General features: G+C 62.5%; 38 protein-coding genes (2 of these 38 cut by a window edge). 16 read left to right on the forward strand and 22 right to left on the reverse strand.

Annotation, left to right across the window (positions count from 1 at the left end; translation table 11 throughout):
- The 3 genes in view from V1290_RS11880 to V1290_RS11890 are tightly spaced (at most 19 nt apart) and all read right to left on the reverse strand, a layout consistent with a single transcriptional unit that may run on beyond the window.
- Positions 1–518, reverse strand: the 5' end (the start) of a protein-coding gene (locus V1290_RS11880; protein WP_334364568.1) for a SpoVR family protein. Its footprint begins 1,027 nt before the window's first position; only the first 518 of its 1,545 coding nucleotides appear in the window; its start codon is at positions 516–518; the stop codon falls past the left edge of the window.
- Positions 515–1,786, reverse strand: a complete 1,272-nt coding sequence (locus V1290_RS11885; RefSeq protein WP_334369005.1) for a YeaH/YhbH family protein — start codon at positions 1,784–1,786, stop codon at positions 515–517. Before V1290_RS11885 ends, V1290_RS11880 begins: the two co-directional genes overlap by 4 nt.
- Before the next feature lie 19 nt (positions 1,787–1,805).
- A complete protein-coding gene (locus V1290_RS11890; protein ID WP_334364569.1) occupies positions 1,806–3,749 on the reverse strand; it encodes a PrkA family serine protein kinase in 1,944 nt (647 codons plus the stop codon).
- A gap of 508 nt (positions 3,750–4,257) precedes the next feature.
- Here V1290_RS11890 and V1290_RS11895 point away from each other — a divergent pair.
- The 7 genes from V1290_RS11895 to V1290_RS11925 all read left to right on the forward strand — a co-directional run bounded on the left by V1290_RS11895 (position 4,258) and on the right by V1290_RS11925 (position 12,708).
- A complete protein-coding gene (locus V1290_RS11895; RefSeq protein ID WP_334364570.1) occupies positions 4,258–4,857 on the forward strand; it encodes a DsrE family protein in 600 nt (199 codons plus the stop codon).
- A 408-nt stretch (positions 4,858–5,265) separates the two neighbouring features.
- Positions 5,266–8,112 (forward strand): bifunctional transaldolase/phosoglucose isomerase, encoded by a 2,847-nt coding sequence (locus V1290_RS11900; RefSeq protein WP_334364571.1) that lies wholly within the window; start codon positions 5,266–5,268, stop codon positions 8,110–8,112.
- Between the two features lie 12 nt (positions 8,113–8,124).
- Complete coding sequence (gnd, locus tag V1290_RS11905; protein WP_334364572.1) at positions 8,125–9,120, forward strand: phosphogluconate dehydrogenase (NAD(+)-dependent, decarboxylating); 996 nt, start codon at positions 8,125–8,127, stop codon at positions 9,118–9,120.
- Positions 9,121–9,126: 6 nt separating this feature from the next.
- Positions 9,127–10,638 (forward strand): glucose-6-phosphate dehydrogenase, encoded by a 1,512-nt coding sequence (gene zwf / locus V1290_RS11910; protein WP_334364573.1) that lies wholly within the window; start codon positions 9,127–9,129, stop codon positions 10,636–10,638.
- Between the two features lie 3 nt (positions 10,639–10,641).
- The gene (gene pgl / locus V1290_RS11915) at positions 10,642–11,397 is read left to right on the forward strand and encodes a 6-phosphogluconolactonase (protein ID WP_334364574.1); all 756 of its coding nucleotides are present in this window, start codon (positions 10,642–10,644) and stop codon (positions 11,395–11,397) included.
- On the forward strand, positions 11,366–11,908 hold the full coding sequence (locus tag V1290_RS11920) for a gluconokinase (RefSeq protein ID WP_442893669.1): 543 nt from the start codon (positions 11,366–11,368) through the stop codon (positions 11,906–11,908). The genes pgl and V1290_RS11920 overlap by 32 nt, the downstream gene beginning before the upstream one ends.
- Complete coding sequence (locus tag V1290_RS11925) at positions 11,905–12,708, forward strand: Cof-type HAD-IIB family hydrolase (RefSeq protein WP_334364575.1); 804 nt, start codon at positions 11,905–11,907, stop codon at positions 12,706–12,708. The genes V1290_RS11920 and V1290_RS11925 overlap by 4 nt, the downstream gene beginning before the upstream one ends.
- A gap of 210 nt (positions 12,709–12,918) precedes the next feature.
- Here V1290_RS11925 and V1290_RS11930 read toward each other — a convergent pair whose 3' ends face one another.
- Both V1290_RS11930 and malQ read right to left on the reverse strand, forming a co-directional pair.
- The gene (locus tag V1290_RS11930; RefSeq protein ID WP_334364576.1) at positions 12,919–14,724 is read right to left on the reverse strand and encodes a glycoside hydrolase family 15 protein; all 1,806 of its coding nucleotides are present in this window, start codon (positions 14,722–14,724) and stop codon (positions 12,919–12,921) included.
- A gap of 72 nt (positions 14,725–14,796) precedes the next feature.
- Complete coding sequence (gene malQ / locus V1290_RS11935) at positions 14,797–16,743, reverse strand: 4-alpha-glucanotransferase (protein ID WP_334364577.1); 1,947 nt, start codon at positions 16,741–16,743, stop codon at positions 14,797–14,799.
- Between the two features lie 299 nt (positions 16,744–17,042).
- Between malQ and treS the strand changes: the two genes are divergently transcribed.
- From treS to treY, 5 genes are read left to right on the forward strand one after another with little or no spacing between them, the layout of a single operon-like run.
- Positions 17,043–20,336 carry a maltose alpha-D-glucosyltransferase gene (gene treS, locus V1290_RS11940; protein WP_442895055.1) on the forward strand — a complete coding sequence of 1,098 codons (3,294 nt, stop codon included), beginning with the start codon at positions 17,043–17,045 and terminating at the stop codon, positions 20,334–20,336.
- Positions 20,333–22,480 carry a 1,4-alpha-glucan branching protein GlgB gene (gene glgB, locus V1290_RS11945; protein WP_334364578.1) on the forward strand — a complete coding sequence of 716 codons (2,148 nt, stop codon included), beginning with the start codon at positions 20,333–20,335 and terminating at the stop codon, positions 22,478–22,480. Before treS ends, glgB begins: the two co-directional genes overlap by 4 nt.
- Before the next feature lie 3 nt (positions 22,481–22,483).
- The gene (gene glgX / locus V1290_RS11950) at positions 22,484–24,559 is read left to right on the forward strand and encodes a glycogen debranching protein GlgX (protein WP_334364579.1); all 2,076 of its coding nucleotides are present in this window, start codon (positions 22,484–22,486) and stop codon (positions 24,557–24,559) included.
- Positions 24,556–26,307: a malto-oligosyltrehalose trehalohydrolase gene (gene treZ / locus V1290_RS11955; protein WP_334364580.1), complete on the forward strand. Its 1,752-nt coding sequence runs from the start codon at positions 24,556–24,558 to the stop codon at positions 26,305–26,307. The genes glgX and treZ overlap by 4 nt, the downstream gene beginning before the upstream one ends.
- A 4-nt stretch (positions 26,308–26,311) precedes the next feature.
- Positions 26,312–29,101 (forward strand): malto-oligosyltrehalose synthase, encoded by a 2,790-nt coding sequence (treY, locus tag V1290_RS11960; protein WP_334364581.1) that lies wholly within the window; start codon positions 26,312–26,314, stop codon positions 29,099–29,101.
- 4 nt (positions 29,102–29,105) lie between these two features.
- On the opposite strand, the gene V1290_RS11965 is transcribed toward treY, so the two are convergent.
- Positions 29,106–29,417 (reverse strand): polyhydroxyalkanoic acid system family protein, encoded by a 312-nt coding sequence (locus tag V1290_RS11965; protein WP_334364582.1) that lies wholly within the window; start codon positions 29,415–29,417, stop codon positions 29,106–29,108.
- 165 nt (positions 29,418–29,582) lie between these two features.
- Between V1290_RS11965 and V1290_RS11970 the strand changes: the two genes are divergently transcribed.
- The gene (locus tag V1290_RS11970) at positions 29,583–29,747 is read left to right on the forward strand and encodes a DUF3309 family protein (RefSeq protein ID WP_065727178.1); all 165 of its coding nucleotides are present in this window, start codon (positions 29,583–29,585) and stop codon (positions 29,745–29,747) included.
- A gap of 101 nt (positions 29,748–29,848) precedes the next feature.
- Here V1290_RS11970 and ligD read toward each other — a convergent pair whose 3' ends face one another.
- Entirely contained in the window at positions 29,849–32,515 is a 2,667-nt protein-coding gene (gene ligD, locus V1290_RS11975; protein WP_334364583.1) for a DNA ligase D, read from the reverse strand.
- A 98-nt stretch (positions 32,516–32,613) separates the two neighbouring features.
- Here ligD and ku point away from each other — a divergent pair, with 98 nt between their 5' ends.
- Both ku and V1290_RS11985 read left to right on the forward strand, forming a co-directional pair.
- Positions 32,614–33,498, forward strand: a complete 885-nt coding sequence (gene ku / locus V1290_RS11980) for a non-homologous end joining protein Ku (RefSeq protein ID WP_334364584.1) — start codon at positions 32,614–32,616, stop codon at positions 33,496–33,498.
- 109 nt (positions 33,499–33,607) lie between these two features.
- A complete protein-coding gene (locus V1290_RS11985) occupies positions 33,608–35,215 on the forward strand; it encodes an AMP-binding protein (protein WP_334364585.1) in 1,608 nt (535 codons plus the stop codon).
- Positions 35,216–35,418: 203 nt separating this feature from the next.
- Here the strand turns inward: V1290_RS11985 and V1290_RS11990 are convergent, their stop codons facing one another.
- The 9 genes from V1290_RS11990 to V1290_RS12030 all read right to left on the reverse strand — a co-directional run bounded on the left by V1290_RS11990 (position 35,419) and on the right by V1290_RS12030 (position 46,364).
- Positions 35,419–36,024: a pyridoxamine 5'-phosphate oxidase family protein gene (locus V1290_RS11990; RefSeq protein WP_334364586.1), complete on the reverse strand. Its 606-nt coding sequence runs from the start codon at positions 36,022–36,024 to the stop codon at positions 35,419–35,421.
- 210 nt (positions 36,025–36,234) lie between these two features.
- Positions 36,235–37,794 (reverse strand): serine hydrolase domain-containing protein, encoded by a 1,560-nt coding sequence (locus tag V1290_RS11995; protein WP_334364587.1) that lies wholly within the window; start codon positions 37,792–37,794, stop codon positions 36,235–36,237.
- Positions 37,795–37,900: 106 nt separating this feature from the next.
- On the reverse strand, positions 37,901–38,590 hold the full coding sequence (locus tag V1290_RS12000) for a response regulator transcription factor (RefSeq protein ID WP_334364588.1): 690 nt from the start codon (positions 38,588–38,590) through the stop codon (positions 37,901–37,903).
- Entirely contained in the window at positions 38,587–41,304 is a 2,718-nt protein-coding gene (locus V1290_RS12005; RefSeq protein WP_334364589.1) for a sensor histidine kinase KdpD, read from the reverse strand. The genes V1290_RS12000 and V1290_RS12005 overlap by 4 nt, the downstream gene beginning before the upstream one ends.
- A 41-nt stretch (positions 41,305–41,345) precedes the next feature.
- On the reverse strand, positions 41,346–41,948 hold the full coding sequence (locus V1290_RS12010; RefSeq protein ID WP_334364590.1) for a K(+)-transporting ATPase subunit C: 603 nt from the start codon (positions 41,946–41,948) through the stop codon (positions 41,346–41,348).
- Positions 41,949–42,062: 114 nt separating this feature from the next.
- Positions 42,063–44,177, reverse strand: coding sequence for a potassium-transporting ATPase subunit KdpB (kdpB, locus tag V1290_RS12015; RefSeq protein ID WP_334364591.1), 2,115 nt, complete (start codon positions 44,175–44,177; stop codon positions 42,063–42,065).
- Positions 44,178–44,201: 24 nt separating this feature from the next.
- Positions 44,202–45,905, reverse strand: coding sequence for a potassium-transporting ATPase subunit KdpA (gene kdpA, locus V1290_RS12020; RefSeq protein ID WP_334364592.1), 1,704 nt, complete (start codon positions 45,903–45,905; stop codon positions 44,202–44,204).
- A gap of 115 nt (positions 45,906–46,020) precedes the next feature.
- On the reverse strand, positions 46,021–46,110 hold the full coding sequence (locus tag V1290_RS12025; RefSeq protein ID WP_016846764.1) for a K(+)-transporting ATPase subunit F: 90 nt from the start codon (positions 46,108–46,110) through the stop codon (positions 46,021–46,023).
- A 92-nt stretch (positions 46,111–46,202) separates the two neighbouring features.
- Positions 46,203–46,364, reverse strand: a complete 162-nt coding sequence (locus V1290_RS12030) for a hypothetical protein (RefSeq protein WP_334364593.1) — start codon at positions 46,362–46,364, stop codon at positions 46,203–46,205.
- A 300-nt stretch (positions 46,365–46,664) separates the two neighbouring features.
- On the opposite strand from V1290_RS12030, the gene V1290_RS12035 reads away from it, so the two are divergent.
- A complete protein-coding gene (locus V1290_RS12035) occupies positions 46,665–47,129 on the forward strand; it encodes a hypothetical protein (protein ID WP_334364594.1) in 465 nt (154 codons plus the stop codon).
- Positions 47,130–47,158: 29 nt separating this feature from the next.
- Here V1290_RS12035 and fdhF read toward each other — a convergent pair whose 3' ends face one another.
- From fdhF to V1290_RS12065, 6 genes are all read right to left on the reverse strand, one after another.
- Positions 47,159–49,924, reverse strand: coding sequence for a formate dehydrogenase subunit alpha (gene fdhF / locus V1290_RS12040; protein WP_334364595.1), 2,766 nt, complete (start codon positions 49,922–49,924; stop codon positions 47,159–47,161).
- Positions 49,921–51,639, reverse strand: a complete 1,719-nt coding sequence (locus V1290_RS12045; protein WP_334364596.1) for an NADH-ubiquinone oxidoreductase-F iron-sulfur binding region domain-containing protein — start codon at positions 51,637–51,639, stop codon at positions 49,921–49,923. The genes fdhF and V1290_RS12045 overlap by 4 nt, the downstream gene beginning before the upstream one ends.
- 308 nt (positions 51,640–51,947) lie before the next feature.
- Entirely contained in the window at positions 51,948–53,600 is a 1,653-nt protein-coding gene (locus V1290_RS12050; protein ID WP_334364597.1) for an OFA family MFS transporter, read from the reverse strand.
- 366 nt (positions 53,601–53,966) lie between these two features.
- A complete protein-coding gene (locus V1290_RS12055; protein ID WP_334364598.1) occupies positions 53,967–55,991 on the reverse strand; it encodes a sensor histidine kinase in 2,025 nt (674 codons plus the stop codon).
- A complete protein-coding gene (locus tag V1290_RS12060; RefSeq protein ID WP_334364599.1) occupies positions 55,984–57,417 on the reverse strand; it encodes a sigma-54-dependent transcriptional regulator in 1,434 nt (477 codons plus the stop codon). The genes V1290_RS12055 and V1290_RS12060 overlap by 8 nt, the downstream gene beginning before the upstream one ends.
- Positions 57,418–57,525: 108 nt before the next feature.
- Positions 57,526–57,671: the 3' portion of a sulfurtransferase TusA family protein gene (locus V1290_RS12065; protein ID WP_065744462.1), read on the reverse strand. 91 nt of this gene lie beyond the right edge of the window; only the last 146 of its 237 coding nucleotides appear in the window; its start codon lies beyond the right edge, outside the window — the gene reads right to left on this strand; its stop codon occupies positions 57,526–57,528.

Below are 57,671 nucleotides of genomic sequence, written 5' to 3' on the forward strand. Positions count from 1 at the left end.
GCGTGCGCGGCGTCGAGCGTGTGCTCGACCGCCAGCCGGCCATGGCGCTCCTCGCAGTGCGCCACATAGCGCTTGGCGAATTCGAGATAGTCGAGAATGCCGTCGGCATCGGTCCATTGCTTGAACAGATAGTTGTTCTTGAAGAAGTGATTGTGGCCGAAGGCGGCATGCGCGATGACGAGCGTCTGCATCGTCGCGGTGTTTTCCTCCATGAGATAGGATATGCACGGCGAGGAGTTGATGACGATCTCGTAGGCCAGACCCATTAGCCCCTTGCGGTAGGATGCCTCCTGGAAGGCAAAGTGCTTGCCGAACGACCAATGCTTGTAGAACAGGGGCATGCCGACCGACGAATAGGCGTCCAGCATCTGCTCGGCGGTAATGACCTCGATCTGGTTGGGGTAGACGTCGAGCCCCAATTCGTCCCGCGCAATCTGCTCGCAGGCGTCGCAGATCCGCTGCAGCGTCCGAAAATCCCAGTCGGCCCCCTCAAACAGCAACTGGTCGGTCGCGGTCATGACCCGGTCCTTTCCTGCTGGCCACGGCGCTGGAAGAGATCGTGAAACACCGGGAATATCTCGCTGCGTTCGTTGACCTTGCGCATCGACAGCGGCGCACCATTCGCACGCAAGCCCTCGTAAAGGGTCCAGAGCGCCGAATTGGGCATTTCGTAGGACAGGCCGTTTTCCTGGCCGACTTCCAGGTAGGCAAAAAACTGGGTGACCGGCAGGATGTTATCGGTGAGGAGCCGGCTCGCGACTTCGCCGTCCGCGTAGGAATTGTCGCCGTCGGAAGCCTGTGCAGCGTAGATGTTCCAGTCCGCCGGCCGGAACCGCGACCGCACTATGTCATGCATCGCCTGCAACGCGCTTGACACCAGCGTGCCGCCGGAAGCCGGCCCGTAAAAGAACGTCTGCTCGTCGACCTCTTCGGCCCGGTCGGTATGCCGGATGAAAACGATCTCGACGTGGCGATAGCGCCGCTTCAGGAAGACGTAGAGCAGCATATAGAAGCGCTTGGCGAGATCCTTCATATGCTCGGTCATCGAACCGGAGACGTCCATCAGGCAGAACATCACGGCCTGCGCCACCGGCTTCGGTACCGTCTCGAAACGCCGGTACCGGATGTCGATCGGATCGATAAACGGGATGCGGCGCATCTTTGACTTCAGGGCCTCGATCTCGGCCATGAGCTCGGCGCGACGCTCCTCGCTGCAATCCAAAAGCTCCGCTTCGAGCGCCTCCAGCACCTCCCGCCTCGGTCGCCGTAGCGCAACGCGCCGCGCCAGAGCGCGACTTACCGTTCGGCTCACCGAGATGTTGGCGGGCGATCCGGATGTTGTGTAACCGGCCCGGCGAATGCCTTCGCTCTCCACCTCAGCCAGCTTTCGCTTGGCAAGATCAGGCAATTCCAGGTCGTCCAGGAACAGGTCGACAAACTCGTCGCGGCTGAGAACGAAGCGGAACGTATCTTCGCTGTCGCCCTCGCCCGCTCCTCTTCCCCTGCCGCCGCTCTGGTTTGGTCGCGGCAGGATATCGCCTTCGACGAACTTCTTGTTTCCAGGCAGCACCATGTCGCGCGTGCCGCCTTCGCGGCGAAAGCGCGGCTCGTCCATGCCGTCGATCGGGACGCTGACCTCGCCGCCTTCCAGGACATCCTTGATGTCCCGGCTCTGCGACGATTTCTTCACAGCTCCCTGGACCAGCGCCTTGGCCCTGCGCAGAAAGCGCTGGCGATTCTCGAGACTCTTGCTGCCTGGATTCAGGCGCCGGTCGACGATGTGAATAGCCACGTTTTCATCCGCCTCAGCCTGCTTGTTTTACGCGCATATACCACTCGACCAACCGGCGGACTTGCCGCTCGGTGTAGCCGCGCTCGACCATGCGCGCGACAAAGTCGTCATGCTTCTTTTCGGTATCGCCGTCCTTCTTCGAGCCGAAGGATATCACGGGCAGCAGATCCTCGACCTGGGAGAATATCCGCTTCTCTATCACTTCCCGGATCTTCTCGTAGCTGGTCCACGCCGGGTTCTTGCCGCTGTTCTGGGCGCGCGACCGCAGCGAGAACTTGACGACCTCGTTGCGGAAGTCCTTGGGATTGGCAATGCCGGCCGGCTTTTCGATCTTGGTCAGCTCCTGATTGAGCAGGTCGCGATCGAGCAGTTGTCCGGTGTCGGGATCCTTGAAGTCCTGATCCTCGATCCAGGCATCGGCATAATCGACATAGCGATCGAACAGGTTCTGGCCGTAATCCGCATAGGATTCGAGATAGGCCTTCTGGATCTCGTTCCCGATGAACTCGGCGTAGCGCGGCGCCAGTTCGGCCTTGATGAATTCGAGGTAACGCTTCTCGACTTCGTCGGGAAGCTGCTCGCGCCGGATCGCCTGCTCCAGCGTGTACATCAGGTGGACCGCGTCGGCACCGACCTCATTGGTGTCGTGGTTGAAGGTCGCGGCGAGAACCTTGAAGGCGAAGCGGGTCGAGACGCCGTCCATGCCTTCATCGACGCCGGCAGCATCCCTGTATTCCTGGACGCTGCGCGCCTTAGGATCCGACTCCTTGAGGCTTTCACCATCGTAGATCCGCATCTTGGCGAACACGGTCGAATTTTCGTGCTTGCGCAACCGCGACATCACCGAGAAGCGCGCCATGGTTTCCAGCGTGGCCGGAGCGCACGGTGCTGTGGCCAGTTCGGAGCTCTGGATCAGCTTCTCGTAGATCTTCTGTTCTTCGGTGACCCGCAGGACGTACGGCACCTTGATGACGCAGATGCGGTCGATGAACGCCTCATTGTTCTTGTTGGCTTTGAAGCTTGTCCATTCGGCCTCGTTGGAGTGGGCGAGAATGACGCCGCTGAAGGGGATCGCACCGATGTTCTCGGTCCCGATGTAGTTGCCCTCCTGCGTCGCCGTCAGCAGCGGATGCAGCATCTTGATCGGCGCCTTGAACATCTCGACGAATTCGAGAATGCCCTGGTTGGCGCGGTTGAGGCCGCCCGAATAGCTGTAGGCGTCGGGATCGTTCTGGGCGAAGGTCTCCAGCTTACGGATGTCGACCTTGCCGACCAGTGACGAGATATCCTGGTTGTTTTCGTCGCCAGGCTCGGTCTTTGCGATCGCGATCTGCCGCAGCCGCGACGGCTGGATCTTGGCGACGCGGAATTGTGAGATGTCTCCACCGAACGCTTCGAGACGCTTGTAGCACCACGGACTCATCAGTCCGTTGAGGCGACGGCGCGGAATGCCGTACTTCTCCTCGAGCATCGGCCCGAGCGAATCCGGATCGAACAGGCTGAGCGGGCTTTCGAACACGGGGCTGAGTTCGTCGCCGGCCTTCAACACGTAGATGGGGTGAACTTCCATCAACGATTTGAGGCGCTCGGCGAGCGACGACTTTCCGCCGCCGACGGGGCCCAGCAGATAGAGGATCTGCTTGCGCTCTTCGAGACCCTGCGCGGCGTGGCGGAAGAACCCGACGATGCGCTCGATCGTGTCTTCCATGCCGTAGAAGCCCGCGAACGCCGGATAGAGCCGCATCGTGCGATTCAAAAAGATACGGCCAAGGCGAGGGTCCTTGGCCGTGTCAATCATCTGGGGCTCGCCGATCGCAGCTAGTAGTCGTTCGGTCGCATTGGCATATCGCATCGGATCGTTTCGACACGACTCGAGATATTCCGCCATCGACATGTCGGCTTGACTTCGAGCTTCGAAGGACCGGGCGAAAGCATTGAACAGAGAATCGTTGTACATGATCCGTCTCTCCATGGTCACCTGTAAATGCCGGACGCACCACTAGGGTTCCCAGTATCGGAGCGTCACAGCTTCCGTTCGCGAATCACCGTCGTCACATATGACGATTGGACACGCGAGCGACTTCACAATGCAATGCAATACTCATGCTAAGGGCCTCTACCTCGTAAAGATACGGTGCCATTTCGCTCGCGTTGTAGCCGGGCAGCAACATTTTTCACCGGGGAAGTACTGAGCAATATGTAAGGGGTTTTTTAGGGATTGTGAGCAGGTGCGGGGCTCAAATCTGCACCGGGGCCCGGCAAGGCGAAGGCGGCAAACGCTGTAAGCCCCGGGCTCTGAACCGGGGATAAACGCCGTATTTATCACGCATTCAGGCCTTTGGGCGGGCCGCGCTGACGCAAAATGGCCAAATATCCCGTCAGGGCCAGTCGCGAACCTGCGTTTGAACGCACCCGGCGCCACCTGCAACTAAAGTAATATGCCGCGCGTTTAATCCGAGTCTGCCATGAAATATCTCTGGATCGTTGCCACCGTTGCCTCCCTCGTCGGAGCCAATGCCTGCCACGCCCAGGATGGCGTCGATAAAGCCAGGACCGCCGCATTCGACGGGCAAATGTTCGGCAGCCCGCTCAGCCAAAAGACGTATGCCTGCTTTGTGCGTCGTTATGACGCCAACCATCTGGCGCGGCATCCGAAGCAGAAGGTCAGCGCGATGAAGCTTTTGGTGACGGCCGAAGACGTGCCGGAAGACAAGACCGTCAATTATTCCTTCCGCCTCGGTTTCAAATATCGCCACCGCGCGGGCAATTTCGATTCCAGCGGCTATTGCAATCACATTGTCGCCGAAAACACCGGCGGCGAAATTCGTCTCGGCTGCAGCATCGATTGCGAAGGCGGCGGCATTGAAGTGGCGATGAAGGACGATAGACGGCGTGTCGGTCAATTCTCCAAAGCCGGAATCGAGCTCGCCGCCTGTGGCAACACCATGAAAGCCCAAAATGTCGCACTGGAAGATTTGCTGCCGGGCTTCATTGCCGCCGACCGCGGCGGCGTGGTGCGGATCGCCGAGTTGCAATCGCAGGGCTATCTTTACCTGAGGCCGTGAGGCGTTGCTGATTGACGTGAACAATTCACGTCGATCGCGCATTTAGACAATTTGGACGCCGCACTTTCGCCGCTCCATCGCGCTGAATACTTCTTGTGCTCTGATCCAGGCCGCACAAAATCGCGAGACAGCCCGGATGCGAGAAAACGGCGCCATGACGGGCTCCTTCACGACTTCGTGCAATGTGCCCGTCGGTGTCGCCATTCCGAACCCTGGTTCGACCAACCCGCCAGTCTCGCGGCGGGCAAGAACGGACTTTTCCGGGATCGAACCGGAGCCACTGGCGTTATCGTCCCGGACAGCTCCCATTCCATCCGGCTGTATGCCCAACCAAATATTGACTTTCCGGCCCTGCCCCCGAAAGCTGCCGGAAGCCCAAAAATCGACCGATCGAACAGAACAGGCACCATGAATCCCGTCAAAGCACTCGAAAACCATGGCCAGGCAGTCTGGCTGGACTTCCTCGCCCGCGGCTTCGTCGCCAAGGGCGACCTCAAGGCGCTGATCGATACCGACGGTGTCAAGGGCGTGACGTCGAATCCCTCGATCTTCGAAAAGGCGATCGGCAGCTCGGACGAATATGACGGTGCCATCAGCCGCGCTCTGAATGCGGGCGACCGCCCCGTCGCCGAACTGTTCGAGGCGCTCGCCGTTGAAGACATCCAGAACGCCGCCGACGTGCTGCGCCCGGTGTACGACCATTTGAACGGAAATGACGGCTTCGTCAGCCTCGAGGTCTCGCCCTATCTGGCAACGGATACCAAGGGGACCATTGCGGAAGCCCAACGGCTCTGGAAGGACGTCAAGCGTCAGAACTTGATGGTGAAGGTGCCGGCCACGCCGGAAGGCCTGCCCGCGATCGAACACCTGATCGGCGAAGGCGTCAGCATCAACATTACACTGCTGTTCTCGCAACACGTCTATCGCGACGTGGCGGAGGCGTACATCGCGGGCCTGGAAAAATACGTCGCTAACGGCGGCGATCCCTCTCACATCGCCAGCGTCGCATCTTTCTTCGTCAGTCGTATCGATACCGCGGTCGACAAGCAACTCGACGAGAAGATCGCGAGAGCCAATGACCCCGGTGAGAAGGAGCGGCTGAGCGCATTGAAGGGCAAGGTCGCCATCGCCAACGCCAAGCTCGCCTATCAGGACTACAAGCGGCTGTTCGCCGGCCCCCGGTGGGAGAAGCTTGCCGCCAGGGGCGCCAGGCCGCAGCGGCTGTTGTGGGCCTCCACCGGCACCAAGAACAAGGACTACAGCGACGTGCTGTATATCGAGGAGCTGATCGGTCCCAACACCGTCAACACCGTGCCGCCGGCAACGCTCGATGCATTCCGCGATCATGGCAGGCTGAGAGACAGTCTCGAGGAGAATATCGAGGACGCGCGCCACGTGCTCGAAGAGTTCGAAAAATCCGGCATCTCGCTCGACGCCATCACGGCCGAGCTGGTCAAGGACGGCGTCACGCTGTTCGCGGACTCTGCCGACAAGCTCTATGGCGCGGTCGCATACAAGCGTGCGACCTCGCTCGGCGGCGGCATCGACCGGCAGCAATTCGCGTTCGGCGATGGCATCGGCAAGGCCGTCGAGAAGAGCACCGAGGAGTGGCGCGCGTCTGCCAAAATCCGAAGGCTATGGCAAAAGGACAAGTCGGTCTGGACCGACGACGACGAGAACAAATGGCTGGGCTGGCTGAACAGCGCGGCCGCCGCCAACGTCGCCGACTACGAGGATTTTGCCCGCCGCGTGAAGGGGCAGAATTTCAGCGACGCGGTCGTGCTCGGCATGGGCGGATCGAGCCTCGGACCAGAGGTGCTGGCCGAGACGTTTGCCAAGAAATCCGGTTTCCCGAAGCTGCATGTGCTCGATTCCACCGATCCCGCGCAGGTGCAGGCGATGGAGGAGACCGTCGACCTCGCCCACACGCTGTTCATCGTCTCCAGCAAGTCCGGCGGCACCACCGAGCCGAACGTGATGAAGGATTACTTCTTCGATCGCGTCGCCAAGACTATCGGCAAGGACAAGGCCGGCCATCGCTTCATCGCGGTCACCGATCCCGGCTCGTCCCTGGAGAAGGTCGCGATCAGCCAAGGCTTTGCCCGCATCTTCCATGGCGATCCCACAATCGGCGGACGCTATTCCGTGCTGTCGCCGTTCGGACTGGTGCCGGCGGCTGCCGCCGGCATTGACGTCCGCAGCCTGATCACGCACGCGCTCGCGATGGTGCGTTCCTGCGGCGCCGACGTGCCGCCGCACGAAAATCCGGGCGTGCAACTCGGACTGGCGATGGGTCTTGCCGGCCTCGACGGCCGCGACAAGGTGACGATCACCTCGTCGGAGAAGGTCGCGGATTTCGGCGCCTGGGCCGAGCAACTGATCGCCGAATCCACCGGCAAGGAGGGCAAGGGCCTGATCCCGATCGATGGCGAGCCGCTCGGCGACCCCTCGCTTTACGGCGACGACCGCTTCTTCATCGATATCCGGACCGAGGGCGAGGACGACGCCTCGCATGATGATCGGCTCAAGGCGCTCGAGGCGGCCGGACATCCCGTGGTTCGCATCGTCATGAAGTCGATCGACCATATCGGTCAGGAGTTTTTCCGGTTTGAGATGGCGACCGCCGTCGCAGGCGCGATCCTAGGCATCAATCCGTTCAATCAGCCCGACGTAGAAGCGGCCAAGATCAAGACGCGCGAGTTGACGAGTGCGTTCGAGAAGACCGGATCGCTGCCGGCGGAGGAGCCGGTAATTTCAACCGACGAGGCTGATCTTTACACCGACGAGCACAATGCGGCCGAGCTGCGAAAGGCCGGCGCCGACGGCACGCTCGGCTCCTGGGTCAAAGCGCATCTTTCGCGCTCCGACAGCGGCGACTATGTCGCCCTGCTCGCTTATATCGCGCGCAATCCCGGCACGATCGGCTCGCTGCAAAAGATGCGGCTTGCGGTGCGCGACAAGCATCATCTGGCGACCTGTGCCGAATTTGGCCCGCGCTTCCTGCACTCGACCGGCCAAGCCTATAAGGGCGGTCCCGACAGTGGCGTGTTCCTGCAGATCACGGCCGACGATGCCGAGGATTTGCCGGTGCCCGGACAGAAGGCCAGTTTCGGCATCATCAAGGCGGCGCAGGCGCGCGGCGATTTCGACGTGCTCACCGAACGCGGCAGGCGTGCGCTGCGCGTCCATCTCAAGGGCGATCTCGGATCGGGGCTGTCTGCGCTCGATGCCGCGATCGCAGAGGCGCTCAGTTAGGGAAGTCAGGATATGCAACTCGGCATGATCGGCCTCGGCCGGATGGGCGGCAACATCGTCCGCCGGCTGATGAAGAATGGCCACACCGCCGTGGTCTACGACAAGGACGCCAAGGCGGTCGCCGCACTCGCGGCGGAAGGCGCAACCGGCGCTGACACGCTGGAAGATTTCGTGGCGAGACTGGAGAAGCCGCGCACCGCCTGGGTAATGCTCCCGGCAGGCAAGATCACCGAGACGACCATCGAGGCATTGGCAAAGCTGATGCAGCCCGGCGACGTTATCATCGATGGCGGGAATACGTTCTGGCAGGACGACGTCCGCCGCGGCGCGGCGCTGAAGGCAAAAGGCTTGCACTACCTCGACGTCGGCACCAGCGGCGGCGTCTGGGGCATCGAGCGCGGCTATTGCATGATGATCGGCGGCGACAAGATGGTGGTCGACCGGCTTGATCCAATCTTCAAGACGCTGGCGCCGGGCGCGGGCGACATTCCGCGCACACCGGGACGCGAGGGCCGCGACCCGCGCGTCGAGCAAGGCTATATCCATGCCGGGCCGTCCGGCGCCGGACACTTCGTCAAGATGATCCATAACGGCATCGAATACGGCCTGATGCAGGCCTATGCCGAAGGGTTTGATATCCTGAAGAACGCCAACATCGACGCGCTGCCGCCAGAGCATCGTTTCGAGTTCGACGTGGCCGACATTGCCGAGGTGTGGCGGCGCGGCAGCGTGATCCCCTCCTGGCTGCTCGATCTCACCGCTTCCGCGCTTGCGGAAAACCAGACGCTCGACACCTACTCCGGCTTTGTCGAAGATTCCGGCGAAGGCCGCTGGACCGTCAACGCGGCGATCGACGAAGCTGTGCCGGCGGAAGTGCTGACGGCGGCACTCTATGCGCGCTTCCGTTCGCGCAAGGATCACACCTTTGCGGAAAAGATTCTTTCCGCGATGCGGGCCGGTTTCGGCGGCCACAAGGAGCCGCCGAAGAAACCCACTTCGAAGGCGTGAGCGGTCATGGCGGTCGGTCAAACAACACAGAAGAAGCCCGATCCCTGCTCCTTCGTCATTTTCGGCGTCACCGGCGACCTTACGCACCGGCTGGTCGTCCCTGCCCTGTATAATCTCGCCGCCAGCGATCTCCTGCCGGATAGGTTCTGCCTGGTCGGCGTCGCTCGCAAGGGCATGACGAGCGACAGGCTGCGCGAGAGCCTGATGAAGGGCCTGCGCCAGTTCGCGACGCAACCAGTGGAGGATGCGATTTCGCGTCGTCTTTTGGACTGCCTGACCTGCATCGAAGCCGATCCGAAGGATCCGGCTTCATTCGACGCGATGAGCAAGCAGCTCGGCGACCTGGAAGTCGCGCGAAACACTGGCGGCAACCGCCTGTTCTACCTGGCAACGCCGCCGAACGCCTTCCTGCCGATCAGCCGCGAGCTAGGCCGCACCGGCATGCTGGCCGAGAACAGCGCGTGGCGGCGGCTGGTGGTGGAAAAGCCGTTCGGCACCGACCTCGCTTCCGCCAAGGCGCTGAACAGCGAATTGCTAAAGCTCGTCGATGAGCACGAGATCTACCGGATCGATCACTATCTCGGTAAAGAAACGGTGCAGAACATCCTGGTGCTGCGCTTTGCCAACGGCATGTTCGAACCGATCTGGAATCGCAACCATATCGACCATGTCCAGATCACGGTCAACGAACAGCTCGGCGTCGGCCACCGCGGCAGTTTTTACGACCAGACCGGCGCGCTGCGCGACATGGTGCCGAACCATCTGTTTCAACTGCTGTCACTGGTCGCAATGGAGCCGCCGATCCGGTTCGACGCGCATTCGGTCCGCACCGAAAAGGCGGACGTGCTGGCCGCGATCCAGCTCCAGAGCGAGGCCGAGGCGCTGCGGAATTCCGTGCGCGGCCAGTATCTGGCCGGCCGGATCGGAGACAGCGAGATTGCGGACTATCGCAAAATCGAAGACGTCGCGGCCGGCAGTACGACCGAAACATATGTGGCGCTGAAGCTAATCATCGACAATTGGCGCTGGGCGGGTGTTCCCTTCTATCTGCGCACCGGCAAGGCGCTCGGCGTCAAGCGCACCGAAGTCGCCATCAAGTTCAAGCAGGCGCCGTTCGCGATGTTCAACTGCACGCCGGTGGAACGGCTGGCGCAGAATTACCTCGTGATCGGGGTCGCGCCGAACGAAGGCATCGCGCTGCAGTTCAATACCAAGGTGCCCGGCCCCTCGATCCTTATCGACGGCGTCGAGATGAAGTTTCGCTACAAGGACTATTTCAAGGCTGAGCCTTCGACCGGCTACGAGACGCTGATCTATGACTGCATGACCGGCGACAACATCCTGTTCCAGCGCGCCGACAGCGTCGAGGCCGGCTGGAAGGCGGTGCAACCATTCCTCGACGCCTGGAAGAAGGTAGGGGCCGAGGGCTTGCAGACCTACAAGGCCGGCAGCGAAGGTCCGCAGGAAGCGAACGAATTGTTGACCCGCGAAGGCCGAAGCTGGCGAAAGCTCGGGTGAGCGATGACAGCGAACGACAATCGCCGCGTGATCGCGGTCGCCGATCCGGCCGCACTGGCCGAGGCCGCGGCCGATCGCGTGCTCGCCAGGATCGAGGCCAATATTGGCCGCGTGGCGATTTGCCTGACCGGCGGATCGAGCCCCAGACAGCTTTATCAATTGCTCGCAACCGATGCCTATCGCAGCCGGATTCCGTGGCAGCGCGTGCACTGGTTCATTGGCGACGAGCGCTTCGTGCCGGCAGACGATCCGCTCAACAACATGGGCATGGCGCGAGAACTTTTTCTGGATAGCTGCGCGCCGGCGGCAAACATTCATCCGATTCCAACTGCGACCGCCGACCCGACCGATCCGGACCGCTGCGCCGCACTTTACGAACGGGAACTGCAATCGTTCTATGGGGCGGACACGCTCGATCAAGCCAACCCCTTGTTCGATCTCGTGTTGATGGGTGTAGGTCCCGATGGCCACACCGCATCGCTGTTTCCCGGCGATCCCGCGCTCGATGAGACCGCGCGCTGGGTGGTCGGCGTGCCACGCGCGAATGTCGAGCCATTCGTCCCGCGGGTCACCCTCACGCTGCCCACCCTTGCCTCCTGCCGCGAAATGCTGTTCGAGATTGCCGGCACCGAGAAGCATGCGATCTTGACGCGCCTCTTTGCACGCGAGAACCTGCCTGCCAACCGTGCGCGATCCACCGGCGAGACGGTCTGGCTGGTGGACCGGGATGCGTTTCCGGAGGATTTTGGTGGGCGATAGGACTCCCAGCGCGCTGGTGGTGATGGGCGTTTCCGGTTCGGGCAAGAGCACCATCGCCGATCGTCTCGCAAGACGCCTCGGCTGGCGCTACGAGGACGGCGACCGGTTTCACCCGCCAGCCAATGTTGTGAAGATGAGCGCCGGCCACCCGCTGACCGACGAGGACCGCTGGCCGTGGCTGCGGGCAATCGCCGATGAGATCGACCGCCTCTCAGGGTCCGGCGAGCACGCCGTGATCGCCTGCTCGGCATTGAAGCGCGCCTATCGCGACATTCTCGTGCACGGTCGCGACGATGTCCGCATCGTTTTTCTCGACGGAACGCAGGACTTGATCGCGGCCCGGCTTGCCGCCCGCAAGGGACATTTCATGCCGCCGGGCCTGCTCGCCAGCCAATTCAGGACGCTGGAGCCGCCGGGCGCGGGCGAGCGGCCGATCACTGTATCGATCGATGCCCCGGTCGAGAACATCGTGGATGACATCGTCCGTCAATTGAACCTGGTCCCCCAATGACACGTATCGCGCTCGTTGTTTCCGACGTCGACGGCACTCTGTTGACGCACGACAAGATCCTGACCGATGGCGCCAAGGCGGCCGTTCGCAAGCTGCATGCGGCCGGCATCGGTTTCACCATCGTCTCCAGCCGGCCGACCATCGGCATGGGTTTTCTGATCGAGCCGCTTTCGATCGCGCTTCCCGTCGGCACCTTCAACGGCAGCTCGATCGTCGATGCCGGGCTCAAACCGATCGAGCAGCATTTGATCGGGGCAACCGTGGCCCAGCGCAGCCTCGACGTGCTCAATGCTTTCGGCGTGGATATCTGGCTGTTCACCAATCAGCGCTGGTACACGCGCAATCCCGACGGCGAGTACGTCCCGCACGAGAAGCTGGCCATCAAGGCTAATCCTACCATCGTCACCGACTTCACGCCGCATCTCGCGGAGACCTGCAAGATCGTCGGCGCCAGTTCGGATGCTGAGCTGTTGCAGCGTTGCGAGGTGGCAATGCAGCAGGCGCTCGGCCGGGAGGTCGTCGCGGTCCGCTCACAGACCTATTATCTCGATGTCACGCCGCCCGGTCACAACAAGGGCACCTTCGTGGACGCCATGATCAGCCGACTCGGCATTTCGGCGGCAGCGGTCGCGACCATCGGCGACATGGAGAACGATCTTCCGATGTTTGCCCGAAGCGGCGTTTCGTTTGCGATGGGCAATGCGGCCGAAGACGTCAAAAAGCACGCGACGCACGTCACAGACAGCAACGAGCGCGACGGATTTGCGGCGGCGATCGAGACGGTGCTGCGGCTCGGATAGGCAAGAGCCGGCGTATCAAGCCCGCCTGAAGGATAAATCGAGGAACTCTCAAAGTCTTCGCGCGGCGAATCCGTTTCTGTCGGCCGGCACGATCGGCAAGCGCGAGCCGGTGCCCGACCGCCGTCTCCTCCATGAAGGCAGGCTCACCAGCCCTAGCCTGCCGCGGCGAAGATGGGTACCGGCTCGCGCGACCGGCTGGGACCTCGCCCGCTATTTCGAGCGCTGCATCGCCGGCTTCTCCGTCGACTTCTTCGCCACGCTGAGGTTCTGCGCGGTGTTGATCAGCGCGATATGCGTGAGCGCCTGCGGGAAATTTCCGGTCTGGCGACCGGCCACCGTATCGTACTCCTCGGCCAACAGGCCGAGGTCGTTGGCGACTGCGACGACGCGGGCGAACAACTCCTGCGCCGTGCCGAATTCGCCCGCCAGCACATACGCGTCCGCAAGCCAGAGCGTGCAGGCGAGGAACGCGCCTTCGGCCGGTTGTTTCTCCGCCGGGGTTTCCCGCGGGTCGTGCCGCAGCACAAAACCGTCCCGCATCAGATGCCGTTCGACCGCGACAAGCGTACCGCGCACACGGGGATCCTCCGGCGGCAGAAATCCCACTGACGGCAGCAACAGGATGCTCGCGTCGAGCATTTTTGAGCCGTATGACTCGACGAACGCGTTCAACTCGGCGTCAAAGCCCTTCGCGCAGACGTCGGCGTGAATGGCGTCGCGCAGCGCGCGCCATTTCTCGAGCGGCGCCTTGAAGCCAAATGTTTCCGCGCTCTTGATGCCGCGGTCGAACGCGACCCAGGTCATTACTTTCGACGAGACATAATGCCTGCCCGCGCCCCGGCGCTCCCAGATGCCATGATCCGGTTGGTCCCACTGCTCGGCAAGGTGCTGCAGCACGGCGCATTCCAGCGCCCAGCTCGTTTCATCCATTTCGAGCTTGGCCACGCGCCACTGGTGAAAGGCGTCGATCAATTCGCCGTAAACGTCGAGCTGCAGTTGCGCATGCGCGGCGTTGCCGATCCGCACGGGACGTGCGCCTTCATAGCCGGGCAGCCACGTGGCCTCCCATTCCAGGAGACGCCGCTGGCCCATGATGCCGTACATGATCTGCATATTGGCGGGAGAACCCGCCGCTGCCCGCAACAGCCAATGGTGCCAGGCGGAAGCTTCCTCGGTATAGCCCGAGTTCATCAGCGCCAGCAGCGTGAAGGTGGCGTCGCGCAGCCAACAGAAGCGATAATCCCAATTCCTGGCGCCGCCGAGCTTTTCCGGCAGCGAGGTCGTCGGCGCAGCGACGATGCCGCCGGTCGGCGCATAGGTCTGCGCCTTCAGCGTGATCAGCGAGCGCATCACGAGAGCGCGGTATTCGCCCTCATAGGTGCAACGGTTGCTCCACTCGGTCCAGAACGCTTCGGTATCCTGCAATGCATAGGCAGGATCGATCGGCTTGGGCACCGGCAGATGCGAAGGGCCGTAGGTGAGCACGAAGGGGACGGTATCGCCCTCGCCGACCTCGAAATCGGCGACCGTCGTCAGGTCCTCCCCGCGCGTTTCCACCGGGGTGCGCAACACCGTCATGTCCTGCCCGCAAATAGCGAGCAGGGCGGAGCCGTCCTCGGTCTTCTTGACCCAGGGAATATCGGTGCCGAAGCCGAAGCGGATGACAAGCTGCATGTGCATCCTGACCCGGCCGCGAAGGCCGCGTACCAACCGCACCACATCGGAGGCGTTGCCGCGCGGCGGCATGAAGTCGATCAGCTCGACCGCGCCGCCAGCGGTCTCGAACCTCGTCTGCAGGATCAGGGTGTCGCCCCAATAGTTGCGCGAGGTGCCGGTGACTTCCTCCACCGGTGCGATCAGCCAGCGGCCGTGCTTGTGGGTACCTAGAAGGGCTGCAAAGCAGGCGTCGGAATCGAAGGCCGGCCAGCATAGCCAGTCGATCGATCCGTCGCGGCCGACCAGTGCCGCGGTCTCGCAATCGCCGATCAACCCGTAGTCTTCGATCCGGCACGACAAGGTGATTCACCGCCAGAACGGAATGGCATTTCTTCCAACTGTCATCCCGCTCTGCCTTCCTTCTCGAACTCGTCAGATCGCGGCGCGCGACCGCTCATGGGTTGCCGCCTTGAGTGCGGCGATGTCGACCGTGGACGTCATCTCCTCGATCGACACCGGAAGCCGCCGCCGCCAGTTCGGATGCTCGTTGACGGTGCCGGGGATATTAGGCTGGTCGACCAACCCAAGCAGATCCTCCAGCGAGACCGCGAGCAGCCGCGATTTGGTCCGCGCCAGGAAATTCGCGACCGAATAGAGATCGTTGCGGTAGATGGCGTGATGCCGCAGCACGTCATCCAGCATGGCAAGCGCGTGCCAGCGCGCATCGTCGCTCTCGCCCGGATCGATCCCGAGCGAACGCTTCAGCTTGAGATCGCCGAACGAGCGCCAGCCGGCATAGGTCGAGAGATCATGGGTGTTGAAGGTGACGAGCGCGTTGGTCAGGTAATGATCGATGCTGCGGAACGATCCGTGGTCGTCGCGCTCGAACATCATCACGAGATACGACCAGATGCCCCAATCGGCGATCTGGTCGCGAAACCCTTCCGGCACGGTGCCGAGGTCTTCGCCGATCACGACGCAGCGATGCGCGAGGCTTTCCAGCGCGGTTACCGCGAGCAGCGCCTCGAATGGCATCTGTACATAGACGCCGTCGCGTGCGGTGAAGCCCTGCGGCACCAGATAGAGCCGCTTCAGCCCGAGCACATGATCCAGCCGGATCGCGCCGGCGTGCCGCATCGAGGCGCGCAGCATGTCGCGATACGGCGCAAAGGACTGCCGCTCGAGCCCTGCCGCATTGAAGCCGGCAAGACCCCAGGTCTGGCCGGCGGTGTTGAGCGGATCGGGTGGCGCGCCGACGCCGAGATGGCGAGAGATCGCGACCTGTTCGTTCCAGGCATCGAACCCGTCGGCCTGCACGCCGACCGCGACGTCGAGATAGAGCCCGACCTTCATGCCGAGCTTCTTCGCCAGATCGCTGGCCGCGCCGAGCTGCCGGTCCGCGGTCCATTGCACGAATTCGACGAATTCGATTTCACTGGCGTCCGCGCCCTCGCGCAATGCGGCGCATCTGGCGTCGTCCGGCTGCCGCCACTCTTCCGGCCATTCCCACCACGGCTTGCCGAATTTGTGCCGGAGTACCTCGAAGCAAGCAAAATGCGACAGCAAGGTACCGCACTCGGAGCGGAATTTGTCGAAATCCTGTTGGCGGGCCGATTTGGCGCCGGCCTTGAAGGCAGCAAAGGCGGAGCGAAGCGCGCGCCACTTCAAACCGGCGACGCCGACATAATCGACGACGGCGCGTGCCCGCAACGGCGCCAGCGCCTCGCTCGTTTCGGAATCGAGTTGAAATTCGGGAATCTTTTCAACGTCGATATAGAGCGCGTTGAGAAACAACCGGCTGTTTGGCGAATACGGGCTGCAATCGCCCGGGCGATCGTCGAACAGGGCGTGCAAGGGATTGAGGCCGACGCCGTCGGCCCCGAGATGGTCGGCGAGTTCGATCAGGCTTGCGAGGTCGGTGAAGTCGCCCATGCCCCAATTGCGCGCCGAGCGGACGCCGTAAAGCTGGGCCGCGAGCAACCAGCAGCGGTCGAACTCGCCGCCAAACGCCCGTTCCGGCGCCGAAATCAGCGGCACATCCTCGACTCTCGCGGCATCGCTCAACTGCAGCCGGTAGATGCCGAGCGGCAGGTCCCTAGGCCAGTCGATGGCATGATCCGAGCTCTCGCCCTTGGCGATAACTCCTGAATCCGCAACGATTTTCCACTCCGCCGGGAGCGTGGCTGTGGGGATTTCGGTTCGCGACGGCCGTCCGGACCGGACCACGACCGGGTGGCCGACCAGCGGCCCCGGCGCCTGCGGCGGCAGGGCATCCAGGATAATTTTCAGGGCGGCCGCGTCTGTCACACGGCGATTACCCTGACCATCCAGGAATTCGGTTTGAATTCCCAGGGCTTTAGCTTGGGCGAAAAGATCCATTCGGCACGTACTTTGCACGCAAACATCAAACCGATGTCGCGAAATTGTCCAATTACGGGAAGGAGATAGACGGTGTCTAACGTTCGGGCCCGCCAACGGTTCCGCTGGAACCAAAGCAAGCCGAGCGGCTTTCTATCTCTATGTCCGGAACGTCTCCCTTTCTGCAAACGAAACGGGGACGTCATTTCCATGGCAATGGCATCACCGTGAACAAAAAAGCGCAAACCGCCGAGAGCTCCAACGCCGGCGTCTCCCTTCCTATCGACGGCTCCTATCCGCTGAATCCGGATAGCAGCCTTGTGGTCGAAGCAAAGCAGCTGCCCGCCGCCGAGGTCGCCACCGACGAGCTCTGGTACAAGGATGCGATCATCTATCAGTTGCACGTCAAGGCCTTCGCCGACAGCAACAATGACGGCATCGGCGACTTTGCCGGGCTGACGGAGAAACTTGGGTACCTGCAGGACCTTGGCGTCACCACATTGTGGCTGTTGCCGTTCTATCCCTCCCCCGGCCGCGACGACGGCTACGACATCGCCGACTACGGCGACATCAACCCCGATTTCGGGACGATGAAGGATTTCAGGCGCTTCATCCAGGAGGCCAAGAAGCGCGGCCTGCGGGTCATCACCGAGCTCGTCATCAACCACACCTCCGATCAGCACGACTGGTTCAAGCGCGCCCGCCGCTCGGACCCGAATTCCTCTGCCCGCAACTGGTATGTCTGGAGCGATACCGACCAGAAATATTTGGGCACGCGAATCATCTTCACCGATACCGAGAAGTCGAACTGGACCTGGGACCCGGAAGCCGGCCAGTTCTACTGGCACCGCTTCTTCTCGCACCAGCCGGATCTCAATTTCGACAATCCGCGCGTGGTGAGCGCGCTGGTGCAGGTGATGAAGCGGTGGCTCGACACCGGGGTCGACGGTTTCCGGCTCGACGCCATTCCCTATCTCTGCGAGCGCGACGGCACCAACAACGAGAACCTGCCGGAGACGCATGCCGTCATCAAGCGGCTGCGCAGCGAACTCGATGCCTACGCAAAAGGCAAGGTGCTGCTGGCCGAGGCCAACCAATGGCCGGAGGACGTACAGGAATATTTCGGCCGTGGCGACGAATGCCACATGGCCTATCATTTTCCGCTAATGCCACGCATCTACATGGCAATCGCGCAGGAAGACCGTTTTCCGATCACCGACATCCTGCGCCAGACGCCGGATATTCCAGGCAATTGCCAGTGGGCGCTGTTCCTGCGCAACCACGACGAACTGACGCTGGAAATGGTCACCGACGTCGAGCGCGATTACCTGTGGTCGACCTACGCCAACGATCCCCGGGCCCGCATCAATGTCGGCATCCGGCGGCGGCTGGCGCCGCTTATGGACAATGACCGACGCAAGATCGAGTTGATGAATTCGCTGTTGTTCTCGTTCCCGGGCACGCCGATCATCTATTACGGCGACGAGATCGGCATGGGCGACAACATCTATCTCGGCGACCGTAACGGCGTCCGCACCCCGATGCAGTGGACGCCGGATCGCAATGGCGGCTTCTCCCGTTCCGACCCCGCGCGGCTCTACGCGCCGACCATCATGGACCCGGTCTATGGCTATGAGTCCGTCAATGTCGAGGCGCAGTCGCGCAGCCTCTCCTCGCTGCTCTCTGCCACCAAGCGGCTGATCGCGGTCCGCAAATCCACGATCGCCTTCGGCCGCGGCAGCATGACATTCATCCGCCCGGAAAACCGCTCCGTGCTGTGCTACGTGCGCCAGTACGGGGACGAGGTCATTCTGTGCGTCGCCAATCTGTCGCGGTCGGCTCAGGCTACCGAACTGGATCTCTCCGCCTTCAAGGACCGCATCCCGCTGGAAATGCTCGGCCGCACGCGCTTCCCGGCGATCGGCGAGCTGCCCTACATGATCACGCTGTCGCCTTACGGCTTCTACTGGTTCGAACTGCAGGAGCCCGACAAATCGGCGCCGGTGCCGCAGCGCGCGGTGCCCGAATTTGAAACGCTGGTGGTACCGTTGAACGCGACCTGGGTATCGCTGGCGCGCGAGCGCGGCGTGTTCGAACGCGACGTACTTCCGGGACATCTGGCGCGCAGCCGCTGGTACCCGGAACGCTCGGCCAAGGCGATCCATCCGAAACTGACGTCGGCGATTCCATTTTGCGACATCGGCGACAACCGGCCGTGGCTTGCTTTTTTCGAAACGACGCAGCGCGGCGTCACCACGCGCTACGTGTTGCCGATGCAGATCGAATGGGTGCGCTTCGACCGCGAGCGCTACAATCCGCATGCGCTGGCCGCCGTTCGCCAGGGCGCGCGCGAGGGAACGCTGCTCGACGTTGCCACCGACCAGATCTTCGTCGCGCTATTTTTGCGCAATCTGCAGCAATCGCTGACGGTGGACGAGAGCGAACAGGGATTGCGGCTCGAATTCCGCCCGACCGGCCGCTTCGGCGACAAGCCGATCCGGCAGCCCGAGTACATCCGCACCATTGAATCCGAACTGCCGCGCAGCACAGCGCTGGTGGACAATGACTATGTCGTCAAGATCTACCGGACACTTCAGGTCGGTCCCAGTCCTGAAATCGAGATGGGACGCTTCCTGACTGATGTCGCCAACTTTCCCAACGCGCCGGCGCTGCTCGGCAGCGCCGAGCTGGTCGAGGGCAACGAGAAGAGCGCGGTCGGCGTCGTTCACGCCTTCATCGCCAATCAGGGTGACCTCTGGACCGTGAGTGCGGCCTATCTCGATCGCTTCGTCGAGGAGCAGCGCCTGCTCGCAGCGAGCATCCATCCCGGCGAGCGCGAAGAAGAGATCCCTTATCTGCGCTACATCTCGCAAGCCGGACGGCGCGTGGCCGAGCTCCATGTTGCGCTGGCCAGCAACGGCGAGCTTGCCGAATTCGCGCCCGAGCCGACCGGCGGCGACGACGTGCAGCGCTGGGTCGACGACCTAATACGCAGCGCCGGGCACGTCTTCGATGCGCTTCGGCAGCGGCGAGATACGCTGAAGGAAGCCGACCGAGCGTTGGCCGATCAGGTGCTGGCGTTGCAGCCGGCCCTGCCGAATTGGCTGGAAACGCTGCTGCTGCGTGAGGCTCACGTCGCCAACATTCGCGGCCATGGCGACCTCGATCTCACCCAGTTGCTGATCGTCAAGGACGACATCTTCATCGTCGACTTCGAAGGCGCGCCGCGGCGCAGTATCGCCGAACGCCGGCGCAAGATGCCCGCAGCACGCGACATCGCAAGCCTGATCCGCTCGATCGATTATTCGGCGACCGCAGCCCTTGAGCGCGCGCTCAAAGTAGCCCACGATGACCACGGCAAGCTCGGCGCGGCGCTTGGCGAATGGCGGGACCGGGCGACGGCTGCATTTCTCGCCGCCTACCGCGAAGCGATGACCGACCAACGGCTGTGGCCGGCCGATCCGACGTCAGCAGACGGCTTGCTGACCTTCTTCCTGCTCGAGAAGGCCTTGAACGAGATCGAACACGAACTGTCATTCCGGCCGGAATGGCTGCGCGTGCCACTGAGCGGAATTATCAGAATGTTGTCACAACCGTCCTTCGAGGCCTCATGACCAAGCTATCCGCAGAGGCCTACGCAATCATCGAAGGCAAGCATTCGGATCCGTTTCGATATCTCGGCTTGCACAGCGAAGGCGGACACAGCGTGGTGCGCGCTTTCATCCCGGAAGCGTCCAACGTGGAGGCGGTCGGCGAGCAAGGCGAGACGGCGCCGCTTGAGCGCATTCACGATGCCGGGCTGTTTGAAGGCGCGCTGCCGAACGGATCGAAACGCTATCAGCTCCGCGCCCGCTTCGGCGAGAACGTCGTCGATCTCGACGACCCCTACCGCTTTCCGCCCGTGCTCAGCGACTTCGACCTCTATCTCCTGGGCGAAGGCACCCACCGGCGGATCTATGACAAGCTCGGCGCGCATCCGATGACACTCGATGGCGTCGACGGCGTGGCGTTCGTGGTGCTGGCGCCGAACGCCAAGGCAGTCAACGTGGTCGGCGATTTCAATTTCTGGAATGCGCGGCGGCATCCGATGCGGGTGCGCGGCGTCGGCTATTGGGAACTGTTCGTGCCCCATGCCCGCGCCGGCGACCGGTACAAGTTCGACATTACCGGCTCCGACGGACGGCATCTGCCGCTGAAATCCGATCCGGTGGCCTTTGCGGCGGAAGTCCGGCCCTCAACGGCCTCGATCGTCGTCGACGAAAACAGAATTCCGCATCCACGCCCAGCGCCGTCGGGCATCAACGAGCTGGAAGCACCGATCTCGATCTACGAGGTTCATCTCGGCTCCTGGCGGCGCAAGAACGGCAATGAATGGCTGAGCTATCGCGACCTCGCCGAACAGCTTCCGGCTTATGCAAAAGATATGGGCTTTACCCATCTCGAGTTTCTGCCCGTCAGCGAACATCCGTTCGACGGCTCCTGGGGCTATCAGCCGACCGGCCTGTACGCACCGACCAGCCGGTTCGGCCCGCCGGAAGATTTTTCCGCCCTCGTCGATGCCTGTCATCGCGAGGGGCTCGGCGTGTGGCTCGACTGGGTGCCCGGACATTTTCCCGACGATCCGCATGGGCTCGGCTATTTCGACGGTACCGCACTCTACGAGCACGCCCACCCGATGCAGGGCCGCCATCTCGACTGGGGCACGCTGATCTACAATTACGGCCGCACCGAAGTGGTCAATTTCCTGGTCTCCAACGCGCTGTTCTGGCTCGATCGCTACGGCGTCGACGGTCTGCGCGTCGATGCCGTCGCCTCGATGCTCTACCTCGACTACAGCCGGCCCGCCGGCGAGTGGATCCCGAACCGGCTTGGCGGCCGGGAAAACCTCGAAGCCATCGAGTTCCTGCGCCGCTTCAACATCGAACTGTTCGGGCATTTTCCGGAAGCCACCACGGCTGCGGAAGAATCTACCGCGTGGCCGCAGGTCTCGCGGCCGGTCGAATATGGCGGGCTCGGCTTCGGCTTCAAATGGAACATGGGCTGGATGCACGACACGCTGCAGTATATCGGCAAGGATCCGATATACCGGAAGCACCATCACGGCGACGTGCTGTTCGGCCTGCATTACGCATTTTCAGAGAATTTCATTTTGCCGCTGTCGCATGACGAAGTCGTGCACGGCAAGCGATCGATCCTCGGCCGTATGCCCGGCGACGAGTGGCAGCGCTTTGCGAACCTGCGTGCCTATTACAGCTTCATGTTCGGCCATCCCGGCAAGAAGCTCCTGTTCATGGGCTGCGAGTTCGGCCAGGAGCGCGAATGGAACCACGATCATTCGCTCGACTGGCACCTTTTGGCGCAGCACCGCCATAGCGGCATGCAGAACCTGATCCGCGACCTCAACCGGCTCTATCGCAGCGTGCCGGCGCTGCACCAGATGGATTGCAACCAGGCGGGATTTGAATGGGTCATCACCCACGATTCCGGCGGCAACGTCTTTGCCTGGCTGCGCAAGGGTTTCGATGCGCGCGCGCGCTGCCTCGTGGTGGTGAACTTCTCGCCGAACGTCTATCACAATTATCGCGTCCGGGTGCCGTTCGCCGGCAAGTGGAAGGAAGCGCTCAATTCGGACTCTGCGCATTATGGCGGCAGCAATGTCGGCAACGTCGGCGAAGTCCAGACCCTGGAAGGCAGCATCCCCGAACTCAGCCTAACCATTCCGCCTCTGGCTGCGATCTTTCTCGTACCGGAAAGCTGACGCATGCGACTGTCCGCGGGAAGCCCCGCCCGCCTCGGAGCAAGCTGGGACGGCAGGGGCACCAACTTTGCGCTGTTCTCGGCCAATGCGGAGAAGGTCGAGCTTTGCCTGTTCGACGGCCAGGGCCGCCGCGAACTCGAGCGAATCGAACTGCCCGAGCGCAACGAGGACGTCTGGCACGGCTATCTCAACGACGTCTCGCCCGGACAGCTCTACGGCTATCGCGTCCACGGCCCCTATGCGCCGGAGCGGGGACACCGTTTCAACGCCAACAAGCTGTTGCTCGATCCCTATGCCAAGCGGCTCGCCGGCCGGCTGGTGTGGAGCGACGCGCATTTCGGCTATCGAACGGGGAGCGCGCGCGAGGATCTTTCGTTCGACCGCCGCGACAATGCCCGCGGCATGCCGAAGGCGGTCGTGGTCGACGAGACCTTCAACTGGGGCCGCCGCGAGATACGGCCGAACATCGCCTGGGAAGACACCGTCATCTATGAGGCCCACGTCAAAGGCCTGACGCAGAGGCGCGACAACGTGGCACCGGGCTGGCGCGGCACCTATGGCGGGCTGTGCTCGCCGGCGATGATCGACCATCTCAAGCGGCTCGGCGTCACCACCATCGAACTGTTGCCGATCCACGGCCTGATCGATGACCGGGTGCTGGTAGAAAAGAAGCTCTCCAACTACTGGGGCTACAACACGCTGGCGTTCTTCGCACCGGAGCCGCGCTATGCGCAGGACAATGCGCTCGATGCGTTCCGCACCACGGTGGCGCGGCTGCACGACGCCGGCATCGAGGTGATGCTCGACGTAGTCTATAACCACACCGCCGAAGGCAATCATCTCGGCCCGACGCTGTGTTTCCGCGGCATCGATAACGCGTCCTATTACTGGCTCAACAAAGAGCATCCGCGCTACTATGACGACTTCACCGGCTGCGGCAGCTCGGTCAACCTCACCCATCCGCGCGTGCTGCAGATGGTGATGGATTCGCTGCGCTACTGGGTCGAGGTCTGCCACGTCGACGGCTTTCGCTTCGACCTCGCCACCACGCTGGCGCGCGAGCCGAACGGTTTTGACCGCAATTCCGCGTTTCTGACCGCGGTGCGGCAGGACCCGGTGCTGGCAACCGTAAAACTCGTCGCCGAGCCATGGGACCTCGGCCTGGGCGGCTATCAGGTCGGCGCGTTTCCCTCGCAATGGTCGGAATGGAACGACCGTTATCGCAGCGCGCTACGGCGCTACTGGAGCGGCGAAGGCAGCCTGATCGGCGAGGTCTCGCGCCGCATGACCGCCTCATCCGACCTGTTCCACCATGACAACCGCGCAACGCGCGCCAGCATCAATCACATCACCGTCCATGATGGTTTCACGTTGGCCGACCTGTTCAGCTACAACGAGAAGCACAACGAGGCGAACGGCGAGGACAATCGCGACGGCTCCAACGACAACCACAGCAACAATTGCGGCCATGAGGGCCCGACCACGGACGCCGCGATCGTGGCGCTGCGCCGGCAGCTCCGCAGGAACCAGTTCGCCTGCCTGTTCCTCGCGCAGGGGACGCCCTTGATGCTGGCCGGCGACGAGGTCGGCAATTCGCAGAACGGCAACAACAACGCCTATTGCCAGGACAACGAGATCGGCTGGGTCAACTGGGAAAATCTCGGCAAGCCAGGCGAAGACCTCACCGATTTCGTCGGCCACATGACCGCGCTGCGCCGGCGCTTTCCGCAACTGCGTTACCAGCGCTGGCTCTCCGGGCGGCGCAAGGACGGCTCCTACGGCGTGCTGTGGCTGACGCCGGCAGCCGAGGAAATGCAGGAAGCCGACTGGAATTTTCCGGAAGGACGGTTCCTCGCCTATGTGCTGGGGCCTTTGGAACCAGGTCAGCCGCCGATCTTTATCGTGCTGAACGCTGCGCCCGAAGAGATCGCTTTCAAGTTGCCGCAGATGCCCGAATACAAGAGCTGGCAGCAGGTACTGAATACGACCGAGGCCGTGCTGGCCGCCGCTGAATTCGCTTCGGGCGTCGAAACCAGCGCGCCGCCGCGATCGGTGCTTGTCTTTGCGGGCGCCGCATGAATGACAGGCAATTCGGCCCGCTTCTGACAAACTACGGCACGCGGTTTCGGCTGTGGGCGCCGGGGGCCAAACGCGTCGAGGTGATGCTGGAGCAGCCTCACGCGATGAGACGCGGCGAAGACGGCTGGTTCACGGCCGATATTGCCGGTGTCAAGGCTGGCGCACGCTACAAATTCCGCATCGATGGCGAACTCGATGTCCCCGATCCAGCTTCGCTGTTTCAGCCCGAGGACGTTTTCGGCCCGAGCGAAGTGATCGATCATGAAGCGTATCGCTGGCGGGCCGCAAGCTGGCACGGACGGCCGTGGCAGGAGGCGATGATCATCGAGGCGCATGTCGGCACCTTCACTGCTGAAGGCAGCTATCGCGCCATGATCGACAGGCTCGACCATCTCGTAGCCACCGGCATCACCGCATTGGAATTGATGCCGCTGGCGGATTTCGCCGGCTCCCGCAACTGGGGCTATGACGGCGTCTTGTGGTACGCACCCGACAGCTCCTATGGCCGTCCCGAAGATCTCAAGGAGCTGATCGACGAGGCGCACCTGCGCGGGCTGATGGTGATGCTTGATGTCGTCTACAACCATTTCGGCCCCGAGGGAAATTATCTCGGCCGCTATGCGCCCTCCTTCTTCACCGAAGCCCACACGCCATGGGGTAGTGCGATCGACTATCGCGTCAGGCAAGTCCGTGCCTTTGCGATTGAGAACGCGCTCTCCTGGTTGCGCGACTACCGCTTCGACGGACTGCGGCTCGATGCCGTCAACTCGATCGTTGAACCGGGCGGGCTGTCGCTGCTGCACGACATCAGCGCCGCTACCGGCCAATTGGCCGCGGAAACCGGCCGGCACATTCACCTCGTGCTGGAGAACGGCGACAACCGCGCCAGCATCCTGGATTCCGTCCAGGACCCACCACACGGCAAATACCGCGCGCAATGGAACGACGATTACCATCACGCCTGGCGCGTGCTGATGACCGGCGAGAAGCAGGGCTACTATGGCGATTACCAGCGTTCGCCGAGATCGGATATCGCCCGCTCGCTGTCATCAGGTTTCGTCTACCAGGGCGAGCCATCGGCTTTTCGCGGCGTCAGGCGTGGCGAACCGAGCGGCCATCTTGCGCCGACCGCCTTCATCAACTTCCTGCAGAACCACGACCAGATCGGCAATCGTGCGCTGGGTGACCGGCTAGAAGGCAACGCCGACACGCGGATGATCGAAGCGGGGCTTCAGATCCTGCTGATCGCGCCTCACATCCCCATGCTGTTCATGGGCGAGGAATGGGGCTCGACGGTCCCGTTCCCCTTCTTCTGCGATTTCGGCGGCGAACTCGCCGACGCGGTTCGGAAGGGCCGCCGCATCGAATTGGCCTGGGCCTATGCGGAATATGGTGATGAAGTCCCCGACGCGCTCGCCGCTTCGACCCGCGATTCCGCCGTTCTCGACTGGGATGGCCGTGACGCTCCGGCAGGGCGGAAACGCCTGACCATGGTGCGAAACCTACTGCAGGTCCGGCGGCAGGAGATTGTGCCGCGGCTGGCCGGCGCAGCTTTTGGGAAAGCAGACGCGGAAAGCAACGGATTGCTGACCGCCGATTGGCGCATGGGCGATGGCACCGCGCTTCGCCTCACCGCCAACCTGTCGGAAAAGGCCGTCAGCCACGGCGAAGCTGCAGGAACCCTGATCTGGGGTAGCGAGTTGGGCAATAGCGTCCCGCCATGGTCGGTGCACTGGCGCATCGGATAGGAAAATGCCCCCGGCGATCCCGATCGCGACCTACCGCCTGCAACTGTCGGCGGATTTCGATTTCGACGCCGCCGCTTCCGTGGTGCCCTACCTGAAGGCGCTCGGCATCACCCATCTCTATGCATCACCCTTCACGCGCGCCCGCAAGGGCAGCGCGCATGGCTACGACGTCATCGACCACGCCCAGTTCAATCCCGAACTCGGCGGCGAAGCCGGCTTCGAGCGGCTGAGCGCCATGCTGCGGCAACATGATCTCGGGCTGATCCTCGATTTCGTGCCCAACCATGTCGGCGTGCATTTTGACGATAATCCGTGGTGGCTCGACACGCTGGAGTGGGGGCCTGCCTCGCCGCACGCGGCCTCCTTCGACATCGACTGGGAGCAATTGCCATATCGCGCCCGCGGCGGGGTGTTGCTGCCAATCATCGGCTCGTCCTACGGTCAGGCGCTGGAAAACGGCGAGATCGAATTGCGCTACGACGCCGGCGAAGGCAGTTTTTCGGCCTGGTACTTTGAGCATCGGCTGCCGATCGCGCCGGAGCGTTATGGCGAAATCCTGCGTATGATCGTCAAGGAAGCCGGCGCGGAGGAAAGTGCGACCGGCAGGGCCATGCTTGCGCTGGCTTCCCGCTATCAGGGGCCGCGACGCCCCAACCGCAAGGAAGCACCTGCGTTCAAAGCCGAGCTGAAGGGCATCACGGGCGCCGCCGAGATCATCGCGCATGGACTTGCAGCCTATCGGGCCGGGCCGGATCGCGCCGCTGCAACGCTGGCGCTGCATCATCTGCTCGAACGCCAGCACTACAAGCTCGGCCACTGGCGGCTCGCTTCCAGTGACATCAATTACCGGCGCTTCTTCGATATCAACACGCTGGCGGGCCTGCGCGTCGAGGACACCGGGACCTTCGAGGCGATCCATCGCTTGGTCAAACGGCTGATTGCGGAGGACAAGCTTGCGGGGTTGCGGCTCGATCACATCGACGGCCTGCGCGATCCCGTCCAGTATTTCCAGCGCCTGCGCCGGCTGATCCGCGACGGCTTTGGCGGGCGGAACAGGCCCTTCTACGTGGTGGTCGAGAAAATTCTCGGCGAGCACGAAAAGCTGCCGCCGTTCGCCGGCGTTCACGGCACCACCGGCTATGAGTGGCTGAACGCGATCACCCATGTGCTGACCGATGGAAGCGGCCTGGAGCCGCTCGACGAGGTCTGGCGGCAGATCAGCAACCAATCGCCAAGACTCGAACCGATCCTGCGAGATGCAAAACGTCGCGTGCTGGAAACGCTGCTGACCAGCGAGTTCACGGTGCTGATGCGCCTCTTGGCGCGGATTGCCAGCGGACATTATTCCACCCGCGACTATTCCGCCGACAGCCTGCGGCAGGCGCTCGAACTCTACGTGCTGCACTTTCCGGTCTATCGCACCTACCTGACAGCGTCGGGCCCATCCGCGCATGACCGCCAGTTGATAGCAGGGACGATCGAGCGGGCGCGCGCCGACTGGTTTGCCGCCGATGACGGCATCTTCGATTTCCTGCGCGACGCCCTGACAATGGACCTGATCAAGCCTGGACGTACCCACCACAGCGCGCCGCGGGTGCGCCGGTTTGCCTTGAAGATGCAGCAGTTCACCGGACCGATGATGGCAAAGTCGCTGGAGGACACGACGTTCTACCGCTACCACCGCCTGCTTGCCCTCAACGAGGTCGGCGGCGATCCCGCCGCAAGGGCGCTTTCGGCCGGCGAATTTCATGGGATGATGCAGTCCCGCGCCGGCGCATCGCCGCACGGCATGACGGCGACGGCGACGCATGATACCAAGCGCGGCGAGGATGCGCGTGCGCGCATCCTGGCGCTTTCGGAAATTCCGGGCGAATGGACCGGCACGGTAGCCCGATGGAAACTGCTCAACGCGCCGCATCTGCTCGTCGATGGCGATCTGCGCGCGCCCTCGGCGGCGTTCGAATACATGCTATATCAGGCGCTGGTGGGGGCATGGCAGCCGAACGACGCTTCGTTTGTGGACCGGATGCAGGAATATGCGCTGAAGGCTGCGCGCGAAGGCAAGCAGGAAACGAGTTGGCTCAATCCCCACGTGGCCTACGAGACGGGTGTCAAGAGCTTCATCGCGAAGATCCTCGACCCCTCGCTGTCAGGCGAATTCCTGAATTCCCTGCAGACGCTGGCGCAGCGGCTCTCGTTGCTGGGCGGCCTGAACGCGCTCAGCCAGATCACGCTGAAGACGACGATACCGGGCGTGCCGGACTTCTATCAGGGCACGGAACTTTGGGATTTTTCGCTGGTCGATCCCGACAACCGGCGGCCTGTCGACTTTGCCGAACGCGCTGGCCGACTGGGCGCGGTGGAGAATCCGGATTGGGATCGCCTGGTCGAGAAGTGGCCGAGCGGTCATCTGAAGCTGGCCTGGACACGGCATCTGCTCAAGCTTCGAACCGAGCTCGCCGATACGTTCACAAGCGGTGATTACGAGCCCTTGGAAGTTAGCGGACCGCGTCGCGACCATTTCATCGCGTTCGCCCGCCGGCGAGGCCGCGAGGCTGCGATCGTCGTGGTCACACGATGGTTTGCGCCGTTCACCGATGGCGGCAGACATTGGCCCGGTCCGGAGAACTACGACGCCGCGCTGAACGTCGGCGGCTACGCGATTGAAGGTTTTGCAGACGCCGATGCTGCGCAATTGCGCCTGTCAGACCTGTTGACGCATATGCCGGTCGCGGTGCTGAAAGCCAGGTACAATGACGCGACAAAACCCGCGCCAGGGCGCCGTCGCGGCTGATACGTCAGTTTTTCTTGGTCAGCAGCAACTGGCCGCGGCTGCGGATCGCGGCCTGGGCCGCTTCGGCAAAGCGCTGCAACAGCCATGGCAGCACCACTTCCACCTGCACGTGATCGTCGGCGACGTCGACATGGCCTGCCGCGCCTTGCCCGAGGGCGCGCACGTGGAAGATCATGCGGTTGTCTTCCCAGCGCTCCTCGTCGACACTTAGCATCGGTACGCTGGAAGCGGCGCGCGACAGTCCTGTCTTGAGGCGGCGCATCGCCTCCTCGCGGCCCAGACTATGCGGGATGGAAACCACGAGCGGTTTGGTCATCGCTGAAAAATCCTCCCTGATCTATCTACATGTAATTGTACGCGGTTCGAAAGTAAGGGACGACCGTACGATCGCCTCCCACACCGGAACTTTCGTGATTAACGCTTGTTACTCTCCGCGAAGGCAGGATAGACACACGCCCCGCTTTGGGCCGAGGAGAGATTTATGTCTATCGGCACAATCATTCTGATTATTCTCATCATCGCCCTGCTCGGCGGTTTCAGTGGCATCGGTGGCGGCCCGTTCTATGGCACCGGATATTACGGCGGCGGCGGACTGGGTCTGGTGATCGTGATCCTGTTGATCCTGCTGCTGCTCGGAAAGATCTGAGCCACGCGTCGAGAATCGTAGGGTGGGCAAAGGCGGACCTGCGCCGTGCCCACCTTTCTTGTTGAGATAAAGATGGTGGGCACGCTGTCGCTTTGGCCACCCTACATTGAGGCCAATTTCTTCATCGCCGGCTTGATCGACACTGCCGCGTCATCGTAGCCGTCCCACGCTTTCGTCTTCGCCAGTAGCGACGGCACGGTGCGGATCGTATATTTCTTCGGATCGAGATCGCCGCGCACCTGCGTCCAGGTCAATGGCATCGACACGGTAGCACCTTCGCGCGCACGGGGCGACAAGGCAGCGATCGCCGTCGACATCCGGTCGTTGCGAAGATAGTCGAGGAAGATTTTTCCCTTGCGCAGCTTCTTCGACATGTTGAGCAGATAGCGCTCGGGATCATCGCTCGCCATCCACTGGCAGATGCCTTGCGCGAACACCTTGGCCTCCTTCCAAGAAACCTTGTCCCTTGCGCCATAAAGCAGCGGCGTCACCACATGCAGCCCCTTGCCGCCCGTGGTCTTGCAGAAGCTTTCGAGGCCAACAGCGGTCAACCGCTGGCGCATGTCTTTTGCCGCTTCGATGACGTCGGAGAATTCAACATTGGGCGCGGGATCGAGATCGAACACCAGACGTCCCGGCGTGTCGTAAGCGTCCGGTGCACAATTCCAGGGATGCAATTCGAGGCCGCCGATCTGCGCCACCGCAGCCAATCCCTCGACCCGGTCGATCTGCAGATAGGGCTTGCGGTCGCCCGAAACCTTGGCCAGCTCGAACAGGTTGGACGCACCCTGCATGGCGTGGCGTTGAAAGAATTTCTCGCCATGGATGCCGTCGGGCGCGCGAACGATCGAGCATGGACGGCCCTTGAGGTGACCGATCATCCATTCGCCGACGCTCTCGAAATATTGCGCGAGGTCGAACTTTGTAACGCCCTCGCCGTCGCCGGCGTCGGGCCACAACTCCTTGTCCGGCTTTGAGATCACCACGCCCATGACCTCGCCGGCCTTGTTCGTTGTTGCGGGCGTTGCCCGCACCGTCGCACCCTTGCCCTTGCCCGGTTTCGGCTGCGCGACGCCTGCCTTGGACGGTGTTTCCGCCTCCACCTCCTCGGCCGGCTTGTCCTGCCGCAGGCCTTTGAACGCCGCCTGACGAATGTTTCCGTCCGCGGTGAACCCCGCGAATTCGATCTCGGCGACCAACTCCGGTTTCAGCCAGTGCACGTCGCGGGTTTTCTTCGGCGCGTTCTTGCCGCCGAACGGATTCTTGTCGGAGGCTGCTGCCTTCAGCGCCGGCATGATGCGGCGCACCTTGTCCTGCCCGAAACCGGTACCGACCATACCGACAAAGGCGAGATGATCGCCGCGGTAGACGCCGGCCATCAGCGAACGGAATTTGCCGTTGGTGGTCTTCCAGCCGCCCAGCACCACCTCATGCCCGGCGCGGCATTTCGCCTTGGTCCAGCTCTCGGTGCGGCCCGAGCGATAGGGCACATCGAGTTTCTTGGAGACGATGCCTTCGAGTTCGAGCTTGCAGGCCGATCGCAGGACGGCATCGCCGCCGCTTTCAAAATGCTCGACGTAGCGGATCTGCTTGTCCTTGCCCTTCTGCGCCTCCAGCAATTTCTTCAGCCGCGCCTTGCGGTCGCCGAGCGGGAGCTTTCGAAAATCTTCACCATTGGCAAACAGCAGGTCGAACGCATAGAAGATCAGGCTCTCGCTGTCGCCGTCCGACAGCGCCGCCTGCAGGGTCGAGAAGTTGGGCGCGCCGTTATGATCGAGCGCGACGATCTCGCCATCGATCAGCACGTCGGGAAGCGATTTCGCTTCCTCGGCGATCGCCTGGAATTTATCGGTCCAGTCGAGGCCTTTTCGGGTGTAGAGCACCGCATCGCCATCCTCGACCCGCAATTGCACGCGGTAGCCGTCGAACTTGATCTCGTGACACCAGCCTTCGCCGCCGGGCGGCCGCTCGACGACTGTGCAAAGCTGCGGCGCGACGAAATCGGGCATCGCCGCGACCTTCTTCGGCTTGACCATCGGGGCCGGGGCGCGCGTTTTGATCTCCGGCGCGGCGCGCAAGGCGGCCGTCTTCCGCAAGGTCCGCGCCTCGGCGGCATCGCCGCGGTTCGATTGCCAGACCGCGTCGGCCGTTGTCTTCGTGGCTAGCATGAACGGCTTTGGCGCCTTGCCCTTGCCTTGCGCGATCTGCTCCATCGTGCGCCCGGAGGCAACCGAACGGTCCTTGTCGAGAATGTCGTTATCCTCGCCTTCCCTAGCGAATTCGTCACGGTGCTTAATCAGGAGCCAGTTGGTGCGCTTGCCGCCATAGCGGTCGCCCCGCATCCGCACCAGTACCCAGCTTCCATGCAGCTTGCCGCCATGCAGGGTGAATTTCAGGTCGCCCTTCTTAAAACCGCGATCGGGATCATCGGACTCCCAATAGCCCCGGTCCCACAGCATCACCGTGCCGCCGCCGTACTGGTCTTCGGGAATGGTGCCTTCGAAATCGCCGTAATCGAGCGGGTGGTCCTCGACCTCGACCGCGAGCCGCTTGTCGTGAGGGTCGAGTGACGGCCCCTTGGTAACGGCCCAGGATTTGAACACGCCGTCGAATTCCAGCCTGAGATCGTAATGCAGCCGGCTCGCATCATGCTTCTGAATCACGAACCGCCGCTCTCGGGCGGGCGCGACCTCGACATCGCCGGAGGGCTCCGCCGTTTTGCCGAAATCACGCTTCTTGCGGTACGTGCTGAGCTTCTTCAACGCCACGGCCACACCTCAATCAAACCGCCCCGCGGCAACACCCGGAACGAAAACCCATACTAACCGTTGAAGTTCCCAAACCCAAACCGCGCCCGGAGATTGCAATGGCCCCCCGCGCCTACTGGAAAGGCTCGCTTAAGCTCTCTTTGGTGTCATGTCCGGTCGTGCTGTATCCGGCCTCGACATCGGTCGAGAAAACCCGCTTTCACATGATCAACAAGGAGACCGGCAACCGGCTGAAGCAGCAAATGATCGATGCCGAGACCGGCGACGTCGTCGAGAGCGACCAGAAAGGCCGCGGCTATGAGCTGAAAAAGGGCCAGTATGTCGAGATCGAAAAGGAGGAACTGGAAGCCGTCCAGATCGAGAGCAATCATACCATCGAGATCGACAGTTTTGTGCCGCGGGACGAAATCGACAAGCGCTACTACAATCACCCCTACTACATTGCCCCCGACGGCAAGGCCGCGGTGGACGCCTTCGCGGTGATCCGGGACGCCATGAAGGATGAGGAACGGGTGGCGCTGGCGCGCATCGTGCTGACCAACCGCGAGCACGTCATGGCGATCGAGCCGCTCGGCAAGGGCCTGCTCGGCACTACACTGCGGTATCCGTACGAGCTGCGCGACGAGGGCGACTTCTTCGATGACATCAAGACCCCGAAGATCACCAAGGACATGGTCGAACTCGCGGGCCATATCCTGCACAAAATGGCCGCGCATTTCGATCCCTCGAAGTTCAAGGATGAGTATGAGGACGCGCTGAAGGCGCTGGTGCGCCGCAAGGCTTCCGGCAAGCCGATCAAGGTCGCCGAGCCCGAGGAGAGGGCGGACAACGTCATCAACCTGATGGACGCGCTGAAGGCGAGCCTGAAAGGCAAAGCGGCGACGAGACGGCGCGCACAAGCCCCGGCCTCGCGGCGGGCGCCGGCACGCCGGACAGCAAGGAAAGCACACCGGTCGTCGGCGAGGCACCGCAAGGCGAGCTAGGCTTGCGCTGGCCGTCATTGCGAGCGCTTGCATTACCCGAAGCCGGAAGGCATTTTCCTCTTGGAACTGACGCCACCGACAATAGCGGCGCCGGACCGGGGAGGAATGCATGGTATTGACGAAGTCGCACGTCGCAGGACCGACCACGCCTGCGGTACGGGAGATGACATTCGGCGATCTCTTGCGCAAGGCGGCTGAGGCCGCGCCCGATCGCCTCGCCCTGATCGCGGGCGTGCCTGACCCGACGCAGCGGCGGCAATGGACCTACGCACAGTTCTATCGCGAAGCCCAGCGCACTGCCCGCGCGCTGCTGTCGCGCTTCAAGCCCGGCGAGCGCATTGCCGTCTGGGCGCAGAACATCCCGGAATGGATGATGCTCGAATTCGGCGCCGGCATGGCGGGCATGGTGCTCGTCACCGTCAATCCGGCCTTTCGCGCCCGGGAAGTGGAATATGTGCTGAAACAGTCGCGCGCGGCCGGGGTCTTCGTGGTCAACGGCTTCCGCGGCAACCCGATGCTGGAGACCGTGCAGGCAGTGGCGCCGAATTGTCCCGAGCTGCGCGAGATCATCTGCTTCGATGACTGGAATGCCTTCATCGCGGCTGGCGACGACGAGGGCATCAAGCTGCCGGCCGTCAGCCCAGACGATCCCGTCATGATCCAGTATACCTCGGGCACGACCGGCTTTCCGAAAGGCGCCCTGCTCCGCCATCGCGGGCTGCTCAACAACGGTGCCGATACCGCCGACCGGATGGGCGTCGACGACGGCGACGTCTTCGTCACCACGATGCCGTTGTTTCATACCGGCGGCTGCGTCTGCTGCGTGATCGGCGCGGTATCAAAGGCCGCGACCACGGTGCTGGTCGAGGCTTTCGAGCCTGGGCTGGTGCTGGAAATGCTCGGGACCTATCGCGGCAACGCCATGCTCGGCGTGCCCACCATGCTGGTTGCGATGCTGGAGCACCCGACATTCGCGGCGACCGATCTGTCCTCCGTCAAGGCGATCTGCTCCGGCGGCTCGACAGTGCCGGCCTCGCTGGTGCGGCTCCTGGAGGAAAAGCTCGGCGCGCCCTTTACGATTGTTTTCGGCCAGACCGAATGCTCCCCCGTCGCGGCGCAGACCCGCACCCATGACAGCGTCGAGGACAAGGCCAACACGATCGGCCTGCCGCTGCCCAATATGGAAACCAAGATCATCGATCCCAACACCGGCGAGACCGTTCCGATCGGCACGATCGGCGAGTTCTGCACCCGCGGCTATCACGTGATGATCGGTTACTTCGAAATGCCCGATGCGACTGCGGCTGCGATCGACGCCCACGGCTGGCTGCACACCGGCGATCTCTGCGCAATGGACGCGCGCGGCTACTGCACCGTGGAAGGCCGGCTGAAGGACATGATCATCCGCGGCGGCGAAAACATCTATCCGCGCGAGCTGGAAGAGCTGCTGTTCAAGCATCCCAAGGTGGGCGAGGTCGCCGTGATCGGCCTGCCGCACGAGAAATGGGGCGAAGAGGTCGCAGCCTTCATCCGCCCGGCGCCAGGCGCCGCGATCGACAAGGACGAGCTGATCGCCTACATGCGTGCCTCGCTCGCCCCGCACAAAACGCCAAAACAGTGGTACATCGTGGACACATTCCCGCTGACCGGATCGGGCAAGATCCAAAAATTCAAGCTGCGGGACGCCTGCACCAAGGGCGAGATGACGGCGATCTAGGCCGCTTCCGTTCATTTCAAATACTTTCGCCGTCGTCCCTGCGAACGCAGGGACCCATACGCCGCGGCTTATCTGCGGCGCGATGGGGCCAGTTGCCTTCGCTGCAATCTAGGCCGATGGTTATGGGTCCCTGCGCCCCGTGCGCAATTGCGCACTAGGCAGGGACGACGAGGGTGATTTTCGGTGTGGGCTACAATCGCTCCCTACCCCTTGAATGTCGGTTGGCGCGGGTGGATGCAGTCCTTGAAATCCGCAAAGCCTTTCCACGCCGGCTCCGGCGCGTCCTGTCCGGCTTGAGGCACATAGATCGACGGCTCGATCGACCGCATCGCCGGAATATATCGCGGGCAGTTCGGAAAGATCGCACGCGCCGTCACGCGAACGATGAGCTGCGCGCCGACGGTCTCCGACAGCAGCGGGTCGCTGTCGCTCACGCTGGCGCTGCCGTTGACACGCAAACGCCGCGGCTTGCCATGCATGGCGATGAACAGCAGGCCGACATCGGCATTGACGACGATGTTGCCGAGACTCTTGAACATGCCGTTGCCGTCATAGTCGGGAAATGCGAGCTCGGAAGGCCCGGTGATGCGCACAAACCCCGGCGCCCCACCCTTGAATGAGCAATCGGGCCGGCCTTCGGCATCGGCGGTTGCCAGAAAGAAATAGGGTAGGCCTTCGATGAACTGCTTGTCGTCAGCGGTGAATTCCTTGCGCATCAGCTTCTCTTCCAGCCGATCCGAAATCCGGCGGCTGTCGAACCGGTCCTGCAATTGCCTGTTACCTTCGTGATACATGACGCTCTCAGCCATGGTCGTGCTCCGTCCTGCCCTGAGCCTCTTCCGCGCGAGCTCAGTCTGGATCAAACTACACAATTAAGCATACCACTGTACGGTTGCAGCGCATGCGGCAAGCTGACCAGCACGATCGACGGCAAACGGCCATGAGGAGCCGTTGGTTCTGATTACCGCCGCTGGCGGAGAAGTAGTCAGCGATCGAAGATGGCGAGAGGCGGCTGCCTCTCACTCCTTCACTTCGCCGTACAGAGTTGCCTTGGTGCCATCGGTATTTTCGAAGGCGACTTCAACTTTGTTGCCATTGAAAGCGAGAATCCAGAGTTGCGTTTCGCTACGTCCGAGGATTCGGCGCTCCAATGCAAAGGTACGCTCGTCGAGCCAGCGTCCTTTGGATGCATTGATCCCGTAGTTGACTGGAGGGCTCTTTCGAAAAATTCCGTCAAGCCCCAGCAGTCCCGAAAAACGTCCCGCAGGCTGGTCCGCCCTTCCAGCGTAGGTGGTGATTTCCCAGAACGGATCCGGATCGACGAGGTTCAGCGCGAATGTCTTTACTCTGAGAATATTGCTACTCACTTGATAGGTCTTCCCCGATATCTGTTTCGCCAGTTCGGGGGTCTTGCCGAGCGGTGACGGCCGCTCCGTAGCAGCTTCGCGAACTGACGCCGCGAGCAGGGATTGCGCGACGGCGTCAGGCGGCAGCGGCTGGTCCGACTTGACGGCGCTGGCAATATCATCGATCAGCCTGGCCGTTGGATAGAACTGGTCATCCCGCAAAATGCCGGTCATGACCGCAACGATATCCAGCTTCGGAAGCACAAGAATCAATTGCGAATGGCGACCGCGGGCCATGTAGGCGTCCTTTTCAGGCAACGACCACCACAGATTTGCGTAGCGAAACCCGAAAGTCGCCTTAACCCTTCCTTCCCTCGCCCGATCAACCCATGACGCTGGAATGATCTGCTTGCCGTCCCACATCCCATTGCGAAGGTAGAGATAGCCAAACCGGGCCATGTCGTGCGGCGCCAGCGACAGTCCCGCTTCGCCATCGATGACTCCCTGAGCGTCGGCCCGGCCCCAGCGAGCGCTAGTGATACCAAGCGGCCCGAACAGCTCTTTCTCCGCAAAATCCAGCGCATTCTGACCGGTCTTCCTGTTGATGAGCGCGGACAGCACGTACGGATTGCCGCTATTGTAGTAGAATTTGGCGCCTGGAGCATCCGACATCGGCTGGCTTAACACGAAGGCGGTCCGATCCGGCGCCTGATACATCCGCATGAGGGTCTCGTCGGGCGTATAGGATTTCTCCTGCCACTCCAGGCCCGAGGTCATGTCCAGCAGGTGTTGAACGGTCATTGCTTTCTTGGCTTCATCAATGTTGGGAATTTGCTTGTCAGCGAACAAATCCATGATCGGATGATCAACGCTGTCGAGCAGGCCTTGCTTGATTTCGATGGCCGTCAACGTGCTGACAACACTCTTCGTTACCGATCTCAGGTCGTGCGTAATGTTGGGCTGATAGGGGGCATAGTAGGCATCAAGCACGATTTTCCCGTGCCGGACTATCAGCAGGCTGTCCTGCTTGTAGCCTCCGACGGTCTCCACCAGCCGGGCCAGCGTACCGGATTGCATCCCCTGCTCTTCAGGGGTTGAGACCGGCCAAGCCTTGGTGGGCCATACCGCTTCCTGAACCTGATTATCCGCCGTGCCCGCAATCAAGCCGGAGGCGACGAGACATTGAAACCCGGTAAAAAACACTACGGCTGTCGCGTGACGCAGACGCAGCATCGGCGGTTCTCCTATGATTATGTTCTCGAACGGAAAAGCTCCCCAGTAGAGCGCTTCTCTTTGCACTACGCAAGATTGTTTTCGTGCTCAAACGGTATCGCTGCGCTTAATCCGGCGCGCGCAACCGGTAGCCGATGCCGGTCTCGGTCAGCACGAATTGCGGGCGCTCAGGATCGGCTTCGATCTTCTGGCGGAGCTGGCGGACATAGACGCGCAGATATTGCGCATCCGTCAGCTCGTCCCACAGCTCCTTCAACAGGAAGCGATGGGTCAGCACCTTGCCGGCATGCTGCACCAAAACGCGCAGCAATTCGTATTCCTTCGGTGACAACTTTACTTCGCGCTCGCCGACCTTGACGATGCGGCGTACCAGATCGACAGAGAGATCGCCTGCGCGGAATAACGGCCGCTCGCCCTGCACCTGCAACTGGTGCCGGAGCGCTGCGCGCATCCGCGCCAGCAACTCGTCCATACCGAACGGCTTGGTCAGATAGTCGTCGGCGCCGAGGTCGAGCGCCTGGACCTTGCCGGCCTCGTCGCCGCGGCTCGACAGGACCACGATCGGCACGCTCTCGTTGCGGCCGCGGATCATGCGCAGGAGATCATGACCCTGGATGTCGGGCAGGCCAAGATCGAGGATGATCAGCGCCGGGCCTTCCGCGAGCTTCTCCAGCGCAATCTTGCCATTGGAGGCTTCGAGGATGTCGTAGCCCTGCGTGCTCAGCCCCATCCGCAACAATTTGCGGATCGGCGGCTCGTCGTCGATCACCAGAACCTTGATCTGGGCGGCGTTCATGCGGCGGTATCCAGCGCGCTATCGGAGGCCGGGACAGGCAGTCGAATCGTGATGATGGCTCCAGAGCGATCGGTGCGATTGGCGGCCGATATCGTGCCATGCATCGCCTCGACGAAACCGCGCGAGATGGCGAGCCCCAGCCCGGTGCCGGGACGGATGTGGTCGCCCTTTTGAGCGCGATAGAACTTGTCGAACACGCTTTCCACCTCGGCAGGCGGAATACCGCTGCCTTCGTCGAGGATCTGCAGCGACACACTTGCCGGATCGCGCGTTCCCCGGATCGAAATCGTGGTTCCGGCCTGCGCGTATTTGGCCGCGTTATCGAGCAAATTGAACAATACCTGTTCGAACAGAACCGCATCCAGCTCCAGCATCGGCAGATTGGGACTGAGTTCCAGTGACACCTTGTGATGCAGGAGGATCTTGTTCGCGCGGCGCAGCGTGCTGCCGACGATCTCGGAGACGTCATGCCGCGCGGTATTCGGCACGATCGCACCGGATTCCAGCTTGGTCATGTCGAGCAGATTGGCGATGAAGCGATTGAGGCGCTCGGATTCGTCGATCATGGTGGCGAGCAGTTCGTTCTTCTGCGCGTCGTTGAGGCTGGAGCCGAGATCGCGCAGGGCGGAAGCGGCACCGAGCACCGAGGCCAACGGCGTCTTCAGATCGTGCGAGATCGAGGTCAACAGCGCGCCGCGCAGCCGGTCGGATTCCACCGTGCGCTTGACCCGGTCCATGTCTTCCACCAGCAGCACGCGCTCGATCGCCAGCGCGCCCTGATCGACCAGCGCATCGAGCAGGCGGCGCTGATCCGGCGTCAGCAACGGACCGGTGCGGTCGTCGTCGATGCCGATGACGCCGATCGCGCCGCGCCCGGTTCGCATCGGCAGGAACAGCCGTTTGGCGCCCGGCAGCGTATCCGAGCCGCGCCCGGCCGCACGGTCGTTGTCCCAAGCCCATTTGGCGGCGGCAAGGTCGGCCTCGCCCAGTTGATCCTCGGGCGGATAGCCCGACTTCACGGTGAGCACACCGTCCTCCGGCAACAGCAGCACCACCCTCACCTTCAGCATCAGCGCGGTCTGATAGGCGGTCGCCCACAGCACATCGTCCAGCGTCGCGGTGCCCGCGAGCTTGCGGCTGAAGGCGTAGAGCGATTCGGTGGTGCGCACCCGGCCGATCGCGGTGTCGGCCTGAGAGCGCACCCGTGCCGCGAGATTGGAGACCAACAGCGCGATCAGCATGAAGAGGAAGAACGCGGCAATGTTGATCGGGTCGGCGATGGTGAAGGTATGGACCGGCGGCATGAAGAAGAAATTGTAGCACAGCGACGCCGCGACGCTCGCCAACAGCGATGGCAAGAGCCCGTAGCGAACGGCGACGCCGACCACGGCGGTGAGGAGCACCAGATCGACATTCTCGATGCCACCGAACATCGGCTGGATCAGTTTGGCAGCGCCGAGGCTGACCGCGACGAACAATAGCGCCATCATGTAGGGCCGCGGGTTGAACGGCTCCTGTCGCGCCGCAGTCTGCACCGCCGCTTTCGCCACGCCCTGTTCGTCGCCGGGGATGACGTGGACGCTGATATGGCCGGCGCGGCGCACCAGATCGTGCACGACAGAACCGCGCGTCAGCTCGAACCACCAGGAGCGGGTCGACTTGCCGATGACGATCTGCGTGACATTATTGGCGTGCGCGAAATGGATGACGTCGTCGGCGATGCGGCGGCCGACGCCGGGAATGGTCAGCGCCTCACCGCCCAGCGCTTCCGCCAGCCGCATGGTATCGGCCAACCGGTCGCGCTGCTCGTCGGTCAGTTGCAGGCTACGGCGTGTCTCGATGCTAATAGCGGTCCATTGCGCGTGCAGCCGGTCGGCCAGCCGCTTGGTATAGCGCACCAGCCCGGCCGCGCGCGGATCTTCGCTGACGCAAACCAGGATGCGCTCACCTGCCGCCCATGGACCTGCTATGGCGTTGGCCTGCATATGGGTGAGCAACTGCTCGTCGACGCGTTCGGCGGTGCGCCGCAGCGCCAGCTCGCGCAACGCGGTCAGGTTGCCTGGCGAGAAATAATGCTCCAGCGCGCGCTCGGCCTGTTTGGGAACGTAGACCTTGCCCTCCTTCAGCCGCTGGATCAGATCGTCGGGCGTGAGGTCGATCAGCTCGATGGCGTCGGCGCGGTCGAACACGGAATCCGGCACAGTCTCACGGACCCGCACATGCGTGATCTGCGCGACCACGTCGTTGAGGCTCTCGATGTGCTGGATATTGACTGCCGTATAGACGTCGATGCCGTGGGACAGCAATTCCTCGACGTCGAGATAGCGCTTGGGATGACGGCTGCCGGGCGCATTGGTGTGAGCGAGTTCATCGACGAGCGCGATCTGCGGCCGCCGCGCGATCAGCGCATCCAGGTCCATCTCCTCGAGCGTCTGCTCCTTGTAGGCGAGCCGCCTGCGCGGCAGCACCTCGAGACCGTTCAGAAGCACTTCGGTTTCAGCCCGGCCGTGGGTTTCGACGATGCCGACCACGACATCGGCGCCCGCCTTCTTCTTGGCGTGGGCGCTCTGCAGCATCTCATAGGTCTTGCCGACGCCGGGCGCAGCGCCGACAAAGATCTTGAGCTTGCCGGCGCGGCTCTCCTCGCGCCGGGCGGCCTCCAGCAGGGCCTCCGGTGAGGGACGTTGTTCGGGGTCGCGGCGGGCTTGGACCATGCGGTAGTATAGTCCTCACCCTTCGAGGGGCCTAGCATGTCTCATTTTGAAACCTCATCCAGCGCCAGGTTCAACGCCAGTACGTTAATGCGCGGCTCGCCAAGCAATCCAGCCATGCGGCCCTGAATGTGCTCGGTAACCAGTTGCTGGACGCGCGCCTCCGGCAGGTTGCGGGCCTTCGCCACGCGCGGGACCTGGAATAGCGCGCCTTCCGGCGAGATGTCGGGATCGAGCCCGCTGCCGGAGGTGGTGACGAGATCGACCGGTACGGCAGCGGCCGGGTTTTCGGTCTTCAGCTTCGCGAAGTCCTCCTTGATCCGGTCGGCCAGCGCCTTGCTGGTCGGCCCAAGATTGGAGCCACCGGAATTGGCGGCGTTGTAGGGCGCAGGGACCGTCTTGGTCGGATCGGCCGGGTCCGGCGCCGAAGTCGCGGACGGGCGGCCGTGGAAATATTTGTCTTCCTTGAACTCCTGCCCGATCAGAGCGGAGCCGATCACCTTGCCGTCCTTTTCAATCAGGCTGCCGTGCGCCTGCCTCGAAAAGATCGCGCCGGCGATGGCGGTCATGGCGAGGGGATAGGCAAGGCCGGTGATCGCGGTGAGTAGCAGCAGGATGAGGATCGCGGGACGGATTTCTCTGAGCATTTTAGGTCTCCGTAAGTTTTCCGTCATTGCGAGCGAAGCGAAGCAATCCATGGCGCCACAAGTGGATAGATGGATTGCTTCGTCGCTTCGCTCCTCGCAATGACGGTTGTGGTGTTAGGCCAGATGCAAAGCCACAACCGCAAGGTCGATGGCCTTGATGCCGATAAAGGGAACGATGATGCCGCCCAAGCCGTAGATCAGCAGGTTACGGCGCAGAAGCGCCCCTGCACCGACGGCGCGATAGGCGACGCCTTTCAGCGCCAGCGGGATCAGCGCGATGATGATCAGCGCGTTGAAGATGATCGCCGACAGGATGGCGCTCTGCGGGCTTGCGAGGTGCATGACGTTGAGCACCTCGAGCTGCGGGTAGAACGCCAGGAACATCGCCGGGATAATGGCGAAATACTTTGCGACGTCGTTGGCGATCGAGAACGTGGTCAGCGCGCCGCGCGTCATCAGAAGCTGCTTGCCGATCTCGACCACCTCGATCAGCTTGGTCGGGTTGGAATCGAGATCGACCATGTTGCCGGCCTCGCGCGCCGCCTGCGTGCCGGTGTTCATGGCGACGCCGACATCGGCCTGCGCCAGCGCCGGCGCGTCGTTGGTGCCGTCGCCGCACATCGCGACCAGTTTGCCCCTGGCCTGCTCGTCGCGGATCAGTTTCAGCTTGTCCTCCGGCGTTGCCTGGGCAAGGAAATCGTCGACGCCGGCCTCGGCCGCGATGGCGGCTGCGGTCATCGGATTGTCGCCGGTGATCATCACGGTGCGGATGCCCATCCGGCGCAATTCCGCAAAGCGCTCCCGGATGCCGCCCTTGACGATGTCCTTCAGATGCACGACGCCGAGTAGTTTCCCGTCTTTGGCGACCGCCAGCGGCGTGCCGCCGGCTTTCGAGACCTCGTCGGAAACCGTTTGGATCTCACGGGCCGCCTCCGAGAGGACGCCCGACACGGCGCGCGCCGCATTCCCGGAAGCGACCGCGCGGATCGCGCCGCCACCATCGACGTAATTCAGGATCGCATCCACCGCGCCCTTGCGCACCGACGATGACCCGGCGTCGATGCCGCTCATGCGTGTCTGCGCGGTGAAGGGAATGAAGCTCGCGTTGAGCTCCTTCATGTCGCGGCCGCGGATGCCGTATTTCTCTTTCGCCAGCACGACGATCGAGCGACCTTCCGGCGTCTCGTCGGCGAGCGAGGCGAGCTGCGCCGCATCCGCCAGCTCCTGTTCGGTGACACCGCGCAAGGGGCGAAACGCCGTGGCCTGCCGGTTGCCGAGCGTGATGGTGCCGGTCTTGTCCAGCAGCAGCGTGTCGACGTCGCCAGCGGCCTCCACCGCACGGCCGGACATGGCGAGCACGTTGAAGCGCACCAGCCGGTCCATGCCGGCGATGCCGATCGCCGATAGCAGCGCGCCGATGGTGGTCGGAATCAGCGTGACGAACAGTGCCACCAGCACCACTACCGAAATCGAGCCGCCGGCATAGGCCGCATAGCTCGGAATCGTCACGGTGGCGAACACGAAGATGATGGTCAGGCCGGCGAGCAGAATATTGAGCGCGATCTCATTCGGCGTCTTCTGCCGCTCCGCTCCTTCCACCAGCTTGATCATGCGGTCGATGAAGGTCGACCCTTGCGCCGCCGTGATCCGAACGCGGATCCAGTCCGATAGCACTTGCGTGCCGCCGGTCACCGCCGACCGGTCACCACCGGATTCGCGGATTACAGGCGCAGATTCACCCGTTATCGCCGCCTCGTTCACCGAAGCTACACCCTCGATCACTTCGCCATCGGAGGGGATGTTGTCGCCGGCCTCGACCAAGACGATGTCACCCACCTTCAGGCTGGTGCCGGAAACCAGACGATAGTTCTTGCCGGGACCTTCCAGCAATTTTGCCTTGCTCTCGGTGCGGGTCTTCTTCAACGACAGAGCCTGCGCCTTGCCGCGGCCTTCGGCAACGGCCTCGGCGAAATTGGCGAACAGCACGGTGAACCACAGCCACAGGATGATCTGGAACGTGAAGGCGAAGTTCTCGCCGCCGGCCACCAGATTGCGCAGGAATATCACGGTCGTGAGCGTGGCCACGATTTCGACCACGAACATCACGGGGTTCTTCACCATCAGCCGCGGATCGAGTTTTGCAAAGGCCGCCCGGATTGCCGGCAGCACGATGCTCGGATCGAACATCGCCGACGCCGTCGCCTTTTTCTGCAATTTCATGGTTTCCATGGACGTAACTCCTGACGGCTTCGATCAGAACAAGGTGTTGGCGTTCATCGCCAGGTGCTCGACGATCGGCCCCAGCGCCAGCGCCGGGAAGAAGGTCAGCCCGCCGATGATCAGGATGACGCCGACGACGAGGCCGACGAACAGGCCGCCGGTGGTCGGCAGCGTGCCGGCCGAGGGCGGGATCGATTTCTTGGCCGCAAGCGACCCCGCCAGCGCCATTGCCGGCACGATCATGAAGAAGCGGCCGACAAACATCGAACTGGCGAGTGTCAGATTGTAAAAGAAGGTATTGCCGGTCAGGCCGCCGAAGGCCGAGCCGTTATTGCCGGTCGCCGAGGTGAAGGCATAGAGCACCTCGGTAAAGCCGTGCGGACCGGCATTGGCGATCGACGCCACCGCCGGAGGGAAGACGACCGCAACGGCCGTCCAGCCCAAAATCATCAACGGCAGGATCAGGATTGCAAGCATCGCCATTTTGACCTCGCGCGCTTCGATCTTCTTGCCAACAAATTCCGGCGTACGGCCGACCATCAGGCCGGCGACGAAGATCGCCAACACGACGAACAGCAGCATGCCATAAAGGCCCGCGCCGACGCCGCCGACGATGATTTCGCCGAGTTGGATGTTGAGCAGCGGGATCATGCCGCCAAGCGCGGTGAAGGAGTCGTGCATGGCATTGACGGCGCCGCAGGAGGCAGCGGTGGTAATGACTGCGAAGAGTGAGGAGGCGACGATGCCGAAGCGGACTTCCTTGCCTTCCATATTGCCGCCAGAGAACCCCAGCGCGCTCAGCGTCGAGGTGCCGTTGGCTTCGGCCCAATAGGTGACGGCGACGCCGGCAAGGAAGAGAACGCCCATTGCGCCGAGGATCGCCCACCCCTGCCGCTGGTTGCCGACCATCCGGCCGAACACGTTGGTCAGCGCCGCGCCGAGCACAAAGATCGAGATCATCTGCACGAAGTTCGACAGTGCGGTGGGGTTTTCAAAGGGATGTGAGGCATTGGCATTGAAGAAGCCTCCGCCATTGGTGCCGAGCATTTTGATCGCGACCTGCGAAGCGACAGGGCCGACCGCAATCGTCTGCTTGCCGCCTTCCAGCGTGGTCGCCTCGACATAGGCGCCGAGCGTCTGCGGCATGCCCTGCCACACCAGGAACAGCGTATAGACGATGCAGATCGGCAGCAGCACGTAAAGCGTGCAGCGCGTCACATCGACCCAGAAATTGCCGATCGTGCGCATCGAGGAACGGGAAAAGCCGCGGATCAGAGCGACTGCGAGTGCGATACCGGTCGCTGCCGACAGGAAGTTCTGATGCGTCAGGCCCAGCATCTGCGTCAGATATGACAGCGTGCTTTCGCCGCCGTAGTTCTGCCAGTTGGTGTTGGTGATGAAGGAGATCGCGGTATTGAAGGATAAATCCTGGGCGACGGCGGATTGTCCCGTCGGGTTGAACGGCAGCAGCGCCTGCAGCCGCATCAGGCCGTAGATGATGAGGAAGCCGCCGACATGGAACAGCAGCATCGCGACCGTGTAGGTCAGCCAATGCTGCTCGCGTTTCTCGTCGACGCCGCCGATCCGGTACAGCCCAGCCTCGACCGGCCGCAGGATCGGCGTGAGGGGTGTGCGCTCGCCGCTGAAGACGCGCGTCATATACCAGCCGAGCGGCTTTACGAGCGCGACCACGATCGCGCAGTACAGCAAAATCTGAAACCAGCCGACAAGTGTCATGGGTGAGTGTCCTTCGTATTACCTTGCAGGCAGCAACACGCGCAGCAGCACGACGAGCAGCGCGGCGGTCGCAAGAAACGCCAGCACGATGGCGGCGAGCGTGGTCATGACCCGTTCAAAATCGCTCGGGGCGCAGCAGCGCGTAAGTCAGGTAGAACAGCAGGCCAAGCGAAACGAGACCGGCGAGCGAGTAATCGAAGATCATGGCGCTCTCCTCCATAGCGTCTTCGAGCGAAAGCCTGCCCCGGACCTGATCCGGGGTGGTTTTCGGTTCGCGCGAAGAAAACGCGTCAACATTTAAAGCCGCTCGCAGACATAGGCATAACCAATGCCCGCCACGAAGAGGCCGAGAGCGAGCGCCAGCATCACAATGTCCAGCATGGGATGTTCCTCTGCGACGTGAACCGTGCAGCCGAAGATACGGCTATGCGTTCCGGCCTGAGGTGCCACCGGGCGCATAGGTTTTCGAGACGGGAAGGATGGCGACGTTATAGGAATCTCATAAAGACGCCTTCCGTCGTCCCTGCGAACGCAGGGACCCATAACCACAGGCGTCAATTATTTCGCGACCTGTTATCTTTCTTTTCTAAACAACACCGGCCGCGGAGTATGGGTCCCTGCGTTCGCAGGGACGACGGAGATAGCGCTTATGAAATCCCTATATTTACAACCCTCGCCCCCACTCGTTTTCGAATGGCGTTTTCGCCAGTTTGGGAGTGCGGTTGCAGTCGCGGCCGCGCGAATGAACGAGACGACGCCATGTCAATTCTTTTGGAACACCGCGTCACCACCGATCTCGGCGATCGGCTTCGCGACGCCTGCTGCGTGACGGTCGAATTCCTCTCCGACATCGCCGCAGCATGCCGGCGATTTCCGTCCACAGCCCACGGCGCAAAGACCGCCCGCATCGAGCAATTGATCCAATCTCACGCGTGGATCGATGCCGCGCTGGCGCTGATCGATCTGGAATTGCCGCAATGGCAGATTCGACGGATCGCCTATGATGAGGGTGAATGGTACTGCGCACTGTCCCGGCAGCGCGAACTGCCGGACTGGCTCGATCAGTCCGTCGAAGCTCGTCATGCCGATCTGGCGCTGGCAATCCTGAGTGCATTCGTGGAAGCGCAGCACATCAGCACGACATCGCGCCGGACCAGCGTCCCGCCCGTGCCGCAGGATGTCAGCCCACTGTACGAGCCAGTTTGCACCGACAATTTTGCGTGACTTTTGTAGATGGGGTAACGGGCCGCCTACTACTCCGCCGCAGACTGTAGCACCAGCTTTTCAGCGCGCACGGCGCAGAACTTGAACTCGGGGATCTTGCCGAACGGATCAAGCGCTGGGTTGGTCAGCAAGTTGGCCGCCGCCTCCGCGTAGCAGAACGGCATGAAGATCATGTTCTCCGGCACGTCGCGGTCGGAGCGCACCTTGACCTCGACGGCGCCGCGGCGGGTCATCAGGCGGATGAAATCGCCGGGCCAGACGCTGAGCTTGCGCATGTCCTTCGGCGACATGAACGCCATCGCCTCCGGCTCGATCTGGTCGAGTACGCTCGAACGGCGGGTCATCGAGCCGGTGTGCCAGTGTTCGAGCACGCGCCCGGTGGAGAGCACCATCGGATATTCGGCGTCGGGGATCTCGTCCGGCGCGATCACCTTGGCAGGAACGATCTTGCCGCGGCCGCTCGCGGTCGGGAAACCCGTGGTGAAAATGATCTCGTTGCCGGGCTCGTTCGGATCGTCGACCGGATAGGTCACCGCACCCTCGCGCACCAGCCGCTCCCAGGTGATGTTGTTCAGCGACGGCATCACCTGCGTCATTTCGGTGAACACATCGGCCGGTCCGTTGTAGTTCCAGGGCAGGCCCATACGCTTGCCGATCTCCTGGATGATCCAGAGATCCTGCCGCGCGTCGCCCGGCGGCCGGATCACCTCGCGCGCGAGCTGCACGCGGCGATCGGTATTGGTGAAGGTGCCGCTCTTTTCAGCAAATGCCGAGGCCGGCAGGATCACGTCGGCATGGAACGCGGTTTCGGTGACGAAGAGATCCTGCACCACCAGATGGTCGAGCATGGCGAGCGCTTCGCGTGCATGCTGCAGATCGGGGTCCGACATTGCGGGGTTTTCGCCCTCGATATACATGCCGGTGATTTCGCCGGCGTGGATCGCGTTCATGATCTCGACGACGGTGAGACCGCGAACCGGATCGAGATCCTGATGCCAGAGTTTTTCGAACGGCTCGCGCAGATCGGTGCGTCCGACCGGCTGATAATCCGGCAGGAACATCGGGATCAGGCCGGCGTCGGAAGCGCCCTGCACGTTGTTCTGGCCGCGCAGCGGATGCAGGCCGGTGCCGGGGCGGCCGACCTGGCCGGTGGTCAGCGCCAGCGCGATCAGACAGCGCGCATTGTCGGTGCCGTGGATGTGCTGGCTGATGCCCATGCCCCAGAAGATGATCGAGGCCTGCGAGCGCGCGTAAATTCGCGCCACTTCCTTCAGCGTCTCGGCCGGAATTCCGCAGATCGCTTCCATCTTCTCCGGCGGGAATTCCTTGATGCGCTCGGCGAGCTCATCAAAGCCTTCGGTATAGCCCGCAATATATTGCTGGTCGGTCAGCCCTTCGGTGATGATGGTGTGGAGCATCGCGTTCAGCATGGCGACGTCGCTGCCGGGCTTGAAGGCGAGATGCTTCCAGGCGTGGCGCGACAGCGACTGCCTGCGCGGATCCATCACGATCAGCTTGGCGCCGCGCTTGGCCGCGTTCTTCAGGTAGGTCGCCGCGACCGGATGGTTCACGGTCGGATTGGCGCCGATCACGATGATGACCTCGGCATCCATCGCCGCAGCAAACGGCGCCGACACCGCGCCAGAGTTGAGGCCTTCCATCAAGGCCGCGACCGACGAGGCGTGACAGAGCCGCGTGCAGTGGTCGACATTGTTGGAGCCGAAGCCGGTGCGCACCAGTTTCTGGAACAGATACGCCTCTTCGTTCGAACCCTTGGCCGAGCCGAAGCCGGCCAGCGCCTTGACGCCCTTCTCGTCGCGAATTTTCACGAGGCCTTTTGCGGCGATGTCCAGCGCCTCTTCCCACGAAGCTTCGCGGAAATGGGTGAACGGGTTGGCCGGATCGACCTGGTCGTTGGCGTCCTTTTTTGCATTCGGCAGGCGCACCAGCGGCTTTGTCAGCCGATGCGGGTGATGGATGTAGTCAAAACCAAAACGTCCCTTGACGCAGAGCCGGTTGTGGTTGGCCGGGCCGTCGCGGCCTTCTGCGTAGATGACCTTCTCGTCCTTGACCTGATAGGTGACCTGGCAGCCGACGCCGCAGAACGGGCAGAGCGAATCAACTTTCTTGTCAGCGTAAGTGACGCGGGTCTGGTTCTCGTCCAGCATCACCGACGGCATCAAGGCACCGGTCGGACAGGCCTGCACGCACTCGCCGCAGGCGACGCAGGTCGATTCACCCATGGGATCGTCGAAGTCGAACACGATCTTGGCGCCGGCATTGCGATAGGCCATGCCGATGACGTCGTTGACCTGGACCTCGCGGCAGGCACGCACGCACAGGCCGCATTGGATGCAGGCATCGAGATTGACGCTCATCGCGGGATGGCTGGTATCGCCCTGCCACCGCTCGGCCGCCGGGAAACGGCTCTCGGTCACCTCGACCTTTTCGGCCCAGTGCCAGAATTTCGAATCGGGATCGTGCGAGGTCTCGCGCGCGGGCTGGTCGGCGACCAGAAGCTCCATCACCATCTTCTGCGCCGCGACGGCGCGGGCGCTTTCGGTCTTCACCTTCATGCCGACGCTCGGCGTGCGCTTGCAGGACGCGGCCAGCACGCGCTCGCCCTCGATCTCGACCATGCAGGCGCGGCAATTGCCGTCAGGCCGGTAGTCCGGCTCCGGCGAATAACAGAGGTGCGGGATTTCCTTCTCGTGGCGTTTTGCCACCTGCCAGATGGTCTCGCCCGCGTTGGCCTCGACCTGTTGGCCGTCGAGTTCGAACTTGATCTTGGTCATTCCGCTGCCTCTTTCGGCACGAATTCTTCCGGAAAATATTTAATCACTGACGTGAGCGGGTTCGAGGCGGCTTGTCCAAGCCCGCAGATCGAGGCGTCGCGCATCGCCTGGCTCAATTGGTCCAGCAATTCGCGGTCCCAGACCGGCCGCTGCATCAAAAGCGCCGCCTTCTGGGTTCCAACGCGGCACGGCGTGCACTGGCCGCAGCTTTCATCCTCGAAGAATTTCATCAGGTTCAACGCCGCGCCCTTCACACTGTCCTGCTCGGACAGGATGACAACAGCGGCGGAGCCGATGAAGCAGCCGTATTTTTCCAGCGTGCCGAAATCTAGCGGGATATTGTCCATCGAGGCCGGCAGGATACCGCCGGACGCGCCGCCCGGCAGGTAGGCGTGGAAGGTGTGTCCGTCAGCCATGCCGCCGCAGAACTCGTCGATCAGTTCGCGCACGGTGACACCAGCCGGCGCCAGCTTCATGCCGGGATCCTTCACGCGGCCCGAGACCGAGTAGCTGCGCAAGCCGTGGCGGTCGTTGCGGCCATGGCTCTTCCACCAGTCGGCGCCCTTCTCGACGATGTCGCGCACCCACCACAGCGTCTCGATATTGTTGATCAGCGTCGGCAGGCCGAACAGGCCGACCTGGAACGGATAGGGCGGCTTGTGCCTGGGCAGACCACGCTTGCCCTCGATCGATTCGAGCAGTGAGGATTCCTCGCCGCAGATGTAGGCGCCCGCGCCGCGGCGCATATGCAGCGCGGGACCGCCGGGCGGCAAGTTTGCGATTTCACGCGTGAGGATTTCGCGCGACGCCGGATATTCGTCGCGCAGATAGATATAGACGTCGGTCGCCTCGACGACATGCGCGCCGATCAGCATGCCCTCGATGAAGCGATGCGGATCGGTTTCGAGATAGAAGCGGTCCTTGAACGTGCCGGGCTCGCCCTCGTCGCCGTTGATCGCCATCAGCCGCGGGCCGGGCTCACCCAGCACCGCGCGCCATTTGCGCCCGGTCGGAAAGCCCGCGCCGCCGAGCCCGCGCAGCGAAGCGTCGTCGAGCGCCTTCAGCAGGTCTTCTTTCGTCATCGCGCCGGAGCGCAGGCGATTGAGCAGCTTGTAGCCGCCGCCTGCGACATAGGCGTCATAGTCGGTATATTCGGGCAGATGTGCGTGGGTGTCGCCGGCCTTGGCGGCGGCGAGCACATTCGTAACCGTGGCATGATCGACAAAGTGATGGCCGACTTCGGCGGCGGGCGCGGTGTCGCAGCGGCCAACGCAAGGCGCGCGCACCACGCGGATGCCGGGGCCGGCACTGTCCTGCAGTTCGTGCAGCAGCTTTTCCGCGCCCATCATGGCGCAGGTCAGCGAATCGCAGACCCGGATGGTCAGCGGCGCGATATCGGGCGCGCCCTCCTTCACCACGTCGAAATGCGCGTAGAAGGTCGCGGTCTCGAACACTTCGGCAAACGACAGCTTCATCTCGTCGGCAAGCGCCGCCAGATGCGCCGCCGAGATCTGGTGATACTTGTCCTGGATCAGGTGCAGATGCTCGATCAGCAGGTCGCGCCGCCGCGGCCGGTCGCCGAGCAGGAGCTCAATCTCGTGCGCCGCGATAGGGTCGACCTGGCGGCCCTTCGGCGTCGCCTTGGCCCGCTTCCGTCCCGCGCCCGGATGATCGAACGAGCGGACTTTTTGTAGGTCGTGTACGTCGTGATCCATCGAAACGTCTCGTTCCTGCCAGTCTGCCAGCCAACTCTAGTTCAGTGGCATGCCAGATGCCAAGAGATTTATCAGATATTTAGGGCAACACAGGCCGCGAGCTTTCGATCCTGTCCGCGCCCGGAACAACCACGTTTGCTTTGCCTGATCACTGGATGAGAACGCGAATTTGGTCGGGAGATCAATAAAGCCGTCTCATGCTGCGATTGCGAATGCGCATTGATCTGGATTTCCGATTACCCGATTTGAATTCGACATCGCGCCTGAAACGCCGTCGCGGAACGCTCGCCCCGCGACGGCCAGAAGAGTCAGAGGATCTTGACGGCGCTTTCCAGCGTCTTCCACACGCCCCAGGCCAGGGGGATGCCGACGAACGCCCAGAACAGCGCAGCCTTGGCGTCGAGCCCACCGAACCCGATGCCATAGGATCCTGACGGCCCCGAGCTACCCGCGCTCGCCGTCGCCGCCTGCAGCTTGGCAACCTCGGCGTCGCTCATGTGCCACTTCGCGTCGACCGGCTTGATCAGGTAGTTGCAGATCAGGCCCGCGATCAGCATCGCGCACAGGATGTACATCGTCGTGTTGTAGAGCTGGTCGCGCGGCACGCCGGCGGCAAGCTGGAACTCGCGGATGTAATTCACGACTACGGGACCGATGATGCCCGCGGTCGACCACGCCGTCAGCAGACGGCCATGGATGGCGCCGACGAACTGTGTGCCGAACATATCGGCGAGATAGGCCGGCACGGTGGCGAAGCCACCGCCATACATCGACAGGATGATGCCGAAGCCGAGCACGAACAGAAGTTTTGAGCCCATCGCCGCAAATGTCGGCGCCAGCGCATAGAGCACGATGCCCAGGATGAAGAACGTATAATAGGTGTTCTTGCGGCCCATCTTGTCCGACAGCGAGGCCCAGAAGAACCGGCCGCCGATGTTGAACAGCGAGAGCAGCCCGGCAAAGCCGGCCGCAATCCCCGCAATGGTCGCCTTCTGCGTGGCGTCAAGCTGGTTGAAGCCGACGTCGGGCAATCCGATCAGCTTGCCGGCGAAGATTTCCTGCAGCATCGGCGAAGCCATGCCGATCACGCCGATGCCGGCGGAGACGTTGAGGCAGAGCACCCACCAGATCAGCCAGAACTGCGGTGTCTTGTGCGCGTCCTTCAGGTGGACGTGGTTCTGCGAAATCATCGCATTGGCTTTCGCCGGCGGCGTCCAACCCTCGGGCCGCCAGCCCGCCGGCGGAATACGATAGCGGAAGGCGCCGATCATCATGAACACGAAATAGATCGCGCCCATCGCGATGAAAGTTTCCCAGGCGCCGACCGAGGTCGGCGACTTGAAATAATTCATCAACAGGTTCGCCAGCGGCGCGCCGATCATGGCGCCGCCGCCAAAGCCCATGATGGCCATGCCGGTCGCCATGCCGCGGCGGTCCGGAAACCATTTCACCAGCGTCGACACCGGCGAGATGTAGCCGAGGCCGAGTCCGATGCCGCCGATGACGCCGCTTCCTAGCCACAACAGCCACAGTTGATGGGTGATGATGCCGATCGCGCCGAGCACGAGACCACCGCACCAGCACAGCGCCGACACAAAACCCGCCTTGCGCGGTCCGACGCGCTCCAGCCAACCGCCCCAGATCGCGGCCGAGACGCCGAGCAACACGAAGAACAGTGTGTACATCCAGCCCATGCTGGCGACTTTCCAGTCGCAGGTGGTGGTGAACAATTCCTGCACCAGCGTCATGTCGGGGCAGGCCTTCGGCGCGGTCACGCCGATCGCGCGCGACAGCGGCAGCCAGAATACGCTGAAGCCATAGGCCATGCCGATGCACAGGTGAATGCAGAGTGCGGCCGGCGGCACCAACCAGCGATTGAAGCCGGCGGTCGCAATCGTTCGCTCCTTGTCGAGAATCCCGAGCGCACCCGATGGTGCGAGCGTGGCATCGGCTGTCGTCATAGGCATATTCTCCAGGTTCGCTGCCTTACCGGGCACGATTGTTGAGAGGTCGGGGTATTGGATGGGGGGCCACGCAGCGCCGACCGTATGCGCGGACGTGCGATGTCCACGCGACAGATCGGAGTTCAAGTCGAGGCAAAATCGATTTGAAGTGCGGCGTGGGCACGTCATGAAGACGGCAAGCGCGCGCAGTCGCCCAGCTTGCGACCGAATATCCGATCATCGCGCCCTCCCCACTCCAACCCTTGAGTGAGAAGTCAGCAATCCGCGTGCCAAATCGCGCGATGCAGAAAATCAATCACTTAACCAAATGCCTGCCGATGTATCGGACAAAATGTCCTGATAGCCGCTGGACAAAATGTCCGGTCAGCTCGCTTCCGGCAGCCACACCCGGAATGTACTCCCGGAGCCGATCCCGCTTTCCACCGTGATCTGGCCACGCTGGCGCTTCACCAGCGTCTGACTGATGGAAAGGCCAAGGCCTGTCCCCTCCCTGCGTTTCGTGGTGAAGAAGGGATCGAAGACCTTGTCCAGGACGTCAGCGCTCATGCCGATGCCGGTGTCGGTCACGTCGATTGAGATGCCCGGGTTGCCGTCGCGATCGGCGTCGAACGAGCGCAGCGTCAACGTGCCGCCGTCCGGCATGGCGTGGATCGCGTTGACGATGAGGTTGATCACGACCTGCTGCAGCTCGGTGCGGTTCATCAAGACCAGGCGGCTCGCCCGATCTTCCCGCGCAACCCTGATTTCGGTCTTGTTCAGGAGATGCTGCACCAGCGGCAGGCAGTCCGCAACAACGCTTCCGGGCGCATGACGCTCGACATAGCCGGCATACTCTTCCGGCCGCGCAAACTGCAAGAGCTTGGTGACGATCTGGCTGATGCGATGGATCTGTTCATCGACAAGCCGAAACTCGACCTTGGCTTTCTCGGTGTCAGCGCCGATCACGCTGCGGATGACATCGAGATTGCCCTGCATCACCGCGATCGGGTTGTTGATCTCATGCGCAACGCCCGCGGTGATCTCGCCGATGGCAGCGAGCTTCTCGGACATGATGAGCTGCTTGGTGGTCGCCTCCAGCTTCAGATTGGCAAGTTCGAGGTCCCGGGTCCGCTCGCGCACGCGCGTGTTCAACTCCTCGTTCCACTCGCGCAACTGACGATCGCGCTCCTGAATCTGGTCCAGCAAGGTATCGAGATGAACCGCCACGCGGCCGATCTCGTCACCCGATGCCGGCAGTTTGGTGCGGGCAGAGAGGTTACCGCTCTCGACTTCACCGATCGTCGCCGTGACGCGTTCGAGCGGCATGAAGATCGATTGCGCCCAGCGCAGGAAGATCGGCACGCTTGCCGCAGTGATCGCGATGAACGCGAGCGCAATGATGAGAATCGTCTCAAGCTTTGCGTCGTTGAACGGCTTCTGCAGAAATCCGACATAAAGCATGCCGACGCGCTTGCCGTAGGTGTCGACGAGCGGCTCGTAGGCCGAGATGTACCAGTCGTTAACGACGAAGGCGCTGTCCAGCCAGGTGCGCCCCTCTCCCATCACCGCAGAGCGCACCGCCGCCGACACCCGCGTTCCCAGCGCCCGCCGTCCCTCAAACAGGCGGACATTGGTCGAAATCCGCACGTCGTCCAGGAACAGCGTCGCCGTTCCCTGGCTGCCCTCGGGCAGGCTGGCCGCCCGATAGACGAGGTCGTTGATCGTATCGATGAATTCCAAATTCTGGTTCAGCAGAATCCCGCCAACCAGCGCGGCTGGCCCTCCTCCGGGCGCCGTGGCGCGGCTGGCCGCATGCACCACCATGCCATGGGTTTCCGTGCTGCGATCGGTCGGCACCGCGTTTGGCGTCGGCACCAGGTCGAGACGCGCGCGCTGGGCAAGCGCCGGCGAAATCGCCGCAAGCTCGTCGTTGGTGAAGATATCGATCCCCGTCGACGGAGATTCGCCTGACAATACCGACGTAATGATCGGCCAATCGGCCCTTGGCGGTCCCTCAAGCGCAGGTGACGAGGCGATGATTTTTCCACCGGCATCCATCAAATAGAGGAAGTCGAGACCCATCTCCTTGCGGGACTGTTCGAGCAAAGTCTCCACAGCGGAGATCGTTTCCCGCTCTTCGACCTCCCGAAAGCGGAACGAAAGGCTCAGGCCGCGGATCTGAACGCCGGTCTTTTCCAGAATGCGGGCCAGGTATTGGTGGGCGATGGTGAGGTCGCCGTTCACCTTGGAGATCAGCGTAGCGTCAAACCGCGCATTCCAGCGATAGATGGCGACCCCAAGCAGAAGCGGCAGGATCACCAGCATCGGCAGCAGCGCAATCGCGAGCAGCCGGAAGCGGACGGATGCCCCGCGCACCGGCTCCTCGATGCGGCCTGCCCGGTCAGCCATTCCATAACGCGAGTTTGCGGTCGATGGTCTTGCGCGAGATGCCGAGCCGCCGCGCCGCTTCCTCGCGGTTGCCGCCGGTTTCCTTCAGCACCGAAAGAATATGCCGGCGCTCCAGGTCCGCGAGACTGTCGGCGGTGGCGACCTGCCCGTCGTTCCGTGGGCCTGCGAAATCGTCCGGGAACGCGCCGAGGATCAAGGTGCGCTCGATCAAATTGCGCAGCTCGCGCACATTGCCCGGCCAGTCGTAACTCGCGAGCGCGGCACGCACTGCGCTATCGATTGGAACCGGCGGCATACCGAGTTGGATCGAAAGCTTGTTCATGAAGATGGTAGCGAGCTCCTGCACGTCGTCGCCACGGTCCTTCAATAGCGGCAGATGAATCTGCATGACGTTCAGGCGGTAATAGAGATCGGCGCGAAAGCGGCCCTTCTCCACTTGCTTTTGGAGATCGGCATTGGTCGCAAAGATGAAACGAAGATCGACCGGCACTTCACGCTCGGAGCCGACGGGGCGGACGCGGCGGTCCTCGAGAACACGCAGCAGCTTGCTCTGCATCGGCAACGGCAGCTCACCGATTTCATCGAGGAATAGCGTGCCGCCATGCGCATAGAGGAACAGGCCCTCGCGGCCGCTATCCGCGCCCGTAAAGGCACCCTTGATGTGACCGAACAGCTCGGCCTCGATCATCTCGGGCGGAATGGCAGCGCAATTGACGGGCACGAAGGGCTTGTCGGCGCGATCGGAGAGGGAGTGAATCGAGCGCGCCGCGACTTCCTTGCCGGTGCCGGATTCCCCGGTGAGCAGGATCGATGTCGGTAGGCGGGCGACGCGGGCAATGGTTTCGCGCACGCTGCGGGCCGCGGGCGACTCCCCGATCAGATTGTCGCGCAGGAAGGTGCGATCGGATGAAGCGCGCAGCGCATAACGCAAAACGTAGTTCTCGCGCTGCAGCCGGACCCGGTCGAGGCAGCGTGCAACCGCATTGAGGATTTGGTTAGAGCGGAACGGTTTCAGCACGAAGTCGACTGCGCCGGCGCGCAGCGCCTGGATCGCTGTATCGAGATCGGCAAAGGCTGTAATCAGGATGGCATCGGCGAAGAAGCCGACGGCCCGCTGCTCCGCCAGCCAGTCGACGCCGTTCTTGCCCGGCATGATGTTATCGAGAATGACGACGTCGAACCGGCTCTTGTCGAGCTTGCGTGAGGCTTCGTCGGTGTCGGCGGCCTCTTCCACGTGCTTGCAATGCGGCCCCAGCGTGCGCACCAGAAAATTGCGCATTCCGGGCTCGTCATCGACAATCAGGATCGAGGCCTGCGCCAGCGCGCTGAACTCGGGACCGCCGGCCGGCTTGCCTGGTTTGGCCGCCGGTTCATTGACCGTTGCCGGGGATATCGCCGCGCTCGCCTTCGATGTCGGGAAGTTCATGCCGGGATTTGTAGGACCGATTGTCGCACCCGGCAATCGGACGCTGTCGTGAACTCGTCTAATTAACGCGCGAGGGCTTACCCGCGGGATCGCCTAAGCATTCGGCTTTTATATCGTCCCATTTGCTTTTTCTATCAGAAACACGATGCGGCTTGGGCTGCGCTCGGTGATTTCGACCTTGTCGCCGGTCTCCCGAATGAGGTTCGGAATGTCGATCACCGACAGCGGATCGGTGCAGAGCACTTCCAGCCTGT

Source organism: Bradyrhizobium sp. AZCC 1578, from assembly GCF_036924675.1.
Taxonomy (GTDB): domain Bacteria; phylum Pseudomonadota; class Alphaproteobacteria; order Rhizobiales; family Xanthobacteraceae; genus Bradyrhizobium.

Excerpts from the sequence above, each read along its gene's own strand:
- V1290_RS11890 (WP_334364569.1), bottom strand. The coding sequence starts at position 3,749 with ATGTACAACGATTCTCTGTTCAATGCTTTCGCCCGGTCCTTCGAAGCT.
- V1290_RS11895 (WP_334364570.1), top strand. The coding sequence starts at position 4,258 with ATGAAATATCTCTGGATCGTTGCCACCGTTGCCTCCCTCGTCGGAGCC.
- V1290_RS11900 (WP_334364571.1), top strand. The coding sequence starts at position 5,266 with ATGAATCCCGTCAAAGCACTCGAAAACCATGGCCAGGCAGTCTGGCTG.
- gnd (WP_334364572.1), top strand. The coding sequence starts at position 8,125 with ATGCAACTCGGCATGATCGGCCTCGGCCGGATGGGCGGCAACATCGTC.
- zwf (WP_334364573.1), top strand. The coding sequence starts at position 9,127 with ATGGCGGTCGGTCAAACAACACAGAAGAAGCCCGATCCCTGCTCCTTC.
- pgl (WP_334364574.1), top strand. The coding sequence starts at position 10,642 with ATGACAGCGAACGACAATCGCCGCGTGATCGCGGTCGCCGATCCGGCC.
- V1290_RS11920 (WP_442893669.1), top strand. The coding sequence starts at position 11,366 with ATGCGTTTCCGGAGGATTTTGGTGGGCGATAGGACTCCCAGCGCGCTG.
- V1290_RS11925 (WP_334364575.1), top strand. The coding sequence starts at position 11,905 with ATGACACGTATCGCGCTCGTTGTTTCCGACGTCGACGGCACTCTGTTG.
- malQ (WP_334364577.1), bottom strand. The coding sequence starts at position 16,743 with ATGGATCTTTTCGCCCAAGCTAAAGCCCTGGGAATTCAAACCGAATTC.
- glgB (WP_334364578.1), top strand. The coding sequence starts at position 20,333 with ATGACCAAGCTATCCGCAGAGGCCTACGCAATCATCGAAGGCAAGCAT.
- glgX (WP_334364579.1), top strand. The coding sequence starts at position 22,484 with ATGCGACTGTCCGCGGGAAGCCCCGCCCGCCTCGGAGCAAGCTGGGAC.
- treZ (WP_334364580.1), top strand. The coding sequence starts at position 24,556 with ATGAATGACAGGCAATTCGGCCCGCTTCTGACAAACTACGGCACGCGG.
- treY (WP_334364581.1), top strand. The coding sequence starts at position 26,312 with ATGCCCCCGGCGATCCCGATCGCGACCTACCGCCTGCAACTGTCGGCG.
- V1290_RS11965 (WP_334364582.1), bottom strand. The coding sequence starts at position 29,417 with ATGACCAAACCGCTCGTGGTTTCCATCCCGCATAGTCTGGGCCGCGAG.
- V1290_RS11970 (WP_065727178.1), top strand. The coding sequence starts at position 29,583 with ATGTCTATCGGCACAATCATTCTGATTATTCTCATCATCGCCCTGCTC.
- ku (WP_334364584.1), top strand. The coding sequence starts at position 32,614 with ATGGCCCCCCGCGCCTACTGGAAAGGCTCGCTTAAGCTCTCTTTGGTG.
- V1290_RS11985 (WP_334364585.1), top strand. The coding sequence starts at position 33,608 with ATGGTATTGACGAAGTCGCACGTCGCAGGACCGACCACGCCTGCGGTA.
- V1290_RS11990 (WP_334364586.1), bottom strand. The coding sequence starts at position 36,024 with ATGGCTGAGAGCGTCATGTATCACGAAGGTAACAGGCAATTGCAGGAC.
- V1290_RS11995 (WP_334364587.1), bottom strand. The coding sequence starts at position 37,794 with ATGCTGCGTCTGCGTCACGCGACAGCCGTAGTGTTTTTTACCGGGTTT.
- V1290_RS12000 (WP_334364588.1), bottom strand. The coding sequence starts at position 38,590 with ATGAACGCCGCCCAGATCAAGGTTCTGGTGATCGACGACGAGCCGCCG.
- V1290_RS12005 (WP_334364589.1), bottom strand. The coding sequence starts at position 41,304 with ATGGTCCAAGCCCGCCGCGACCCCGAACAACGTCCCTCACCGGAGGCC.
- V1290_RS12010 (WP_334364590.1), bottom strand. The coding sequence starts at position 41,948 with ATGCTCAGAGAAATCCGTCCCGCGATCCTCATCCTGCTGCTACTCACC.
- kdpB (WP_334364591.1), bottom strand. The coding sequence starts at position 44,177 with ATGGAAACCATGAAATTGCAGAAAAAGGCGACGGCGTCGGCGATGTTC.
- kdpA (WP_334364592.1), bottom strand. The coding sequence starts at position 45,905 with ATGACACTTGTCGGCTGGTTTCAGATTTTGCTGTACTGCGCGATCGTG.
- V1290_RS12025 (WP_016846764.1), bottom strand. The coding sequence starts at position 46,110 with ATGATCTTCGATTACTCGCTCGCCGGTCTCGTTTCGCTTGGCCTGCTG.
- V1290_RS12030 (WP_334364593.1), bottom strand. The coding sequence starts at position 46,364 with ATGCGCCCGGTGGCACCTCAGGCCGGAACGCATAGCCGTATCTTCGGC.
- V1290_RS12035 (WP_334364594.1), top strand. The coding sequence starts at position 46,665 with ATGTCAATTCTTTTGGAACACCGCGTCACCACCGATCTCGGCGATCGG.
- fdhF (WP_334364595.1), bottom strand. The coding sequence starts at position 49,924 with ATGACCAAGATCAAGTTCGAACTCGACGGCCAACAGGTCGAGGCCAAC.
- V1290_RS12045 (WP_334364596.1), bottom strand. The coding sequence starts at position 51,639 with ATGGATCACGACGTACACGACCTACAAAAAGTCCGCTCGTTCGATCAT.
- V1290_RS12050 (WP_334364597.1), bottom strand. The coding sequence starts at position 53,600 with ATGACGACAGCCGATGCCACGCTCGCACCATCGGGTGCGCTCGGGATT.
- V1290_RS12055 (WP_334364598.1), bottom strand. The coding sequence starts at position 55,991 with ATGGCTGACCGGGCAGGCCGCATCGAGGAGCCGGTGCGCGGGGCATCC.
- V1290_RS12060 (WP_334364599.1), bottom strand. The coding sequence starts at position 57,417 with ATGAACTTCCCGACATCGAAGGCGAGCGCGGCGATATCCCCGGCAACG.